Annotated in this window: 49 protein-coding genes (2 of these 49 running past the window's edge); 38 read left to right on the top strand and 11 right to left on the bottom strand. The window is 32.3% G+C overall.

All coding sequences use genetic code 11. The annotated features are described in order from the left end of the window. The 7 genes from rsfS to H2O64_RS02855 all read left to right on the top strand — a co-directional run. Positions 1-298, top strand: the 3' portion of a protein-coding gene (gene rsfS / locus H2O64_RS02885) for a ribosome silencing factor (RefSeq protein ID WP_187560626.1). The gene continues 74 nt to the left of window position 1, outside the view; 298 of the gene's 372 nt are visible here — the last part of the coding sequence; its start codon lies off the left edge, out of view; its stop codon occupies positions 296-298. Between the two features lie 18 nt (positions 299-316). Beyond that, entirely contained in the window at positions 317-2,254 is a 1,938-nt protein-coding gene (ftsH, locus tag H2O64_RS02880; protein ID WP_187560625.1) for an ATP-dependent zinc metalloprotease FtsH, read from the top strand. A 114-nt stretch (positions 2,255-2,368) separates the two neighbouring features. After that, complete coding sequence (locus tag H2O64_RS02875) at positions 2,369-2,977, top strand: LUD domain-containing protein (RefSeq protein WP_187560624.1); 609 nt, start codon at positions 2,369-2,371, stop codon at positions 2,975-2,977. Between the two features lies 1 nt (position 2,978). After that, positions 2,979-3,800 (top strand): phosphatidate cytidylyltransferase, encoded by an 822-nt coding sequence (locus H2O64_RS02870; protein ID WP_187560623.1) that lies wholly within the window; start codon positions 2,979-2,981, stop codon positions 3,798-3,800. After that, positions 3,790-4,437 carry a phosphatidylserine decarboxylase family protein gene (locus H2O64_RS02865; protein ID WP_187560622.1) on the top strand — a complete coding sequence of 216 codons (648 nt, stop codon included), beginning with the start codon at positions 3,790-3,792 and terminating at the stop codon, positions 4,435-4,437. Before H2O64_RS02870 ends, H2O64_RS02865 begins: the two co-directional genes overlap by 11 nt. After that, positions 4,437-4,697, top strand: a complete 261-nt coding sequence (locus tag H2O64_RS02860) for an acyl-CoA-binding protein (RefSeq protein ID WP_187560621.1) — start codon at positions 4,437-4,439, stop codon at positions 4,695-4,697. The genes H2O64_RS02865 and H2O64_RS02860 overlap by 1 nt, the downstream gene beginning before the upstream one ends. After that, entirely contained in the window at positions 4,687-5,535 is an 849-nt protein-coding gene (locus H2O64_RS02855; RefSeq protein ID WP_187560620.1) for a CPBP family intramembrane glutamic endopeptidase, read from the top strand. The genes H2O64_RS02860 and H2O64_RS02855 overlap by 11 nt, the downstream gene beginning before the upstream one ends. A gap of 252 nt (positions 5,536-5,787) precedes the next feature. On the opposite strand, the gene H2O64_RS02850 is transcribed toward H2O64_RS02855, so the two are convergent. Next, complete coding sequence (locus tag H2O64_RS02850; protein WP_187560619.1) at positions 5,788-8,421, bottom strand: valine--tRNA ligase; 2,634 nt, start codon at positions 8,419-8,421, stop codon at positions 5,788-5,790. Between the two features lie 190 nt (positions 8,422-8,611). Between H2O64_RS02850 and H2O64_RS02845 the strand changes: the two genes are divergently transcribed. After that, on the top strand, positions 8,612-9,037 hold the full coding sequence (locus H2O64_RS02845) for a DUF1573 domain-containing protein (RefSeq protein ID WP_187560618.1): 426 nt from the start codon (positions 8,612-8,614) through the stop codon (positions 9,035-9,037). 170 nt (positions 9,038-9,207) lie between these two features. Here the strand turns inward: H2O64_RS02845 and H2O64_RS02840 are convergent, their stop codons facing one another. Next, positions 9,208-10,509 (bottom strand): aspartyl protease family protein, encoded by a 1,302-nt coding sequence (locus H2O64_RS02840; protein ID WP_187560617.1) that lies wholly within the window; start codon positions 10,507-10,509, stop codon positions 9,208-9,210. Positions 10,510-10,716: 207 nt separating this feature from the next. Between H2O64_RS02840 and H2O64_RS02835 the strand changes: the two genes are divergently transcribed. Both H2O64_RS02835 and murB read left to right on the top strand, forming a co-directional pair. Beyond that, on the top strand, positions 10,717-11,907 hold the full coding sequence (locus tag H2O64_RS02835) for a pyridoxal phosphate-dependent aminotransferase (protein WP_187560616.1): 1,191 nt from the start codon (positions 10,717-10,719) through the stop codon (positions 11,905-11,907). Positions 11,908-11,916: 9 nt separating this feature from the next. Then, entirely contained in the window at positions 11,917-12,930 is a 1,014-nt protein-coding gene (murB, locus tag H2O64_RS02830; RefSeq protein ID WP_187560712.1) for a UDP-N-acetylmuramate dehydrogenase, read from the top strand. A gap of 108 nt (positions 12,931-13,038) precedes the next feature. Here murB and H2O64_RS02825 read toward each other — a convergent pair whose 3' ends face one another. Together H2O64_RS02825 and aqpZ are read right to left on the bottom strand one after the other, a co-directional pair. Next, a complete protein-coding gene (locus H2O64_RS02825) occupies positions 13,039-13,560 on the bottom strand; it encodes a DUF4136 domain-containing protein (RefSeq protein WP_187560615.1) in 522 nt (173 codons plus the stop codon). Between the two features lie 108 nt (positions 13,561-13,668). Next, the gene (gene aqpZ, locus H2O64_RS02820; RefSeq protein ID WP_187560614.1) at positions 13,669-14,346 is read right to left on the bottom strand and encodes an aquaporin Z; all 678 of its coding nucleotides are present in this window, start codon (positions 14,344-14,346) and stop codon (positions 13,669-13,671) included. Positions 14,347-14,595: 249 nt separating this feature from the next. Between aqpZ and H2O64_RS02815 the strand changes: the two genes are divergently transcribed. From H2O64_RS02815 to H2O64_RS02775, 9 genes are all read left to right on the top strand, one after another. Next, the gene (locus tag H2O64_RS02815) at positions 14,596-14,799 is read left to right on the top strand and encodes a membrane or secreted protein (protein ID WP_187560711.1); all 204 of its coding nucleotides are present in this window, start codon (positions 14,596-14,598) and stop codon (positions 14,797-14,799) included. Between the two features lie 17 nt (positions 14,800-14,816). Then, a complete protein-coding gene (locus H2O64_RS02810; RefSeq protein WP_187560613.1) occupies positions 14,817-15,917 on the top strand; it encodes a glycosyltransferase in 1,101 nt (366 codons plus the stop codon). Beyond that, on the top strand, positions 15,908-16,465 hold the full coding sequence (locus tag H2O64_RS02805) for an RNA polymerase sigma factor (protein ID WP_187560612.1): 558 nt from the start codon (positions 15,908-15,910) through the stop codon (positions 16,463-16,465). The genes H2O64_RS02810 and H2O64_RS02805 overlap by 10 nt, the downstream gene beginning before the upstream one ends. Next, complete coding sequence (locus H2O64_RS02800) at positions 16,462-17,679, top strand: Nramp family divalent metal transporter (protein ID WP_187560611.1); 1,218 nt, start codon at positions 16,462-16,464, stop codon at positions 17,677-17,679. Before H2O64_RS02805 ends, H2O64_RS02800 begins: the two co-directional genes overlap by 4 nt. Positions 17,680-17,945: 266 nt before the next feature. Then, positions 17,946-18,821, top strand: coding sequence for a lipoyl synthase (gene lipA, locus H2O64_RS02795; protein WP_187560610.1), 876 nt, complete (start codon positions 17,946-17,948; stop codon positions 18,819-18,821). A 650-nt stretch (positions 18,822-19,471) separates the two neighbouring features. Continuing rightward, the gene (locus tag H2O64_RS02790) at positions 19,472-22,384 is read left to right on the top strand and encodes a leucine-rich repeat domain-containing protein (protein WP_187560609.1); all 2,913 of its coding nucleotides are present in this window, start codon (positions 19,472-19,474) and stop codon (positions 22,382-22,384) included. Between the two features lie 269 nt (positions 22,385-22,653). Next, positions 22,654-23,649: a type I glyceraldehyde-3-phosphate dehydrogenase gene (gene gap / locus H2O64_RS02785; protein ID WP_187560608.1), complete on the top strand. Its 996-nt coding sequence runs from the start codon at positions 22,654-22,656 to the stop codon at positions 23,647-23,649. Positions 23,650-23,783: 134 nt separating this feature from the next. Beyond that, positions 23,784-25,880 (top strand): response regulator, encoded by a 2,097-nt coding sequence (locus H2O64_RS02780; protein ID WP_235982738.1) that lies wholly within the window; start codon positions 23,784-23,786, stop codon positions 25,878-25,880. A 375-nt stretch (positions 25,881-26,255) separates the two neighbouring features. Further along, the gene (locus H2O64_RS02775; protein WP_187560607.1) at positions 26,256-27,593 is read left to right on the top strand and encodes a tyrosine-type recombinase/integrase; all 1,338 of its coding nucleotides are present in this window, start codon (positions 26,256-26,258) and stop codon (positions 27,591-27,593) included. A gap of 49 nt (positions 27,594-27,642) precedes the next feature. Here H2O64_RS02775 and H2O64_RS02770 read toward each other — a convergent pair whose 3' ends face one another. Further along, the gene (locus tag H2O64_RS02770) at positions 27,643-28,059 is read right to left on the bottom strand and encodes a hypothetical protein (RefSeq protein ID WP_187560606.1); all 417 of its coding nucleotides are present in this window, start codon (positions 28,057-28,059) and stop codon (positions 27,643-27,645) included. 190 nt (positions 28,060-28,249) lie between these two features. Here H2O64_RS02770 and H2O64_RS02765 point away from each other — a divergent pair, with 190 nt between their 5' ends. The 12 genes from H2O64_RS02765 to H2O64_RS02710 all read left to right on the top strand — a co-directional run bounded on the left by H2O64_RS02765 (position 28,250) and on the right by H2O64_RS02710 (position 44,572). After that, positions 28,250-28,450 (top strand): hypothetical protein, encoded by a 201-nt coding sequence (locus H2O64_RS02765; RefSeq protein ID WP_187560605.1) that lies wholly within the window; start codon positions 28,250-28,252, stop codon positions 28,448-28,450. Between the two features lie 139 nt (positions 28,451-28,589). Then, positions 28,590-30,233 (top strand): hypothetical protein, encoded by a 1,644-nt coding sequence (locus tag H2O64_RS02760; protein ID WP_187560604.1) that lies wholly within the window; start codon positions 28,590-28,592, stop codon positions 30,231-30,233. Between the two features lie 72 nt (positions 30,234-30,305). After that, positions 30,306-30,515 carry a hypothetical protein gene (locus H2O64_RS02755; RefSeq protein WP_187560603.1) on the top strand — a complete coding sequence of 70 codons (210 nt, stop codon included), beginning with the start codon at positions 30,306-30,308 and terminating at the stop codon, positions 30,513-30,515. 825 nt (positions 30,516-31,340) lie between these two features. Beyond that, the gene (locus H2O64_RS02750) at positions 31,341-32,564 is read left to right on the top strand and encodes a type 1 periplasmic-binding domain-containing protein (protein ID WP_187560602.1); all 1,224 of its coding nucleotides are present in this window, start codon (positions 31,341-31,343) and stop codon (positions 32,562-32,564) included. After that, positions 32,551-33,945 carry a radical SAM protein gene (locus H2O64_RS02745; protein ID WP_187560601.1) on the top strand — a complete coding sequence of 465 codons (1,395 nt, stop codon included), beginning with the start codon at positions 32,551-32,553 and terminating at the stop codon, positions 33,943-33,945. Before H2O64_RS02750 ends, H2O64_RS02745 begins: the two co-directional genes overlap by 14 nt. Beyond that, positions 33,923-34,915: a multidrug resistance efflux transporter family protein gene (locus tag H2O64_RS02740; protein ID WP_187560600.1), complete on the top strand. Its 993-nt coding sequence runs from the start codon at positions 33,923-33,925 to the stop codon at positions 34,913-34,915. Before H2O64_RS02745 ends, H2O64_RS02740 begins: the two co-directional genes overlap by 23 nt. A gap of 216 nt (positions 34,916-35,131) precedes the next feature. Beyond that, positions 35,132-37,945, top strand: a complete 2,814-nt coding sequence (locus tag H2O64_RS02735) for a type I restriction endonuclease subunit R (RefSeq protein ID WP_187560599.1) — start codon at positions 35,132-35,134, stop codon at positions 37,943-37,945. Beyond that, positions 37,945-39,231 (top strand): restriction endonuclease subunit S, encoded by a 1,287-nt coding sequence (locus tag H2O64_RS02730; RefSeq protein ID WP_187560598.1) that lies wholly within the window; start codon positions 37,945-37,947, stop codon positions 39,229-39,231. The genes H2O64_RS02735 and H2O64_RS02730 overlap by 1 nt, the downstream gene beginning before the upstream one ends. Next, positions 39,228-41,075 carry a hypothetical protein gene (locus H2O64_RS02725; protein ID WP_187560597.1) on the top strand — a complete coding sequence of 616 codons (1,848 nt, stop codon included), beginning with the start codon at positions 39,228-39,230 and terminating at the stop codon, positions 41,073-41,075. Before H2O64_RS02730 ends, H2O64_RS02725 begins: the two co-directional genes overlap by 4 nt. Next, on the top strand, positions 41,076-42,287 hold the full coding sequence (locus H2O64_RS02720) for a ComEC/Rec2 family competence protein (RefSeq protein WP_187560596.1): 1,212 nt from the start codon (positions 41,076-41,078) through the stop codon (positions 42,285-42,287). Between the two features lies 1 nt (position 42,288). Then, positions 42,289-43,815, top strand: a complete 1,527-nt coding sequence (locus tag H2O64_RS02715) for a class I SAM-dependent DNA methyltransferase (RefSeq protein ID WP_187560595.1) — start codon at positions 42,289-42,291, stop codon at positions 43,813-43,815. A 79-nt stretch (positions 43,816-43,894) separates the two neighbouring features. Beyond that, positions 43,895-44,572, top strand: coding sequence for a toxin-antitoxin system YwqK family antitoxin (locus H2O64_RS02710; RefSeq protein WP_187560594.1), 678 nt, complete (start codon positions 43,895-43,897; stop codon positions 44,570-44,572). Positions 44,573-44,804: 232 nt separating this feature from the next. On the opposite strand, the gene H2O64_RS02705 is transcribed toward H2O64_RS02710, so the two are convergent. From H2O64_RS02705 to H2O64_RS02680, 6 genes are all read right to left on the bottom strand, one after another. Further along, entirely contained in the window at positions 44,805-45,182 is a 378-nt protein-coding gene (locus tag H2O64_RS02705) for a hypothetical protein (RefSeq protein ID WP_187560593.1), read from the bottom strand. 679 nt (positions 45,183-45,861) lie between these two features. Next, positions 45,862-46,020 carry a hypothetical protein gene (locus tag H2O64_RS02700; protein WP_187560580.1) on the bottom strand — a complete coding sequence of 53 codons (159 nt, stop codon included), beginning with the start codon at positions 46,018-46,020 and terminating at the stop codon, positions 45,862-45,864. Positions 46,021-46,030: 10 nt separating this feature from the next. Then, entirely contained in the window at positions 46,031-46,756 is a 726-nt protein-coding gene (locus H2O64_RS02695) for a helix-turn-helix domain-containing protein (protein ID WP_187560592.1), read from the bottom strand. A 184-nt stretch (positions 46,757-46,940) separates the two neighbouring features. Continuing rightward, positions 46,941-47,363, bottom strand: a complete 423-nt coding sequence (locus tag H2O64_RS02690; protein ID WP_187560591.1) for a hypothetical protein — start codon at positions 47,361-47,363, stop codon at positions 46,941-46,943. Between the two features lie 17 nt (positions 47,364-47,380). After that, entirely contained in the window at positions 47,381-49,300 is a 1,920-nt protein-coding gene (locus tag H2O64_RS02685; RefSeq protein ID WP_187560590.1) for a hypothetical protein, read from the bottom strand. A gap of 459 nt (positions 49,301-49,759) precedes the next feature. Beyond that, positions 49,760-50,044 (bottom strand): hypothetical protein, encoded by a 285-nt coding sequence (locus H2O64_RS02680; protein ID WP_187560589.1) that lies wholly within the window; start codon positions 50,042-50,044, stop codon positions 49,760-49,762. A gap of 378 nt (positions 50,045-50,422) precedes the next feature. Here H2O64_RS02680 and H2O64_RS02675 point away from each other — a divergent pair, with 378 nt between their 5' ends. The 7 genes from H2O64_RS02675 to H2O64_RS02645 all read left to right on the top strand — a co-directional run. Next, entirely contained in the window at positions 50,423-52,123 is a 1,701-nt protein-coding gene (locus H2O64_RS02675) for a helix-turn-helix domain-containing protein (protein ID WP_187560588.1), read from the top strand. A 115-nt stretch (positions 52,124-52,238) separates the two neighbouring features. Beyond that, complete coding sequence (locus tag H2O64_RS02670; protein ID WP_187560587.1) at positions 52,239-52,460, top strand: hypothetical protein; 222 nt, start codon at positions 52,239-52,241, stop codon at positions 52,458-52,460. 24 nt (positions 52,461-52,484) lie between these two features. Then, a complete protein-coding gene (locus H2O64_RS02665; RefSeq protein ID WP_187560586.1) occupies positions 52,485-54,176 on the top strand; it encodes a S8 family serine peptidase in 1,692 nt (563 codons plus the stop codon). A 29-nt stretch (positions 54,177-54,205) separates the two neighbouring features. Further along, the gene (locus H2O64_RS02660; protein WP_187560585.1) at positions 54,206-55,012 is read left to right on the top strand and encodes a M23 family metallopeptidase; all 807 of its coding nucleotides are present in this window, start codon (positions 54,206-54,208) and stop codon (positions 55,010-55,012) included. Positions 55,013-55,029: 17 nt separating this feature from the next. Then, positions 55,030-55,530, top strand: coding sequence for a hypothetical protein (locus tag H2O64_RS02655; protein ID WP_187560584.1), 501 nt, complete (start codon positions 55,030-55,032; stop codon positions 55,528-55,530). 38 nt (positions 55,531-55,568) lie between these two features. After that, positions 55,569-57,248, top strand: coding sequence for a S8 family peptidase (locus tag H2O64_RS02650; protein ID WP_187560583.1), 1,680 nt, complete (start codon positions 55,569-55,571; stop codon positions 57,246-57,248). Between the two features lie 66 nt (positions 57,249-57,314). Further along, on the top strand, positions 57,315-57,671 hold the beginning of the coding sequence (locus tag H2O64_RS02645; protein WP_187560582.1) for a M23 family metallopeptidase. It continues 450 nt past the right edge of the window; the window shows 357 of its 807 coding nt (coding positions 1-357); the start codon lies at positions 57,315-57,317; its stop codon lies beyond the right edge, outside the window.

The following is a 57,671-nucleotide window of genomic DNA, read 5'->3' as shown; positions in this document are numbered from 1 at the left end:
TGATATCACCATCTTAGACTTACGCGAAATAGAAAATACAGTTTGTGACTACTTTATAATATGCAATGGTACTTCAAACACACAAGTAAATGCCATTGTAGGTTCTGTTCAAAAAATGGTTAGCAAAGAGTTAAAAGACAAACCATGGCACATAGAAGGTGCAGAAAATGCTGAATGGGTATTAATGGACTATGTGAATGTAGTTGTTCATGTATTTCAAAAACACATCCGTGAGTTTTATGATATAGAAGGACTTTGGGGAGATGCCAAAGTAACTTCTATTCAAGCAAATTATTAAAAACTACATTTTGATTTAATGGCAAAAGACAATAATAACATTACAAAAAAACCAAAGTTCAATGCATATTGGATTTATGGATTAATCGGAGTTTTTCTCCTTTTCTTAATATTTTCTAACGATTCAGATTCGACGGATAAGGTTTCTTATTCAAAGTTTAAAGAATTGATAGCGTATAATGATGTTGAAACTATTAAGGTTACAACAAACAACACCGTCGCAGAAATTTATTTAAAAGATGGAGCGGCAGAAAAAGATGTTTACAAAGGTTTGGTCAATAAAAAAAGTGGCCTCTTCCTTATGGGAGATACAGCTGATTTTACGATAAAATATTTGAATCTTGAAAATTTTGAAACGTATCTTAATACGATAAAAGAAGAAAAAGGGCTGGATTTTGAAATAGAATCAAAGCAACAAAATAATACAATATCAAACTTCTTATTCAGCATTTTACCATTCATACTCATCATTGGAGTTTGGATTTTCATCATGCGCAGAATGTCTGGCGGAGGCGCTGGTGGCGGAGGCGGACAGATTTTCAATATAGGGAAATCGAAAGCAAAGTTATTTGACGAAAAAACAGATATTAAATCATCATTTAAAGATGTTGCTGGTTTAGAAGGTGCAAAAGAAGAAGTACAAGAAATTGTAGATTTCTTAAAGAATCCTGAAAAATACACATCACTTGGTGGAAAGATTCCAAAAGGAGCCTTATTAGTAGGACCTCCAGGAACTGGTAAAACATTGCTTGCAAAAGCAGTGGCAGGAGAAGCTAAAGTACCTTTCTTCTCGCTTTCAGGTTCTGATTTCGTAGAAATGTTTGTAGGTGTTGGAGCTTCTAGAGTTCGTGACTTATTTAAACAAGCAAAAGAAAAATCGCCTGCAATTATCTTTATTGATGAAATTGATGCCATTGGACGTGCACGTGGAAAGAACAACTTTACAGGTTCAAACGACGAACGCGAAAATACATTAAACCAGTTATTAACTGAAATGGATGGTTTTGGAACCAATACAAACGTAATTGTAATGGGCGCGACAAACCGTGCAGATATTTTAGATAAAGCCTTAATGCGTGCTGGACGTTTTGATAGACAGATTTATGTAGATCTTCCAGATTTAAACGAACGTAAGGAAATCTTTGAAGTGCATTTAAAGCCACTTAAAAAAGATGAAAATTTAGATACTGATTTCTTATCAAAGCAAACACCAGGTTTCTCTGGAGCAGATATTGCGAATGTTTGTAATGAGGCAGCATTGATCGCAGCAAGAAAAGGAAAGAAAGCTGTTGAAAAGCAAGATTTCTTAGATGCTGTTGACCGTATTGTTGGTGGATTGGAAAAGAAAAATAAAATCATTACACCAGGCGAAAAGAAAACTGTTGCTTTTCATGAAGCTGGACACGCTACGGTAAGCTGGTTAGTAGAACACGCAGCACCATTAGTAAAAGTAACGATTGTACCAAGAGGACAATCCTTAGGAGCTGCTTGGTATTTACCAGAAGAACGCATGTTAGTTCGTACAGAGCAAATGTTGGACGAAATGTGTGCAACGTTAGGTGGACGTGCTGCTGAGAAAGTAATTTTCAATAAAATTTCTACGGGTGCGTTGAGTGACTTGGAAAAAGTGACCAAACAAGCGCGTGCGATGGTAACTGTTTATGGTTTGAATGATAAAATCGGAAACTTGACGTATTATGATTCAAGTGGAAACGATAATGGATTCAATAAACCATATAGTGAGGAAACTGCTAAGATTATTGATCAAGAGATTTCTAAGCTTATTGAAAGTCAATACCAAAGAGCAGTTCAAATTTTAGAGCAAAATAAAGACAAATTAACAACGCTTGCAGAATTACTTTTAGAAAAAGAAGTAATCTTCAAAGACGACTTAGAAGGAGTTTTCGGAGCAAGAACGTTTGTAAAATCTGACGCTACTGACGACTCAGAAGAATAGTTTGTCATTTTACAATACATTTACCTTTAAAAAATCTCGATTTATCGTTAGCATAAGTCGAGATTTTTTATCTTTGACATAAATTTTTCCTAATATTAAACTACAATTGACTCCATGAGTCTTTTTAAGAAGATTTTCGGCTCCAAATCCAAACCTCATCAAGATGCGAATCTTGCAGATGAGCGTGGTAAATATATGCCACAAATTGAACTTCCTATTGATGAGCGTTTCACCATTAATTTTCGTAAAAACGGTGGTAAGTTTTTATACTGTGATTCTTTTACAGATGTATATAATAGTTTAGAAAGTATTCTGATTGAAAATGGTTGGGAAGGAAAAGAAGTGCTTTGCTTTGACGAAAAACTACAAGAACGGTTTGACAATTTTGATTTGAAGTTTTCAAAAATTAATATGAACGCAAGTTTCTACCTAGCAACTTGTGAATATTTAATTGCCGATAATGGTTCTATCTTAGTTGATTCAAACCAAATAAAAGAGAAAAAACTCAACGATTTACCTGATAATTTTGTGATTTTTGCAACGACAAGCCAACTCGTTGGTGCTATTGGCGAAGGTTTACGCGGCATTAAGAACAAATACAAATCAAACATTCCTAGCAATATTACAACCATTAAGCATTTTCAAGTACAGGAAGAAAAGGACTTTTTATCTTATGGAAGTAGCTCAAAAAACTTATATTTGCTGCTCTTGGAAGACCTCTAAAATGAAAGAACTTTTAACGCGATCTTTAACTGGATTAATTTTTATATCACTATTAATTTTTTCAGTATTCTATTCTGAAACAGCTATCTTAGTTGTGTTCACGATATTTGGATTGTTGTGCCTGTTTGAATTTAGTAAACTTATCAACCTCAAAGGCTTCATTCAATACATTATATTCTTAATTACGGTTGGGATTTTTGTTTTTTGGAAACAGCTTCAACCTGATTTTCAAATTGAGGAAGCAACCATGATTCTATTGGTATTTTCCATATTTGTCTCGCTATTTTTAATCAGAGACTTATTCACCAAAAAAGTAATTCCATTATTTCAATTTAAAAAATACTTACTCACTACCTTTTACATCAGTAGTAGTTTTGCATTTCTATTGTTAATTCCACATGCAACCGACAGTTATAAGCCATACATCATTCTAGGAAGTTTTATCTTAGTTTGGGTAAATGATTCTTTTGCGTATATCACAGGGAAAAACTTTGGAAGACAAAAATTATTTGAACGTATTTCACCTAAAAAAACGGTAGAAGGATTTTTGGGCGGTTTACTTTTTTCTTGCATTGCTAGTTATTTTATAGCTAAATTTACAGGAACATTGAGTTTTGGTAGTTGGCTTATCTTAGCAATTATTATAAGTTCTATTGGAACTATTGGCGATTTAATTCAGTCAAAGTTCAAAAGACAAGCCAATGTAAAAGATAGCGGATCAATAATGCCAGGACATGGCGGTATTTTTGACCGATTGGATAGCATGATATTTTCTGCGCCATTTATTTATTTGTTTTTAAAGATATTACATTATGTTTCATAAAGAAGGGTATAAAATTATCATTGTAACATTTATCATTGTTGCTGCCATTGTAGTAACTGCTGATAAAGTTGATACCAATTGGATAAAGTATGCATTGCAAGCAGTTGCGGTTGTATTTTTAATCTTAATTCTACAATTTTTTAGAAATCCCAAACGTGTCACACCAAAAAATGACGCACATGTGATTGCGCCTGTCGATGGAAAAGTAGTGGTGATTGAAGAAGTATTTGAAAAAGAATACTTTAAAGATCAACGTTTGCAAGTATCTATTTTCATGTCGCCAATCAATGTACACGTAACACGTTATGGAATTGGCGGATTGGTAAAATACAGCAAATATCATCCAGGGAAATTTTTAGTAGCGTGGCATCCAAAATCTTCCGAAGAAAACGAACGTACTTCTGTTGTGGTTGAAAACCCAACGTATGGAAGTGTGTTATACCGACAAGTTGCTGGCGCTTTAGCAAAAAGAATCGTAAATTATGCTGAAGAAGGCATGCAAGTCATTCAAGGTGAAGATGCTGGATTTATAAAATTTGGTTCGCGTGTAGATTTATATTTACCGTTAGACACCAAAATCAACGTAAAACTCAACCAAACTGTAAAAGGTGGCGTGGATATTATCGCGATGAAGTAATGGAAAATTCTGAGTTAGACATAGCATTTTATGAAGCTGTTGAGCGCGTAAACAGCAGTACGGAAGCCTTTCCGGCTGACTTTTTATTGCGATTGTACGCGTATTACAAAAAAGCCACTAATAACTACGATAAGCCAAGCAGTCGCAGACCTATTATCAATGCTTTTAAAATGAACGCGCTATTGCAAACACGTGATATTTCTCCCGAAGAAGCAAAAGTTGCCTATACTGAATTGGTAAATTCATACTTTGAAAAGTAAAAGTAGTTTCCCAATTTGGCTGAAACTATGCTTATTTCTTGTCACATGGTTTGTACTATTACTCGTTTTTGAAATTATTAGTCAAAGTTTACTTCCACAATTCTCTGAAAAAATATCACCAATTTACAAATTACCTGTTCGCACGGTTAATCACTTATTTCAATTAGTTGCAACACTCAGTAGCATTTGGCTATTTACCAAGTATATCGATAAAATTCCGTTCATTTCCATTGGTTTTTATACAAAAGGAAAACTCAAAGAGTTCGTTTCTGGTTTCTTTTTAGGAGCTATAATTATGGCGATTGCTTTTTTCCTTTTACTTAGTTTGAATGAAATTGCATTCAATTCCTATTGGATACATATAAAATCAATACTGTTTTCTATACTATTCTTTACTTCTGTTTCCGTTTTGGAAGAAACGCTATGCAGAGGCTACCTTTTAGGGCAATTGGTTGAAACTTCTAATAAGTATGTTGCGTTAGTCGTTTCCTCGATCATTTTTACGGCGTTACATTCATTTAATCCGAACATGGCAACAATTCCTGTGCTGAACTTATTTCTAGCGGGAATCTTGCTTGGAATCACGTATATCTATACCAAAAACTTATGGTTTCCGATTGCGCTGCACTTTAGTTGGAACTTTTTTCAAGGTCCAATCTTTGGTTTTGAAGTCAGCGGACAAAAATTCTATGCTGTCATTCAACAAACACGCTTTGAAGATAACTTATTAAACGGCGGCAGTTTCGGGTTTGAAGGTTCGCTCCTAGCGACTTTTTTGATGTTGATTGTTATTTTTGGGATTTGGAGATTCTATGAAAGGAAAAGTATTTCTTCGTAGTTTTAAATGTAAAAGCATCTCGACTGCGCTCGATGTGACATTTTTTAACCTTTTCAATAAAAAGAAAAAGCCACATAAAGAATTTCTTCTATACATGACTTTTTATATATTTTAAGAAGCTTCACACAAAACATTGAAGTGAGCTTCGCGAACAATCAAATGAACGAATTAACAAAAAAGTGAGCCACGCGAACAATTCAGCTAGCCAAGCATTTTCAAATTAATACATTTTCAAATTGCAACATTAAAACATTACTTCAAAGACTCCAAACTCGCATTCAACGTTGCAATTTTCGCAACAGCGTCTGCTTCTTTTTTCTTTTCATTCGCGATCACTTGTTCAGGTGCATTACTTACAAAACGTTCGTTTGCTAATTTCTTTTGAACAATTTTCAGTGAACCTTCAGTATATTCCAGCTCTTTCGTTAGTTTCTCAATCTCGGCATCAATATCAATCGCGCCTTCCATAGGAATAAAGTATTCATTCGATTTTACACGAAACGACAACGCACCTTCTAGCTTTTCGTCGCTATAACTGATATTTTCAACATTTCCAAGCTTCGCGATTACCGAATCTAAAGCTGCAGTTGATTTCTCGTTATTCATCACGGTTAAAGAAATTGCATTTTTTTGTAAAATATTTTTCTCTTTACGAATCGTACGAATTCCAGATACAACATCTTGAATCATTTCAAAATTTGATAATAATTCTTCATTTACAGGAGCCGTTTTTGGCCAAGATGCAATAACTAATGCTTCTTCCTTTGCACGATTTGCCATACGCTGCCAAATATCTTCCGTAAGGAATGGCATAAACGGATGTAAAATTTTCAAGTTATCTTCAAACAATGAAATTACGGTATCGTAAGTTTTCTTGTCAATTGGCGAACCGTACGTTGGTTTTACCATTTCTAAAAACCATGAACAGAAATCATCCCAAACTAATTTATAAGAAACCATTAAGGCATCTGAAATTCTGTATTTGCTATATTGATCTTCTATTTCTGCAATCGCTTTTTGAAATTTAGACTGAAACCACTCAATGGCAATCTTCGCAACTTCTGGTTGTTCCACGGTTTCACTAACTTCCCAAATTTGCGTTAAGTTATACGCATTGAAAACTTTATTGGCAAACTTCTTTCCTTGATCACACAAAGATTCATCAAACAATAAATCGTTTCCAGCCGCAGCACTTAGCAACAATCCAACACGAACGCCATCGGCTCCGTAATTTTCTATTAACTTCAATGCATCAGGCGAATTCCCTAACGATTTTGACATTTTACGACCTTGCGTATCACGTACCAAACCTGTCAAATATACATTGGTAAACGGTTTCATATCACGATATTCGTATCCAGCAATAATCATTCGGGCAACCCAGAAAAATAAAATATCTGGTCCAGTTACCAAGTCGTTTGTTGGATAGTAATATTGAATTTCTTCATTTTCAGGATTATTGATTCCGTCAAAAACGCTGATTGGCCATAACCATGACGAAAACCACGTATCGAGCGCATCTTCATCTTGTTTTAAATCGGCAATTGTTAAACTGTCATTTCCTGTTTTCGCTTTCGCGAGATCTAACGCTTTTTCAGGCGTTTCTGCTACAACGAAATCTTCTTTTCCATCGCCAAAAAAGTATGCAGGAATTTGTTGTCCCCACCAAAGTTGACGTGAAATATTCCAATCGCGAATGTTTTCCATCCAATGACGATAGGTGTTTTCAAACTTTTTCGGAAATAACTTAACATCACCATCTTCTAATACCGCTTTTATCGCTGGCTTTACCAAATCTTCCATTTTCAAAAACCATTGATCAGAAAGTCTAGGTTCAATCACAGCTTTGGTTCTTTCGGACGTTCCAACCTTATTAATATGTTGTTCCGTTTTGATTAAGAATCCTTTTTCTTCCAGCTCTTTTGAAATTTCTTTTCGCACTACAAAACGATCTTTTCCTTCGTAATGCAATCCAAAACTATTCAAAGAAGCATCATCATTGAAAATATCAATTACTTCCAAGTTGTGCTTTTCGCCTAAAGCTTTATCGTTTTCATCGTGCGCAGGCGTTACTTTTAAACAACCTGTCCCAAATTCAATATCAACGTATTCATCTTCAATAATAGGAATTACGCGGTTTACCAAAGGAACAATTGCTTTCTTTCCTTTTAAATGTGCATACCGTTCATCATTTGGGTTGATACATATTGCAGTATCTCCCAAAATAGTTTCTGGACGCGTAGTAGCAATCGTTACTTTTTCGTCACTTCCTTCAATGGCATACGCCAGATAATATAAATTTCCTTGTTTTTCTTCGTAAATTACCTCTTCGTCAGATAACGTCGTTTTTGCTTCAGGATCCCAATTCACCATGCGATATCCACGATAAATCATTCCTTTGTTATATAAATCAACAAATGTTTTGAGTACAGATGCTGACATATCGTCATCCATCGTGAACTTAGTTCGTTCCCAATCGCAAGAAGCTCCTAGTTTTTTTAGTTGCTCTAAAATGATTCCACCGTGTTTGTGTGTCCATTCCCAAGCGTGTCCTAAAAACTCTTCACGTGTCAAATCTGACTTCTGAATTCCTTCTTTTTTCAGTTTATCTACAACTTTCGCTTCCGTTGCAATGGAAGCATGATCAGTTCCAGGAACCCAACAAGCGTTGAATCCTTTGAGTCGCGCTCTTCTAATCAATACATCTTGAATGGTATTATTTAGCATGTGTCCCATGTGTAAGACTCCTGTGACGTTTGGTGGCGGAATTACTATTGTATACGCTTCACGTTCGTCTGGTTCTGAATGAAAATAATTGTTTTCCATCCAATACTGGTACCACTTGTCTTCGATCTTACTTGGATCATACTTTGTTTGAATACTCATTTTTGGTATTGTTTTTGTAATATAATTGGCAAAAGTACTTATATCTATACTATTTAAAAAGTGTTTTATCACTTTTGCATTTAATTGTTAAATATGTGTATATGATACTGATTACTTTGTATTTTATGAAACAAATTTGTGAGATTACAAATAAGTAAGTAATTTTACACTAATACAAAAAATAGAAATAATGAAAAGAATAGCTGTAATATTGTTTGTTGGTTTATTTGCCTTTGCTGTTCAAGCACAGGATAAGACTGCAAAAATCAAGTTTAAGAGTGAAGTAATTGACTACGGTACTATTGAAAAAGGTGCTGATGGTGTCCGTGTTTTTGAATTTACAAATACAGGAGATGCTCCGTTAATCATCACAAGAGTATATTCTAGCTGTGGTTGTACAATTCCAAAAAAACCAGATGCTCCAATTTTACCAGGAAAAACTGGCGTGATTGAAGTGAAGTATGACACCAAAAGAGTAGGTCCAATTAGAAAGACCATTACGGTATATTCTAATGCAGACGAGCCAACGAAAGCGATCAAAATTAAAGGAAAAATTGTTGACCCAAGCAAAGAAAAAAGTATTATGATGAAAGATAAATCAGAAACTGAGTCGTAAGTAAACGACATTAAAATAAATAGAAAAGCGCTTTATCAAACGATAAGGCGCTTTTTTTATGCTTGATTTTTATTAAACTTGTTGAATTGTTGGATATAACTTAAAAAATTATTGCCTAAAAACTATCAACCGAGACTGAAAACTGTCAACCGAAAACTGCCAACTGAATACTACAACACTTCTTTCAATCTAAATTCAAACTTTAATTCGACAGGGCCACGTATTACTTTGACCCTCATTTTCTTATCTTCTTTTCCTTGTAAAATTCCTGTAACTTTACTTAACGAATACGTATCAACTGTACGTCCATTGATAGAAACTATAATATCGCCTTCTTTAAGACCCGCGAGTGCAGCTGGTGAATTTTTTCGGACTTCTGCAATTTCATACGCTTTTACCAAACTAAATTTATTATAGTGTTCAAATACAACACTAACTTCTCCTAAATTCGTGCTATTTCCTCCGCGACCATAATTTGTATGTATGGAATTGTTGCGCTTTTTGACTTCTCGTATCACGCGCATTCCATTGTGTTGTAGTTCTATTCCGCTCATATTGTAACGGAAAGGTGTTGAAAAATATTTACTCTTTCTGAGTCGAATTCTTTTATTTGTATAATCAAAAACTACCCTGAAACGCTTTAAAATTTCGCCGCCAATACTTCCGTTTCGTTCTTTGAAATTCTTTACGTACGTTATTGCTGTAGAATCTGGAAATGCTACTTTGGCATTTTCAAATGAGAAACCTCCAACACTAAATTTTTTCACACGTGCACGTGTTCCATAAATACTTCCGCTTAATCCTCTTCCCAAAAAATCTTCAAACTTTTTATCGGGTATTGTAATTCTTTGTTCAGCATCTTCAAACAGCCACAATGCATCACTTCCACCAGAGTCTATCAATAATTTGACAGGAATATCAGGTTCTTCATCGTCTTCAATTGCGACTTTTACATCTATATACGGTTTATTATTTCTGAACGTAAGTGGTAAATCGGTACACTTTTTACAAGAATCGTACTCATAAGTTTCCGGATTATAGAATTTAATTTTTTCCGTGTTGTAATTAATTTCTACAATGAAATCCCTAAATGCATCATACCCAATAATTCCATGTACAGGAATGCCCAAACGTGTGGACACATTGATATCTTTATCTAGAATAATAAATAATTCTAAATTGAGCTTTTCAACATTTTTAATCTTAAAAGAATTTGATCGTGCTTTTACCGCAGTAATTGTATTTCCCGATCCTAATCCGCGAAGTTGCACGCGTTCTTTTTGCTCAATAGTTAGCGAATCATCTGGATTTAAACTGAATAAAATAGGCTTATTTACTCCTGAATCTAATAGAAAAGACATCTCTACGCCGTTAATTTCTACAGGAATCACAATGAGGTTGTTAATCAATTTAAACGGGACAGTAGCTTTATCTTTTCCGTTTAAAATTCTAAACCGATTTTGCGCTTGCATGATTCCGCATAAGCAAATTAGGACTAAGACGATATGTTTTTTAACCGTATACACGAGTTGAGAGGAAATTTGGTAACATACCAATATACGAAATTTACTTTTTATATCCGAACTTTTTAAACTTTTTAACGTTGTTCAAAATGTATACGATTTTATACATAATGTAAAATATATTTTGCAATTTTGTCATTCTTAAAAATCAAGATTATGCCAACTATTTCCAACAAAGGAATTGCAATGCCACAATCACCAATTCGTAAATTGGTTCCTTACGCTGAAAAAGCGTATAAACAAGGGAAAACTATTTATCACTTAAATATTGGTCAGCCAGATATTAAAACACCTCAAGCTGCTTTAGATGCTGTAAAAGTTCACAACTTAGAGGTATTAGCATATACAAAATCTGATGGTTCTGAAGAATACAGAACAAAAATTGCAAACTATTATGCAGTGCATGATATTCATGTAAATGCTTCAGATATTATTGTCACTACTGGCGGAAGTGAAGCATTAGCATTTGCTTTTGGAAGTACAATGGATGTAGATGATGAAGTGATTATACCTGAACCTTTTTATGCAAACTACAATGGGTTTTCTGTCGCAGCTGGTGTAAAAGTTGTGCCTGTCATTTCTAAAATAGAAAATAATTTTAAATTGCCTCCAATTGAAGAATTTGAAAAATTAATTACACCAAAAACAAAAGCAATCTTAATTTGTAATCCTGGAAATCCAACTGGATATTTATATACAAAAGAAGAAATTAAAAAATTAGCAGCAATTGTGAAGAAACATGACTTGTTTTTAATTGCTGATGAGGTATATCGTGAATTCGCGTATGACGGAATGGTCCATTATTCCATCATGCAAGAACCGGATTTGGACGATCACGCAATAATGATTGATTCAGTTTCAAAGCGTTACAGCATGTGTGGCGCACGAATTGGTTGTATTGTTTCGAAAAACAAAGAAGTAATGGCTACTGCAATGAAATTTGCGCAAGCACGTTTATCGCCACCTACATTTGCTCAAATTGCTAGTGAAGCCGCTTTAGAAACGCCACAAAGTTATTTTGATGATGTTATTGACGATTATGTAAAAAGAAGAGATACATTAATTGCTGGATTAAAAGAAATTGAAGGTGTACGCGTGGCTAATCCGAAAGGCGCTTTTTATTGCATTGCAGAATTGCCTGTGGAAAATGCAGAAGATTTTGCAAAATGGCTCTTAGAGAGTTTTGATTATGAAGGTGGAACAATTATGGTAGCGCCAGCAGCTGGATTCTATTCTTCGCCAAATACAGGATTAAACCAAATTAGAATTGCATACGTGCTAAATGAAGAAAGTTTAGTCAAAGCGATCAAAATTTTAAAAGAAGCCTTAAAAAAATACAACGCATAATTAATCGTGATTTCAATACAACATAACGTCTCTTTAAAAGAGTTCAATACATTTGGTATCGATGCGAAAGCAAAGAAATTCATCACCATTACCAATATTTCTGAACTCCTAGTTGCCTTACAATTGACTGAATTTTCAGAATATTTTGTACTTGGTGGCGGAAGTAATATGTTGCTTACACAAGATATTGAGCTTCCTGTATTGCACATCAACAACAAAGGGAAAAGAGTCGTCTATACTACTAATAACGAAGTTGTTGTAGAAATTCAAGCTGGCGAAAACTGGCATGAATTTGTCCTTTGGTGTATAGAAAATGATTTTGGTGGTGTTGAAAATTTATCGTTGATTCCAGGAAACGTCGGCACTTCGCCCATTCAGAATATTGGCGCGTATGGTGTTGAATTGAAAGATACTTTTGTACGTTGTACTGCGATTGATATAGAAACGCAAGAACAAAAAGTATTTATGTTGGATGATTGTAATTTTGGCTATCGAAATTCAATCTTCAAGAATGAAGCGAAAGGAAAATACATCATCACTTCTGTTGTTTTCAAGTTAACGCATAAAAATCACAAACTAAATACTTCGTATGGTGCTATTCAGGAAGAATTGGCACATAATAACATCACAAATCCTACGATTAAAAATGTAAGCGATGCGGTCATTGCAATTCGCGAACGTAAATTACCAAACCCAAAAGAGATTGGAAATAGTGGAAGTTTCTTTAAAAACCCTGTGATTTCAAAAGCTGATTTTGATACGCTTGAAGCTTCTCACTCAACGATACCGCATTATGTAATTTCAGACACCGAAATTAAAGTTCCGGCAGGTTGGCTCATTGAGCAATGTGGTTTCAAAGGGAAACGATATGGAGATGCTGGCGTGCATAAAAATCAGGCATTGGTTTTGGTGAATTACGACAATGCAACTGGCGCGGAAATTCTCGCCTTAGCGAAAAAAATTCAAGAAACTGTTTTAGAAAAATTCAACATAGCGATTGAAGCAGAAGTGAATGTGATCTAGTTTTCAGTTTTCAGTTTTCAGTTTTCAGTTTTCAGTTTTCAGTTTTCAGTTTTCAGTTTTCAAAATTAAAAATTAAAAATTAAAAATTTCAATTCTCAATACTAACAACTATCTTTTCGGTGGATACTTCTCCAACACTTTCAACAAAACAGTTCTAAAATACGTTTCGCGTTCTTGTGGTGTTGCTTTTTCTTTGTAATAACCTTCTGCGACAGCTTGCCAATACAATTCATCTTTTCGAACATCGACAAAGTCAAATACTAATTGTTGATTTAGTTTTGTATTTCCAATCGGCAATCCAATAGAAATTCCGCCACCTACATTACGTCCGCCACCGCCAACGCCTACGCCAACTGCACTATTTTGATCTGGTTCAAAAGCATTTACTTCTACATTGATATAAAAATCGGGCGTTGCCGTTCGCACAAATCCGCGCGATTGTAAAATGGAATCCGTTTGGCGAAACAAGCGTTTGTCATCAAGTTCACTTAAACCTGTTTCAATATTTGGGAAAAAATTATACGTTTTATACGTTGTAAAATCCATGTTCTTATCATAATCATATACAACTCTTGGCGCGTTACATGCTACAAAAAGCATGAGTACGAATAGCATTCCTAAATATTTCATAGCGTTCATTTTTCATTAAAAAAACCTACTACAAGATAGCAATAATTATTCCATAAAAAATCCTGTTTCATGGGAAAACAGGATTCTTTAGTGTTTCAATTATGTTAGTTATGCTTTATTAAATAATGCTTTGTAAATAAACCCTGCTACGATTGCTCCTAATATTGGCGCAACCCAAAACAACCAGGTTTGTGGCAAATAATCGCCTCCAGCAAATAATGCTTGACTTGTAGATCGTGCTGGATTTACAGAAGTGTTTGTAATCGGAATACTGATTAAGTGAATCAACGTTAAACACAATCCAATAGCAATAGGTGCAAATCCTTTTGGAGCTTTTTCGCTGGTACTTCCTAAAATCACAAGTAAGAAAAAAGCGGTCAGTAAAAATTCAGCAATAAACGCAGACATCATACTATATCCATCAGGCGATAAACTATCATATCCATTGGCGGCAAAACCTCCAATTGCTTTATCTGAACTCGTAAGAATTAAATACAATGCACCTGCGGCTAAAATTGCGCCAACGAGTTGAGAAACAATGTAACCTGGCAAATCTTTACCAGAAAACTTTCCTCCTGCCCAAAGTCCTATGGAAACTGCGGGATTAAAATGTCCGCCCGAAATATGTCCAACAGCATACGCCATTGTCAATACGGTTAAACCAAAAGCCAATGCTACGCCTGCATATCCAATTCCGTAATCTACAGTAGCAGCAAAAATTGCGCTTCCGCAACCGCCAAATACAAGCCAGAATGTTCCAAAAATTTCAGCGAAATACTTCTTCATAATTGTTATATTTTAATGATTAGCAATTTCAATATAAAGAAAAAACCTTCATAAAAAATGATAACTTACTAACAATTAGATGTCTGAAAAGCATATTTTATCTTTACCTCCCTATTTATCACTTGTAGCTTATTATTCAGAATATTTGTAATTGTTAATATGTTATTCGCCCATTCTCACTTATGAATCTTGCAAAAAAACCGTATCTTTGCGCCAGATTTATTGAGGACAGAAAAATTCATTCAGATGATAAAACTTGTATTATTAACAATTGGTTTACTACTAGTTGGCGTTGCAGGAATTGCAATTAAAATTTGGGCACAGAAAGATGGTAAATTTGCAGGAACCTGTGCAAGTCAAAATCCTATGTTAAATAAAGATGGTGATGCCTGTGGATTTTGCGGAAAACTACCAGAAGAGTTTGAATCTTGTGCTGAACCTCAACATCAGTAAGTAGCTTCGCCCCTTTTATGATTTTACTCCTACTCTACGTTTTCATAGCCATTGCAGCTATTCAAATCATTTATTTTTTAACTTTTGGTGCTTTTGCTTTCGCGAAGGATAAAAAAAGTAAACAGTACGACATTCCTGTTTCTGTCATTGTTTGTGCCAAAAACGAAGTAGAAAACCTTCAACAGTTACTTCCCCAACTTTTACAACAATCGTATAAAAACTTCGAAATTGTATTGATTAATGATGCTTCATCTGATGAAACATTGGAAGTCATGGAACAATTTCAAAAAGAAAACAACAATATAAAAGTTGTCGATGTTGAAAATAATGAAGCTTTTTGGGGAAATAAAAAATACGCCTTAACACTCGGAATTAAAGCCGCAACAAACGACTTCCTTGTCTTTACAGATGCAGATTGCGTGCCAGCCACAAAACATTGGTTGACTGAAATGGCGCAACGTTTTTCGAGTAAGAAGAAAATTATTATTGGGTATGGCGCTTACGCGAAGAAAAAATATTCGTTTCTAAACCTTTTGATTCGGTTTGAAACTTTAATGGCAGCTATTCAAGCGTTTAGTTATGCAAAAATAGGCATTCCGTATACGGCAGTTGGGCGAAACTTAGCGTATCACAGAGATGAATTTTACAAAGTTAGCGGTTTCATCAATCACATGAAAATACGATCTGGTGATGATGATTTGTTCATTAAAGATGCGGCTTCTGGTAAAAACACAGCCATTTGTTTCGCTAAAAATAGTTTTACCATTTCAAAGTCAAAAACAAGTTTTGGCACCTGGTTTCAACAAAAAAGAAGACACGTAAGTACGTCATCACACTATAAATTCATTCATAAATTTTTACTCGGAACCTTCTTTACAACGCAGTTGCTATTTTGGATTCTTGCTATTATACTTCTATGCACTTCAGCATGGCAATATGCACTTATTGTTTTAGGTTTTAGAATCATCATTCAATATTTCATACTCGGTTTTGCAGCAAGTAAATTGAAAGAACAAGACACGCTCTATTTGCTGCCGATTCTCGAAATCTTTTTAATTATCATTCATTTTGGTATCTTTATAGCTAATATGACTTCAAAACCAACGCATTGGAAATAGCAGATACGATTCTGAAAGCAAGCATACAAAAAGCAAAATTGGGCGATCAAGTAGCTTTTAACTTTCTACTGAATTCTTTTTGGAATGATGTATATGGCTTTCAACTGAAACGTACTCATAATGAAAATGATGCGGAAGATATTACGATTCAAACGTTTTCAAAAGCATTTGATAAGATTGATACTTTCGACGAAAATTACAAGTTTAAAACGTGGTTGATCACGATTTCCAAAAACGTACATATTGATTTTCTTCGCAAGAAAAAAACATCGATTGAAACTACAAAAGATCAGGAAGAAGAAGTCTATCGCATTATTGATGATGGACCAACGCCTGAAGATAAAATTATCACAGAGCAAAATTTAGCGAAGCTTTTACGCGACATCAAAAAGCTAAAACCACATTATCAAGAAGTCATTAATTTGCGGTATTTTCAAGAATTGAGTTATAAAGAAATCTCGGAACAATTGCAAGAACCAATGAATAATGTAAAGGTAAAATTATTACGTGCTAAGAAACTATTGGCAGAAATTATTCAGAAACAATGAGCGCTTCTTTTGTAAAAAAACTCGGTCCAGGATTATTATTTGCAGGCGCAGCAATTGGTGTTTCGCATTTGGTAAATTCAACGAAAGTTGGTGCTGAATTTGGCTTCGGATTATTGTGGGCATTGTTATTAGTCAATTTGTTTAAATATCCTTTCTTTCAATTCGGACCACGATATGCCGCCGCAACTGGCGAAAGTTTGTTGGATGGTTATAAAAAACTCAGCAAAGGTTTATTAGTTACATATTTCATATTATCATTCGCGACGATGTTTACAATTCAAACTGCCGTAACCATTGTCACCGCAGGATTAGCTTCACAGCTTTTTGGATTTGAACTTTCATTAGCCGTTTGGAGTACTATTATCACCGCAATTTGTTTAGGAATCTTAGCCATTGGACGTTATAATATTTTAGATAAGTTGATGAAAATCATCATCATTACCCTAACTATAAGTACGGTGATTGCTGTTTTCTTTGCCATGTCGAACGGAAATGAAGCATTATCAGCCGGACAAATTTTCCCAACCGAATTAGGTGGAATTACGTTATTAATTGTTTTTATGGGATGGATGCCAGCTCCGTTAGATATTTCAATTTGGCATTCACTTTGGGCAATTGAGAAGAAACAAGAAACAGCAAGCTTTACACCAAAAAGTGCGTTGTTTGATTTCAATTTTGGGTACATCATCACGATTATTCTTGGAATTTGTTTTATGGCTTTGGGTGCGTACGTGATGTTCAACTCTGGAACGGTATTTTCGCAGAAAGGTGGTGACTTCGCGAAACAACTTATTAATTTATACACCCAAAACTTAGGAAGTGGAACGTATATCATTATTGCAATTGCAGCATTTACCACGATGTTTAGCACGACTTTGACAACCTTAGACGCTTCGCCAAGAGCGATGGCAAAAGCAAGTCAATTGTTATTCGGGAAAATCATCAAGCATAGTTATATTTTTTGGATGTTGATTCTTGTCTTAGGAACCGTGTTGATTCTAACACAATTCTTAACCGAAATGTCCGCTTTAATCAAACTTGCGACGGTTTTATCGTTTGTAACTGCGCCTTTTTATGCAATTTCAAACTACATTCTCATCACAAGCAAACACACACCAAAAGAATGGCAACCTAAACATGGATTGCGCGTTTTGAGTTGGATGGGAATACTTTTCTTAACTGGGTTTTCGGTTTGGTATCTAGTCACTATGTGAGTTGTGAGTTGTGAGTTGTGAGTTGTGAGTTGTGAGTTGTGAGTTGTGAGTTGTGAGTTGTGAGTTGTGAGAAAATTATTTTAATTTGATAGCAAAAAAACAAATTCACAAAACTTTTATTAAGATTATCAATATTCTACTGACAACTGATAACAGTTAACCGAAAACTCATAACCAACAACTGAAAACCAACAACCAACAACCATTTTTTTTAAACAGATTCTTCGTATCTTTGCACTTCATTTCATTTTGAATAGAAAACGCTTATGAGTACAGACACAACTGCAAGTGTATTGCCACCAAAAGGAAAACCGAAATGGCTTCGGGTGAAACTTCCAACAGGAAAGAAATATACAGAACTTCGTGGATTGGTAGATAAATACAAATTAAATACGATTTGTGCGTCGGGAAGTTGTCCAAATATGGGCGAATGTTGGGGTGAAGGAACGGCAACGTTTATGATTTTAGGAAACGTTTGTACACGTTCTTGCGGATTTTGTGGTGTGAAAACCGGACGACCAGAAACGGTTGCTTGGGACGAACCTGAGAAAGTAGCGCGTTCTATAAAGATTATGCAAATTAAACACGCGGTTTTGACTTCGGTGGATCGTGATGATTTGAAAGATATGGGAACTATTATTTGGGCAGAAACAGTGAAAGCTGTACGCCGAATGAATCCTACCACAACGTTGGAAACCTTGATTCCAGATTTCCAAGGAATTGAACGTCATTTAGACAGAATTGTAGAAGTAGCTCCAGAAGTGGTCTCACATAATATGGAAACCGTTCGTCGTTTGACGCGTGAAGTACGCATACAAGCGAAATACGATCGTAGTTTGGGTGTGTTGAAGTATTTGAAAGACCAAGGAATAAATCGTACAAAATCGGGTATTATGCTAGGTTTGGGTGAAACAGAAGATGAAGTGATTCAGACACTGCACGATTTAAGCGCAGTAAATGTGGATGTAGTTACACTTGGACAATATTTACAACCTAGTAAGAAGCATTTACCAGTACAAGAATTTATTACACCAGCTCAGTTTGACAAATACCGTGAGATTGGTTTAGAATTAGGTTTCCGTCATGTGGAAAGTGGCGCGTTGGTACGTTCGTCTTATAAAGCGCATAAACATATATTGTAACACTTCGAGTGCCTCAGTGCACTCAATATGCTGAGTTTATCGAAGTACAGCATCTCATTATATAATTTATATTTTAAGGCTATTAGCTTCTTGCTTTTAGCCTTTTTTGTTTGATTCCAAACCGTCATTTCGAGTGGTTTTTTCATTGCGAAGCAAAATGAAAAAATTGTATCGAGAAACATTTACTTCCAGAATGTTTAAAAGTACTTCTCGATACAATTCATAACGCCCTTTAAAAGATCGTTGACGTTCATTATAGAAATATTGACGTTGTCTATAACATCCTTATGGTTATATATAGAATATTTAGGGTTGCATAAAGAATACTTTCGGTTGATTATAGAAATTATGGGGTTCACCAACCGCTTTTACCCCTTACGGAACCTAAAATAAAGGACAAACAACCGAAAAAATTGAGCAAACAACCGAAAAGAATTATTTCAATAACCACAACGAATGATGAACCAACCTAAAAGAGTGATTAATCAACGTCAAATAATGTTTACTGCACCGCTTTGTTGTATTGTTTGGCGTACATCTTATATCTAAAATCAGCAATCGTTAATCGTTAATCGTTTCTTTCTTACAAATTCGTATATTGTATTCGTACACAAAAAAGCGTACACAACACAATTACAATTACACTACGAATGAGCAAACCACAAGAGATTTTAGAGTTAGAGAAAGTTTATAATATTTCACTAACGGAAACGAAAGAAGAAAGATATATAACTCATTGGGATAAAAAAAATCTATATCTTTTAAATGCGAATGCGCAAGTAATTGGACTTAATCTCAGAGAAAATGGAATTTCAGAAATAAAAAGCCTTGAAAAGTTTACACAATTAGAAAAATTATCTCTTGCCCATAATCGAATTACTAAAATTGAAAACCTTGAAAAACTAACTAATCTTTCTGAATTAGATATTTCATATAATCAAATCTCGAAAATTGAAAACCTTGAAAATCTCATAAATCTTATTGAGTTAAGTGTTTCTCATAATAAAATTTCGAAAATTGAAAATCTTGAGAAATTAACTAGTCTAACAAAATTATATTTAAATAATAACCAAATTTCGAAAATTGAAAACCTTGAAAAATTAACTAATCTTTCAAATTTAATACTTCTCAATAATCAGATTTCAAAAATTGAAAACTTAGATTTTTTGACTACTAATTCTCATCTAAATATTGGGAATAATAAAATTTTTAAAATCCAACATATTGCATTTTTTTTAAAAAATAAGAATTTAAGATCTCTATACATTGGAGGAAACCCCTTTGCGGCAGAACTTGATTTAAATTTAAAACCAAATAACAATAATTTAGCAATCATTAAAAGTGAATTGCAAAAACTACAAGAGCAACAAACATCCATACAACTTCCAGTAAAAGTGATGTTATTAGGGAACCATTTTTCAGGAAAATCTACCTTATTAAAGTATCTACAAACAAAACAATGCACTAAAATTGACAAAAACAAAAACTCGAGCACGCATGTGTTGTCGGTTCAACATTCAAAGAAAACTATAAATTATGAATTACCAAAAGCAATTTATTATGACTTTGGTGGGCAAGATTATTATCATGGCATCTATCAAGCTTTTTTTACGAACGAAGCATTTAATCTATTGGTTTGGAATCCAAAAAGTGATTCCAATATATTATTAGAAAGCGATAGTAACAAGCTGCCTACACGAAATTACAACCGTATGTATTGGCTCGCTCAATTACAATATTCGTTTCTAAAAAGATTTGATACGCTCGAAAAATACGATGATCCATTACTATTAATACAAACACATGCAGATGAAAACAAAGCAAAACATAATTGGAACGAAGCTTTTAATGAAAATAATGTAGTCGATGAATTTCATGTTTCATTAAACGCTGATTCTAAAACGTCCCGAAACACAGCCTCTTTACAGTATTTGACAGCTACATTTTGGGATGTTGTAGAAAATCAATCTTCCAAAAAAGAAGTTCCGAAATGGTATCCAGAATTTTTGAGTTATATTCTCAATAAAAAAAATGACGATGCTATTTCATTAGATACAATTGTGAAATACTATAAAAGAGAAGAACTTTCTTTAGCTGAAAGAAAAAAATATTTAAGAGAAGATTTGGAGCAATTGGCACGTAAAGGAATGCTATTATATTATAAAAATGATGAAGACTTAAATGATGTTGCTTGGCTAAATCCTGCCGCAACTGTTGCTAAGATTCATGACACAATTTTAAACAAAGAAAACATCGAAGAATACAAAGGAAAACTCACTACAAAAGAATTTCAAAAGTTAGATATTCCAAACAAAATAGAACGCTTATTACGTAACGAGAAAGTGTTGTTTTTTGATAAAGGAAATGATGAATATATCATTCCCAACTATTTACCATTAACAAGTGAAGATGCTGAAGTTTATGATTTATTGAAGTTTGATTTTAACAAACCTACATTTGTTTTAAAATTTGAACGCTTTATTCCGTTTGGTTTGATCAATCAATTGATTTGTCATTATGGACAGAATCCTGATAAGAAACACTATTGGCGAGATCAGTTGATTTTCACCTTAAATGATCGCTTTAAAGTTTGGATTCAATTGGATTTTTCTAAACTAACCATTTCAGTTTCCATCAACCCGCAAACTACAAAAGATCCAACACTGAACGATTGTATTCGTACAATTTTCATGGAGATTATTTTGTTGTATTGGGGAAGGACTTTGCATGAAAAAATCCAAGATAAAAATAAAGAAGTAGATCATAGAAATGAAGATTCTTTATTTAAAAAGAAAAAAGAAAGGATTACTGAAAATACTTTACGAGATGAATTCAATAATCTAAAAAAACCCGAAGACTTATACCTTTCCACTGATGGAGAACACTTTGTGCATTATAATACCTTAGATAATTCCGAAAAAACACAGGAACAGATTCAAGCATTTCCAATGAAGGAAAATCAAATTGATTTGGACAAAACCGCAGGAAGAACACAACGCAGTTACAAATACCGCAATTTTACCAACAATAAAAACATTAAAAAGATGAAGAAGATATTTATTTCCTATTCGCGAAAAGATGTGGAATATAAAGACGAATTGCGAAAGCACTTAAATATGCTTAAAATCTTTGATGTTGCCGATAATTGGAGTTGTGAAGATATTACGATTGGCAAATGGCACGATCAGATTCAAAAGGAATTGGAAGAAAGTGATTTGGTCATTTTTATGTTGTCGATTAATTTTTTTAATTCACAATATATATTAGACAAAGAAGTCATTAATACGATGAATGCAATTGCAGAAGGTTCTCCTAAAAAAGTGCTTTGTGTGATTGTTAGTAAGTTTCCTGGTTTGGAGAATTTTGATGAATCAACTATGAATTCTAAACAGAAGAGTATTTTAAAACTTGCCTCTTTTCAATATGCTTCGTATCACAAAGAAAAGAATGAAACTACAAGTAATCTAGAAGAGTATATTATTAATCTTAAAGAAGCGAAAAGAAAAGGAATTTTGGATGAGCAATTGACGAAGATTGTTGAGAAGGTTATGAAGGATATTTAATGATTTGTTTACATCATCACAAGGAGGAAACGACGAAGTACTTGTGCTCAGCTTTGCCGAAGTAATCTTTTTAAATGAACAGATTGCTTTGTAGCTTCGCTAAGTATTTTCAATCAAAATATATTTTAATTTCAATAATGTTCGCAAAGACACTTTAAAAAAAGTCCAAGAAAACCAACATTTCTAGTAATCTAATTAAGTCCAAAAATCTAACACCTCTATTTCACACAAAAAACCGTAATTTTGTCCTTCTCAAATAAAGAATCCGTATGATTAGAGTTGCCATTAATGGTTTTGGAAGAATTGGTCGAAACTTCTTTCGCCTGTTATTGAATCATCCAATGATTGAAGTTGTTGTGATTAATGATTTAGCCGACACACGCACGTTGAGTCATTTACTAAAATACGATAGTATTCACGGTGTATTACCGCAGAATATTGGTCATACAGACACAGAAATCACGGTTGATGGTAAAGGCTATGCGCTCACGAATATTCCCGACATTACTCAAATCAATTGGCAATCACATAATGTAGATTTTGTCATTGAAGCTACGGGGAAATTCAAAACGCAATCACTTTTACAACATCACATCACCAACGGAGCAAAAAAAGTAATTTTAGCTGTTCCGCCACAAGATGAAAACATTAAAATGGTCGTTTTAGGTGTGAATGAACATATTTTAGATGGTTCGGAAACCATTATTTCAAATGCTTCGTGTACGACAAATAATGCCGCGCCAATGATTAAAGTAATCAACGAGTTATGCGGAATTGAACAAGCATATATTACCACTATACATTCCTATACAACCGATCAAAGTTTACACGATCAGCCGCATCGCGATTTACGTCGTGCGCGTGGCGCAAGTCAAAGCATTGTACCAACAACCACAGGAGCTGCGAAAGCATTGACCAAGATATTTCCAGAGTTTTCTGAGGTTATTGGTGGCTGTGGAATTCGTGTACCTGTTCCAGATGGTTCGTTGACAGATATCACGTTTAACGTGAAAAAAGAAACTTCTATTTCAGCAATTAATGCGGCATTTAAAAAAGCATCTGAAACCAATTTAAAAGGAATTCTTTCCTATACAGAAGATCCAATTGTTTCTGTCGATGTTATCAATAATCCGTATTCGTGTACGTTTGATTCTTTAATGACGTCCGTCATCGGAAAAATGGTCAAAATCATTGGTTGGTATGATAATGAAATTGCGTATTGTAACAGATTAATTGATTTAATTCTATATATTTCAAATAAATAAGTATTTTTGAATAAATTCATCACTTCATGGTGTGTAAAGTAAGACACATTTTATTTTTATTGTTTGCTTTATTTTCGATATTGTCCCAAGCTCAGTCTAATGAAACTATTAAGGACAGTATAGAACGCTCTTTCATGGACGTATATGAATACAAAAAGAAAGCTAAAATGAATCGTGCGCTAGAAAAGCTGACGAATATTTTAGATTTATCTGACAGTATTCAAGATAAAAAAAGCAAAGCAAAAGCGTATATGCTTCGTGCCGAATTGAGCATTGAGGAAAACTACAAAAGCTTCGATCCCCAAAAAATAAAAAGTTATTTAAAAAGAGCAGAGGAAATTCAAATAGAAATTAATGACTCGCTTGGACTTGGCTACAACTATGTTTTACAGGCTTTAACAGCAACTCGAAACACTTCATACAGCAATGCCGATAAGCATTTTAGTGATGCAGAAATTATTTTTGACAAATACCAATCTACGGATGATATCAACAAATTAAAATATTATCGCGGTTTATTTTATTTGAGTCAAGGAATTAATGGACGCGCCATTGAACGTTTTGAAAATTCATTACCAATTAACGATCCTTATCAGCCAAATTATTTACGCGCCAAAGTACATTTGAATCTTGCGAAAGCATACAAAAACATCAAGCAATACAAAGATGCCAAACTGAATGCGGAAACAGCCTTGAAGATTGGAAACTCATATAATTTCCCAATCATTAAGCTTGAAAGTACACTTATTGTTAGTGATACGTATGCAGGTTTGAACGATTTAGAAAATGCTTATAATTTTCAAAACAGCTATATTAAAATTAAAGATTCTATCTATAATGCTGAACGTATGCAAAGTATGGCAGAAGCAAATGCCTATTTTGACAACGAATTTCAAAAGCGTCACATTGAAGAGCTTGAACGAGATAATAATGTAGAATCACAAAAAGGAAAACGAAATAAGTTAACCTCTATATTGAGTTCGGCACTATTGATCATTATTTCATTATTGACAATTTCACTCTACCGAAACAATCAAATTAAAGTAAAAACAAACAACTTATTACTGAAGAAAAACTCCGAATTACAGTTGGCAAAAGACAATGCTGAAAAAGCGATGAAAGCCAAAGCTCAATTCCTCTCTACGGTAACGCACGAACTGCGGACGCCGCTATATGCCGTAACGGGTTTGACACATTTACTCTTAGAAGAAAATCCTAGCGAAAGCCAAAAAGAACACTTAAAATCTTTAAAATTTTCTGGAGATTACTTGCTAACGTTTATCAACGATATTCTTCAAGTGAATAAAATTGAAGCACGAAAATTAGCCGTTGAAAGAGCACCATTAAATCTTAAAAAGATATTGAATGATGTTGTGAATTCGCTTACGCAAACATCTAAAGAAAATAACAATAAAATTGTATTAGATATAGATGAAGGCATTCCTGAGAAATTAATTGGCGATTATTTAAAAATGTCGCAAGTATTTATCAACCTCATCAGTAATGCATTGAAATTTACGAAAGATGGTATTGTAAATATTTCAGCAGTTATTATCGAAGAAAATGATACAGAACAAACCATTCAGTTTGAAATAAAAGATAACGGAATCGGGATTTCTCAAGTAATGCAGGAAAATATATTTGATAGTTTTTCGCAGGGTTCTGTGCAAATCAACCGTAAATATGGCGGAACTGGTTTAGGACTGACTATTGTAAAAAGTTTATTGGAATTATTAGAAAGTGATATTCAACTAAAAAGTAAACTAGGCGTAGGTTCTACGTTCTGTTTTTCGCTGGTATTAAATAAGATGGAACCAGAAACGATCAGCGATGCGGAAATTGTGGACGAAGAAAAAACAGATCTTAAAAGCAGAGGATTTAAAGTGTTGTTGGTAGAAGACAACAAAATAAACCAAGTGATTACCAAGAAAATAATTGCCAAACAAAACATGACTTGTGACATTGCTGATGATGGTTATCAAGCTATTGATTATGCACGCAGCAATCGGTATGACTTTATTTTGATGGACATTCACATGCCCGGAATTAGCGGAATTGAAGCGACAAAGGAAATTAGAAAGTTTGATGTTTCTACGCCAATCATTGCGTTAACAGCAATCTCGCTTGACGATAACAAAGACGATTTCTTAAAAGATGGTTTCAACGAGGTAATTTCAAAACCTTTTGATCCTGAAGTTTTCTACAAAAAGATTTCACACATACTTTCATAAACATAAACAATATATCTTCAATCACTACACGTAACTTCAAGTGAAATTTCGAAGAAAATTTGTATCGAGAAGTACTTAACTTTCCTTTTCACACATCAAATCGAAGTTTTTCTATTCAAATTGATGAAAATCATTAACAAACATTTAGCACTCCAAAAAATTACAAATGCAGCTTTTGGCACACGGTTTGTACACACTAATTTGAAAGCAAAAAAAAGCGATCACGCTTTGTTTTCATTTCACATAAATTTGGATTGGTTAGTTAAAGAAAAAGGCGAGTTGGTTACTCGCCTTTCTTGTTTTTTTAAATTTTCACTTTTACAGTCAAAATCATAGTATTTACAAGGGTTTTCAGTCTTTTATAAACCTTTTTTTATGCGTATATTTGAACTACTATTGAAAAATGAATACGAAAATGAATACGATTTGAGTAATTTAAAACACTATTCTGAACCTAAAGTTTATACCGCTAATGGCGATATTTCTAAGCGCTGGTATGTCTATTTTTCATACCGAAATCCCGAAACAGGAAAGCTGAAACGGCAACCTCCCATCTACAAAGAAGCCAATAAACTCAAAACTAAGACGGCAAGGCTAGAATATTTGACCACGATCAAAGTAGTTTTAAGTAGTATGCTAAAAAAGGGATATAGTCCGTATGAAGATGCAGAAGCTACTGACAAACGTCTTGAATCTCAAAAGAAGAAAAGAAAACCAAGTATTGCTAAAAAAGAGCTAGTCGCTAGTCAAAGAAAACAATACACCGTTAAGGAAGCTCTTGAGTTTGCACTATCACAAAGAAAACCTAGTTGGAAAAAGAAAACGGCAAGTACGCTAACGGGACATTACAAAAAATTTATGAAATGGCTTGAAGAAAACAAGCTATTAGATAATGACATAAAAGATCTTAAAAAAAGAGACATTTCTCTTTTCCTAAACACGATCAAAAAAGCACAAACTAAAAAAGAAATATTACAAGGCAAAGAACTTGAGACAATAAGTCTAAAAACAAGAAATAACTTTAGAGCAACGCTATCACTTTTATTTGCACAACTTGAAGACGATGAAATTATCGATAACAACTTTATTGCTAAAATTAGACAAGTCAAAAGTACTCCAAAGAAAAACAAACCATTTTCAAAAGAGCAAATCATAGACATCCGAAATTACCTTGATAAAAATGACCCGTACCTCAGAACCTTCATCCAATTTATGTCGTATGCTTTTTTACGAAATGTAGAAGTATGTAGACTACAAGTAAAGGATATCGATTTGGAATCGAAACGACTGTATGTACGTTCTAAAACAGCACCTTTAGCGGTTGTTCCTATTATTGGAGATTTAGAAAATGTCATTCGTAAAATGAAGCTTGAAAATTATGCACCCGATGATTTTGTAATTACTCGATTTGAGCAACCTGCGATATGGGATATAGACGAAGGTAACAAAACCAATTATTTTTCTAATAAATTTAGAGTTGTCAAAAAAGCATTGAATTTGAGTAATGAATACACCTTGTATTCTATAAGACATACTGCTGCAACAAACATCTACAATCATTTATTAACACAAGGGAAATCAGAAGAAGGTGCGCTTATGCAATTGATGCAAATAACTCGTCACAAATCTAAATCGGGACTTAGAAACTATTTACGTGAAATTGGTGCTACACTTCCAAAAGATTATTCAGATATGTATTCGATTGAATTTTAAAGACATTATAAAATTTGGAGAATTAAGACAGTGTGAAAAGAATAAAATATTAGTTGTTCAAACTAATTAATTTTTCCATGCTGATGCTATTGCCTTCTTTAGCGAGTAATGCCATTTTTAAAGCTTCAATGTAGATCATGTCTTTAAAGGATTGCTCTTGCAACAATGCATCTTTGTTGGCGCGAATTTCTAAGGCTAACTTTTTAATGTAATTTTTATCTTTCTTATCGAGTAAATTCTCGTCTTTGCTAAATACAATATCACCATCAAACCCTTCTTTATTCTTTTCCATTAAAACCCTAGCGTATGCAATGACAGCATCTTTCGTATTTCTTCTAGGATTTTTTGTCGTACCATTTAAAACCAAAAAAAGCGAACCTGCGCTCAGTTCTGAATGATTTGCGAGTTCATTCGCAGTTACTTCACGCTTTTTTAAATATTCCAATGCTTCTTTAAATTCTATCATACGGGGAAATGTTAAATTAAGAATAAATATTCTATTTAATTCTAATTTATTCTATATTTGAATAATTAATTCTACTTTAATTCGTTAAATCAATACAAATATAGCTTTTTAAATAGAAAATAGAATAAAAATAAGTCAAATCCTACACTAATTAAATGATTGCAGATTAGTGCATAGTAAATGAATTCAGTTGAAAGCAGCAACAGCATATAATGTAATACAGGCACTTCCAAAGGAAGAACTCCCTATGTTATATAAAATGTTAGGCATCAATATTTCTACTGAAAAAGAAATTATAAAACCATTAAAAAAGGAAAAACTGTTATCAAAAGCTTCGGCTGAGGACTATTTAAGAGCCACCGTTTTTAATGTGAGAAAATCTCATAAATAAATATAAATAATTTTGAAAAGAGCCACAAATGATGATTAGTTCGCCTACTGAGTTAATTTCAAGATATGACAATAAACAAATTAAAAATACACACAGCAAATGCTACTATGCATAAAAATCACTTTGCTTAATGCAGTTAATGATTAATCACATACCGAGTTATATTCAATGTCCATATTTCCTAACGGAAGACAAAATAGAGACGATGCAATGCTATCGCATTTTTATAAATGCGTACAATGCAGCCATTACACGTTTAAATAAAGAAGTAAAGCAATATAATAACAGTTTTTTAGCCTATATAGAGCGCAACAAAAGAAAGCAACAAGCTGTTGTTGCACAACAAGAGTTTGAAGACATCGAAGTGAATGGCATACAAAACAAATGGTTATCTACGCTTGAATATAATGAGCAAATAGAAAAAACTAACGGAAACAAGCTCTTACTAAAGAAGCAAAAACACCTTCCTGTTAGACAAGCTCAATTAGGTACTTTTGAAATTATAGTTTGGTTATATGCGCAACAGCTTATCAAGCTTAGAAAACAGTTACAACAGCTTGGAAGCAGTGTAAAAGTGTCTTTTCCAAAAATACAAGTTACCTCTACCCAAGTTTGCAATTTCACAAAAAATGGTGAAAAAAGAATGCTGTTAAAACGTGATACAATTCGTGAACATGTACACCAATTACGTAAAGCTGGCGTATTTGTTCAATATCAATTTAAAGGCAAAAGTTTGCCTGTTAATAACTTTATAAATGGAGTAATTTTTGTCTTTAGAGACAAGCGAAAAGGATTTACTGATAATCAACAAGTTAAGCCTTTTAATAACGGAAAACCACTGGACTTTAGTGTAGATACAAGAACATTTACTAAAGAAATAATAAAAAAAGTAGGGAATGTTGATAACCATTCCCAAAAAGCGGAAGCATTTTCTTATGCTGCTGAAAATAGCAGCAAAAACAAGAACTCTTACAAGAACACCAAAGAGGATAAACCACAAAAAAATTCCAATCACAACGCAGGCAAACTAGGCGGCGGCGAAAATTTCCCGAAAAATGAATTGTCCGAATATTTACGAGGTCAAATTTTATACAAAACCGTTTTTCTAAACACACTAACCGAGCATCATTACGACACGTATAGCTTTTCAGCATCGAATATGACCAGGCGTTTGGACACGGAATCTATTCATGGCGCGATGTCTAAAGAAGAATTTCGAGAATTGTTGTTACAGCTATTTATCAAAATAGCAGCGCCTATTTGGAAAGGTATGAATGTGTATTACGGAAGTTGGCACACAGCCTATATTCAAATTGATGATGAGTATTTACGGAATCCCAATGGAAGCATTCCAAGAAAAGAAACATTGTTGTACAAGTTTGGCTTTTTAGTCTACCGAATAGGTCGCGCAAAACGTTTCTTTAAAAGTAAAAAACAGTATATCATCCATTTTCCATGTATTTATTTTGATGCAACAAGAAAACAACCAAGTGAAGGTGGATTTTCATATACGGCACAATGGCTCAAACAATATCAAAAGTACCAAGATTTACGAGCAACAAGGAAGCAACAAAACGCGGGCAAAGCTGGTGCAAGACGCAGACAGAAAACCAACGAAGAAAAAGTAAGAGATCAAATAAAACTGTTTATAAAAGGTACGATTGCATTGCCACAAGTGTATACTTATATAGAAACCAATAAAGGCATTCCGAATTATTTCATAGCCGAAGTGCCAAGACTACTAAATTTATTAACTAACAAAGAATTTGATTTATATGACTAGCAACAAAAAGATATACAGCTGCAACAAGATGCAACAAAAGATAAAAACAAGTGCAACAAAACATACTTGACTATGATAAAAAGAGATGAAATAAAAACAATGGGGAAATCACAATTAATGGAATTAATTCACGGTGTAGGCAGAGAACACGCCCGAAATGCAATCAATACAATTATTGCAGAGAATCGTAAGATTTCTGAAACAGAAGCTAAGAAAAAGAAAATGGTATTGAGGCACGAGGTACTTAAAGTACTTGATTATTTTGGGTTTGAGGTTGAATAAAATTAAAACACTAAATACCTTTTTTTGTAATTATTTTAATTGGATTAAGGAAAACCTCAATTATTCATTCTCGATTTAACTTACTTTTAAAAAAATAATCGATCATGATAAAATACTACTCTATTTTTTTAATAACAAGTCTATTACTTATTGTTAATGGTTACTCTGAAGATAAACAAGAAATTCAAGTTGTTAATACTGATATTTCTGTTACAAAAAATCAACATAAAATCAACACTTCTCAATGGGGATCAATAAAGCTTTATGTATAAGATAAACTGTTTATCAATGAAGATTGGATGTAAATCGATTGTCTTCAACTAAAATCAATGGAAATCAATACTTTCCAACTGAATATTAAAACTCTTTCAATCAAGAATTCCAAAAATAAATAAGAATTAACCTTTACCAATCAAAATTTTAAATCGATCTCAACCAAAACAATGTTATAAATTATTAGTGTCCAACAAAAAAGTATTTTAACCCAAATAGGATAGTCTCACATTTAATTCTCTCTATAATTAGTTAAATATGCTACAATTGAGGATAACCGTATTATTAGAAATAAATAAAGCTTTATTTTTAAATAATAAAAAGCTCAATATTATGTAAATTATTTGATTGAAATTAAAAATTATCCCTTGTAGAATTACTTGTGTGCCCTGAAAAATTACTAAATATTAATAAAGGTAGATTCAAAAAAGGTAGATGTTGACACAATTAAAGTAATTAAAAGACCACTAACAATCAAAGATTAAAACTACATTGTTTAATATTTTTAACTTATATTTATAACGATTTTTTAAATTAAAACTGTTTTGCATCATGAAAAAATTTTGGAAAAAGATGGAAGTATGGCATTCAAATAATAACTCAAAACTTAGTTATAAGATTATCAAATATTTAATTTTAGTAATTCTTTTTGCTGGTGTGTTAGCTAGTTTTATTGGCAATAAATTCACATTGTGGTATGACGAGACATTTGCGAAAGAAGAAGAAAAATATGTGGCTGTTATTATTACCAATAAAAGTGATGAATCATTTACTATTCCTCAAGAGTTTAGAATCGGTTTTGGAAGTAATATTAGTTATAAATCTGATAATACAGACCAGAATATCAAGTTTATAAAAGACGATGATGCTCTTTCTGTTTCGCAAGCAGAATTATTAGCCAGCAAATACGTTGAAGATTTAAATTGTGTATTAATAATAGGTAATTCAACAAGCACATTGACTGAAGTGACTTTAAATAAAATATTATCAACAGATAAAGAGAAGCCTAGTTTTATTTTGCCGATCGCAACAGCTGACAATATAACGGATAAAGCTAAAGATCAAAATTATCAAGGGATTTTAAGGATGATGCCGAACAATGAAGAACAAGCTATTACTATCAAAAACTTCATTTTTAAGAAAAAACCTGATAACCCTAAAGTCTTAATTTATGTTGATGAAGATAATTTAACTTATTCAGAAAACCTTTCACAACAAATTGCCGACAAAACCATAAAGGGTAAAGGGACTGTTGTTCTCAAAAAAAATTATGGTAATTCTAATAGATTTATTAATGATTATAAATTACTAGTGGATAATAATTTGATGCCTGACATGATAATATTTGTAGGTATTTCAACTAACGGAAGCCTTTTAATGGAAGAAGTTAATAATTTGAATATAAAAATTCCTGTAGTTTTTACTGATGGTTGTACTGTTGAATCCTTAATGAAAAAATCAGTAAACAACAGTAATCACTATTTTGTTTCTGCCGTAGAAAAATATTTTAACGGAAATGCAACAACTACATATCAAACAGTAGGTCAGGATGCAAAAGATCTTGCCACTGCTATATTAAAAGGAACTAAGGGTATTATTACTAGAAGTAGTGTCAATGATTATGTTCATGAAATTAGAAAGAAACAAACTATGGTATTAGATGATGGAAAATCGGGAAAATATTCATTTGATGATAAAGGAGAAAACACTGAGATGAACTGGAAGCTATATCACTATATTGACGGAGAATTAGAATTAGATTATGAAATTGACTAAAAAAATTCAACTAATTCAACCAAGGCATATATATGCCCCAGCTAGTAATGAAAATATCTATGGGCATATATATCTACCGACATCTCTTATTACTGCTGCCTCAATTTTGAAAAAGGGAGGTATTGAAGTATCGATAATTGATGAAAACATTACACCTGATTATGAATTATCTGATATAGTAGGAATTAATTTACTAGGAGCCCCTTACTTAGCAGTTGTTCGTGAATTTGAGGAGAGGCTGCAATTTAAGTACAATAATAATTATACATTATTTATTGGAGGTCAGATTGTAAATGGCTTGACTGATATAGATTTTGAAAATCTTTTTTCAAAAAGAACAATAAATGGTAACATCTTCAAGAATATTTTTATCTTTTTTGATATACCAATACCGAATATTAATTTATTGGAAATTTCTCAAATTTCTACTTATGAGCTGATCCCAGATAAACATTTACGAATGTACTTAAAGAGTGAGTTTTCATTTTATTTATCACAAGGTTGCAAATACTCATGTACATTTTGTTCTGCTATAAGAACCAAAACAATAGATGGTGTCAAACATCTTGTCAAGGAAGAATATAGGGACATAAGTATTGCAATAAAAGATTTAGAATTCATTTTAGAAAAAGCATTATTTTTTAAAATTAATAAATTAAAAATTTATTTATCTAATTTAGATTTATTCCAAAGTCCTAAGGAATTAAAGGAGTTCGCATCAAAAGTGGATCAACTATTAAGCAAGTATAGGATTCAAATAGAATTTCGAGGACTAGCAACTGTTGCTTCATTTTTAAAACTTCATAACAACAATCATAAATTAATTATTTTATTAAAAAAAATTGGACTGATTAGAGTAGGATACGGTATTGATGGGGCTACTGCAAATGTTTATAAAAAAACTAGAAAACCACAAACTGCACGAATGTGTTTAGATGCAATACGTCTAACTAGTGAATATTCTATAACACCTGAGACTTTAATGGTATTTGGTCATAATAACAAAGAAGACCGAGATTCTTTAATTAAAGCCTTTAATTTCTGTAAAGATATGCTTTTAAAATATAATTCTCTTCCACGACCTCACATTTCCAAGGATATCGTTCCAGGAAATGATGGATGGAACATGAAGATGAATAAAAATATAATTGAGCAATTTTATAATGATATTAGATTATTTCAACATTTAGACTTTACAACTCTACCTTCAGAAATTACTCACCCAGATGATGATTTTAGGAAAATAGTTTCAGAATATTATATAAAAATATGTGAATTACCAAAATCACTTACAAAATACACTAAACCTGTTGATTATAACTTACCTATTGAAGAACAAATAAAAATAACAAAATTTAATGAAAATAGATACGATTTATAGTAAAATCCTATTGTACGGATTCTTAGCCGCATTATTCTTTTCTAGTACTTTTGCAATAAACAAATGGCTAAACGTTGAAATGCTTGGACATTGGTATTGGACTGCCTCATTGAGATATATCTATGTCTTCTTACTAATAAATATTATTATATTAATAAAAAATGGTAGTTATAGTCTGTTAAGAACTTATAAATGTTACTTTCAAAATATTTTATTTTGGAATATGGCAGGTGGTATTGGGTTTGGAATTTTTTATTTATGCCTATGCTATGCAGCAAGTTATTCAGATGGATGGGTTCTAGCTTCAACTTGGCAAACCACAATATTATTTACACCCGTAGTTTTATTTTTACTTAAAGAAAGAATAAAACTTCACGGAGTATTATACCTTATTGTTATGTTTATAGGAGTATTACTTATAAATAATTATGCGTTTAAAACTATTGACGATGCTTTTTTTAATTCTATAATTCCTATTTTAATTGCTGCATTTTCATATCCTTTAGGTAACACACTATGTAAGTTTGCCTGTGAAGGTAAGTATGAAAAAATAAGTATCCACAAGTACGGTATATCCAAAGACCCTTTAAATCAAATACTTATCATGGTATTGGGAGCACTTCCACTAATATTTATAGTTGGATTTATAGTAAATCCAACTCAACCAACTATCTATCAATTAAAATACATTTTTATTATTGCTATTCTTACAGGTGTAATAGCGACATATTTCTTGTATAAGGCACGTAAAATCGCCAATAAAGATGGAACTGCTTTAGCATTTGCTGATGGAACTCAGTCCATTGAATCTCCTCTAGCATTATTTTGGGGTTTTATTCTTTTTAATGAACAATTACCCAACTTATCTGGCTGGATTGGTTTAATCTTATTAACATTAGGCATGGGACTTTTCTATTTAAAAAATATTAAGAGACAAAATAATTCAATTCAAAATCAGAAGAATTATTAATTTACCAAACGTAAAAAATATATTTAATTTTTATTATTTAAAACCTCATTACTAAATTGTAATCTTTATCTTATTTTTATCAAAACTAAGAAGAATTAAAAATATGTTTTTTACATATAATTTAGAGAGAACTCGGCTAACTTAACTATTTTAGTTCACTAGCTTACCTCTAAAACAAAACGTATTTGAAAGGTTTTAGGAAAAACAACCAATTTAATGACCACAAAAAGCAACCAAAACCCAGAACAAATAGCACGAGACAAAATAGACGAAATGCTACGTGAAGCTGGATGGTTAGTTCAGTCTAAAAAGAAAGTTGATTTATCAGCAAGCAAAGGCGTTGCCGTTAGAGAATACCAAACAGATGTTGGTCCTGCCGATTATGTGTTGTTTGTAGACCGAAAACCTGTCGGAATTATAGAAGCGAAGCGAGAAGATGAAGGACATCGATTGACCGTTGTAGAAGAACAATCACTAAGCTATGCAAAAGCAAAATTAAAATACCTAAACAATGATCCGTTGCCTTTCGTCTACGAAAGCACAGGAACAATCACACGATTTACAGATTATCGAGATCCAAAACCAAGAGGTAGAAACGTTTTTAGTTTTCACAAACCAGAAACCATTGCCGAATGGCTAAAACAAGGACAATCGCTTCGAGAACGATTATTATCGATTCCAGCATTAGATGAAACGGGATTGCGTCCTGCGCAAATTATAGCCATCAATAACTTAGAACATTCGTTCAAAAAAAACAGACCAAAAGCCTTAATTCAAATGGCAACTGGTGCTGGAAAAACATTTACAGCTGCTACATTTGTATATCGTTTACTAAAACACGCAGATGCAAAACGTGTGCTGTTTTTGGTTGACACAAAAAACTTGGGCGAACAGGCAGAACAAGAGTTTATGACCTTTCAGCCAACTGACGACAACCGAAAATTTACAGAATTATACAATGTACAGCGTTTATCATCGAGCTACATTGCTTCTGATAGTCAAGTGTGTATCTCGACGATACAACGCCTCTACGCTATTTTAAAAGGCGAAGAACTCGACGAAAGTGCGGAACAGGATAATCCAAACGAAAATTCGTGGTTACAGAAAAAAATGTCGCAAAAACAGGCAGTTCCTGTCGAATACACTCCAAAAGTACCCATTGAACAGTTTGATTTTATTGTCATAGATGAAGCGCATCGTTCCATCTATAATCTTTGGAAACAAGTGTTGGATTATTTTGATGCCTTCCTCATTGGTTTAACGGCAACGCCTGACAAAAGAACTTTTGGTTTTTTCAATGAAAACGTAGTGAGTCAATATACCTATGAAGAATCGGTAACGGATGGTGTAAATGTTCCGTATGATGTATATACGATTGAAACTGAAATCTCTCAAAATGGCGAAACAATAAAAGCAGGTTGGTTTGTAGACAGACGAGACAAACTTACTCGTAAAAAACGTTGGCAACAAGAAGATGAAGACACCAATTACCAACGCAACGATTTAGATAAAAAAGTAGTCAATCCGAGCCAAATTAGAAATATCATTCGTGAATACAAAAAAGCATTAAAAACAACGATTTACCCAAAACGTATCGACGAGAATGGCGAATATGAAGTGCCAAAAACCTTAGTGTTTGCAAAAACTGACAGTCATGCAGACGATATCATAAAAATAATTCGGGAAGAATTTGATGAAGGAAACGACTTCTGTAAAAAAGTAACCTATAAAATTGAAGAAGACCCAAAATCGGTATTAAACCGTTTTCGGAATTCCTATTATCCACGTATTGCTGTTACGGTTGATATGATTGCCACGGGAACAGATGTAAAACCTTTGGAAGTGTTGTTGTTTATGCGTGATGTAAAAAGTATCAACTACTTTGAACAAATGAAAGGTCGTGGTACGCGAACCATCAATAGTGATACCTTACAATTGGTTTCTAAAACGGCAAAAAACAAAACCCATTTTGTCATTGTAGATGCCGTTGGCGCAACCAAATCGAAAAAGACCGATAGTAGACCTTTGGAACGCAAACCAAGCGTTCTCATGAAAGATTTATTGGGCGCAGTTACTATGGGAGTTGCAGACGAAGATTTATTTCTGTCCTTAGCAAATCGTTTAATTCGTTTGGAAAAGCAACTCACAGATAAGGAAAAAGACAGACTATTAGAGTTTTCAGGTGGTAAAAATTTAAAACAAATTACCAAAGAATTGATTACGGCGTACGACCAAGATGTTATAGATAATCTAGCGCAACCAGCCATTGATCAAATTCCAAAATTGGACAGTACGCCTGACTTGATAGCAAATGCAAAAAATGAAGCGCAAGCACAATTAATCTTAGAAGCCAGCAAAACGTTTAATGGCGAATTAAACACCTATCTTGAAAATGTCCGCAAACAACACGATCAAATTATAGATAGTGTAAATATAGATACCATTACTAAAAGTGAATGGGATACGACTTCGGTGGACAAAGCTTCCCAAATAGTAAAAGATTTTACGGAATATTTAGAAGCGAACAAAGACGAAATAAAAGCGTTAAGTATCTTTTATAACCAACCGTATAACCGCAGAAACATTACCTTTACCATGATAAAAGAGGTGATGGAAAAACTGCAACTAGAAAAACCATTGTTAGCTCCTGATTATGTGTGGGATGCGTACGTAACTTTAGAAAAAGTAAAAAGCAAACAACCAAAAGATGAATTAACAGCGTTGATATCTTTGATAAGACGCACTTGTGGTATAGACAGTGAATTAAAAGCCTACGACAGTACTATTGAAGCCAACTATAACAAATGGATTTTTAAACAGCATACAGGGCAACACAACCGTTTTACACCGGAACAATTAGACTGGTTACGCATGATAAAAGACCATGTTGTGAGCAGTTATCACATAGAACTCGACGATTTAGCATATACACCTTTTGATGCCAAAGGCGGAAAAGGAAAAATGTACCAACTCTTTGGCGACCAAATGAATGAAATTATAAACGAACTCAACGAAGTACTAGCAGCATAATGAGAGAAGATTGGATTGAATGTACATTGGGAGAAGTTTGCTTTACTACTTCAGGTGGAACACCAAGCAGACAAAATAAAGCTTTTTATAATGGTACTATTCCTTGGGTAAAATCTGGGGAACTAGACAAAGGTGTAATTTATGATTCAGAAGAACACATTTCCGAAGAAGCAATAAAAAAATCAAGTGCTAAGATATTTCCAAAAGGCACATTACTTTTTGCTTTGTATGGTGCAACAATAGGGAAAATGGCTACTCTTGGGGTTGATGCGGCTACAAATCAAGCTATTTGTGGAATTTATAAAAGTTCCGTTTTTAATTCTGACTTTTTATATCATTATCTATTTTTTCGAAAAAATTTTCTAATACAACAAGGTATTGGCGGAGCACAACCAAATATTAGCCAAACCATATTGAAAAAATTAAATATTCCTGTTTCTCCACTTGTCGAACAAAAAGCCATTGTCAAAAAAATAGAAGAACTCTTTAGCAGTTTAGATAGCGGTATTGCCGATTTAAAAAAAGCGCAAGACCAATTGGTTGTGTATAGACAAGCTGTACTATCTTCAAGTTTTCCTAAAAAAAAGAAAATTGAAATTTCTGAATTAGTAGAGAATTTAAGTCAAGGTTGGAGTCCAAAATGTATTAATCAAGCCTCTACTGATTCAAGCCAATGGGCGGTTATTAAAACTTCTGCAATTCAATCAGGTAGATTTGTAGAATTTGAAAATAAAATTTTGCCAGATAATTTAGAACCAAGAGAACAACACGAAATAAAAAAAGGAGATATTTTAATTACTAGAGCTGGACCAAGAGTAAGAGTAGGTATTTGTTGTTTAGTTAGAAAAACAAGACCAAAACTTATTAATTGTGATAAAGTTTACCGCCTTGAATTAAATAAAAAACTAATAGATGGAGAATACTTCGAATATGCATTGAATTCACCTGAAATTTTAAGTAAAATTGAAGTAATGAAATCTGGCAGTAGTGATAGTGGTTTAAATTTAACTCAAAAGGTATTTTTAAAATTAGAAATTCCTTATGTTAATAAGAAACAACAACTTCAAATCGTCCGAGAAATAGAAAGTCGATTATCAGTTTGTGATAAGGTAGAAGAAAGCATCAAAGAAAGTTTGCAAAAAGCCCAAGCTTTACGTCAAAGCATTCTTAAAAAAGCTTTTGAAGGCAAGTTGTTAAGTGCCGCAGAAATTGCGAAATGCAAAGCGGATAAGGAGTATGAGCCTGCTAGTGTTTTGTTGGAGAAAATAAAAGCCAAAAAAGCATGAAATTCTCAGAAATAACTCAGGAAAATATTGTAGAAGCTATCAAGGCATATCTCAAAGGTGATCGAACTTATGCGTCAAAATATGCTATTTGGTGGAAAGGGAAATTAGTCTCACCTTCAGGTGTCATTTCTAAACATTATGAGCTAATTGGAAAACCTATTGATAGAAACTCTTTTGATACTAGCGAAGCACAGAAAGTACTTTTAAATTTAGGTTTCCCAATTGTTGACACATCTGTTCAAGATTCCTTTTTCAGTAAAAAAGAATTAAACTCATTTGAGGTTTTAGTTAAAAATAAGTATTACGACAAGAATAGTCCTGTTGATAAAAATATTGGAGAGTTTATTTCAAAAGTTATTTGGGAAAAGACAAAAATTTGGAGAGAAAAATTACTAGAGTTAGATTGGTTTAAAGATAATAATAGATACAGTTGGCAAATACAAAGTAAATCAGAAAAAGGGAATATATACAGAGATTATACTTGGTTTAAAGTTTTTCCCAACAATAACATAAAGAAATTGATTTTTTTTACTCTTGGAGTTGGAGGAGATGGAAATCTATATTATAAAATAGATATTAAACGTAATGATGATTTTTTTAAGCAAAATAACAGAATTAGAGAATTCGATTCATTAATGAATTCAATGATTGAAGAAGATACAAAGTATGCTGTTATAAAAAAAGAAGATATAGAACACGAAAATTGGTCTACTCTAATCAGAAAAACTGATGCTTATTTCACAGACAAATTAACTATCACAGACCAAATATCTTCTCATTTTTGGCCAGAAAGGCGTCTAATGCGTTTAGTATGGAATGATAAAAATTGGAAGTTTCCTATCTCCAGATATTGGAACAAAAATTGGCAAGGAAGAACAGATAAAGCGCATCACGAACAATATGGTTTCGGTTCTGAGGAATGGCTTTTTAATAATCGCTACTTAATTGAAGGCACACAGTACGGATACGTTAGAGGAATAGATACGATGCCTGAAACTAGTTATTTTATTGACGAATTGTACTTGTATAGTTTGCATCCTAAAACAAAACAACAATTTTTAATAGCTAAACTATTTGATGTCGAAATTTATCGAGAAGAAGAAATAATTGACGAACTGATTTTATCAACCTTTGAGAATAACAGAGATCTAATGCTTGATGAACTTAAACAAGTAAATGCAGATACTAAGTTTTTAAAAACCTTAGAATTAAGACCTAATATGTCTTTTGATTTAAACAGAGCCATTATTTATGAAGAACCCATATTATTAAATCAAGATTTACTTAAAATTCATAGATTCATTCCCAATAAAATAAAGGATGAAATTGAATTAGCTATAAACGAAATTGAGACTTCATTTAAAAAACCAAAAATAAAGTTTGAATCTGGAAACGGGACAGGATCAAACTCATATTCTCAAAGTATAAGTGGTGGTAAGAGAAATGTAAATCGTACACATGCAGATATTACTAATGATTTACACGAATATCTCACAAATTCTAAAGTTTATAAAAAATTTGAGATTTCAACAGAAAAGACTAGAGTTGGTAATAATCTTGTAGATTGTGCTGCTAAAAGCGAAGACGAATATATTTTGTTTGAAGTGAAAACTACGAATTCTGTTTTAACAAACATACGTCAAGCATTAGGACAAATAATAGAATATGCTCTTTTGGACACTTCTTTAAATGTAAATAAGTTAATAATCATAGGACCTGCAATACCTAATGAAAGAGATTTAGTTTATTTTCAAAATCTGAAAGAACAGTTAAAGTTACCATTGCAATACTGGTCTTACTCGTTTGAAGAAAAAAAAATGTCTAATAAATTTCAAAAATTCTAAATGTATCTAAAATACCATAAAGCAAGATTTCCAGAAGATATACTTATTTACATTGAAGAGTTTAACAAAGAAGACCATTATGTTTTATTTGATTTTTACGACTCCAATGAATTTGAAGCATTTTCATCAACATTAGATAATGACTATGACTTAAACCAAGCAACAATGGTACGCATAGTTAATTACAACAAAAGGACAATCCGAGAAAATACTTATTATTCAATTAAAAGAGAAACCGTTGTTTATTGGAGAGAAAATAATTTGGTAGTTCAAACTGAAGATTCGTTCTTAATTGGTTTTACAATTGACATGTCTGAATATGATTTTGAAGAAGTTTTTATGCATTCAGTTTCTCTAAATGATCCCTTCAGTTTTAATCATTTAATGTATGGGAAAAGAGATATTGAAGACTTAGATTTTGATCTGAGCGGTAAACTAAGTGTTATTGTTAGGAACATAGGGCAGGGTAATTGGAATGAGATTTTAAATGATGATTCATATAGTATTGTTTATGACTGTGGTACATTTATGAATGCAAAAAAAGTAGATGTTAGAGCACTAATAAATACTAGAAGTCACGATTATATCAAAGATAAGCCTAGTCTATTTTTATCTCATTGGGATAAAGATCATTACCATTGCTTGATAGGAATGACAGATGCAGAGCTATCATCGTTTTCAAATTTTATTTGCAGAGATAATGTTCCCAACATAACTAGTAGAAAATTATACAGTAGAATAAGAAGCTTGATTCCTTCTAATAATCTATATTCGATTCCCGCAGATACAAGAAGCTCAAGAGGTGGCATGACTTTCTTAAGACCTCTTAATAATATAAAAAAACAATTAGTAATCTATAATTCTCAATATCACAAAGACAGAAATATTTCTGGAATATTTATATCTTTAAAAACTGCAAAATCAAGTGTCATTTTTTCAGGAGACGCTCATTATTCTCAGATATCGCAATGCATCTTACCTGATTTAAACTACAAACATAATCATAATTTAATAGTACCACATCATGGAGGAAAAGGAGGTAAATATGAATATAATAATCCAGGAAAAGTTTTTTTTGATAACGCAATCATATCAGTTGGAAAAAATAAGTATGGTCATCCTATACCTTACTATGTTAATGCTTTGAAATCAGATTTCAAAGTAACAACAACGACTACTTCTAGTATAGGTGATATAATAATAAATTTATAAAATGACAGATTCAAACATCATATCAAAAATATGGAACCTAGCCAACGTACTTCGTGATGATGGTGTTGGTTACGGAGACTATTTGGAACAAATTACCTATTTGCTATTCTTAAAAATGGCAGACGAACTCAACAAGCCACCTTATAACAAAGGCTTGGTTTTTCCGAAACTAAAAGATGTAGAAGGCAACGAAATTGCAGACAGCGAAATTGCCAATTGGGAAACACTTTCAAGCAAACGTGGTGCAGAATTAGAATCGTTTTACAGTCAATTACTGCGGACACTTTCTACTGAAAAAGGAACATTAGGACAAATATTTACCAAGAGTCAGAATAAAATACAAGATCCTGCGAAATTGTTGAAAGTCATCAATTTGATCGATAAAGAAGATTGGTCACTCATGGGCGCAGATATCAAAGGAAAAATCTACGAAGGACTGTTAGAAAAAAATGCAGAAGACACCAAAAGTGGTGCTGGACAATATTTTACGCCACGTTCCTTAATCAAAACAATGGTAGCGTGCGTACAACCAAAACCAATGAAAAGTATTTCAGATCCTGCATGTGGAACTGGTGGTTTCTTTTTGGCAGCCTACGATTGGATTGTAGACAACAATAAACTAGACCGAGAAGAAAAAGAGTTTTTAAAAAATAAAACCTTTTACGGAAACGAAATTGTTGCCAACACGCGTAGAATGTGCTTAATGAATATGTATTTGCATAATATTGGCGAAATAGATGGCGAATCGTTCATCAATCCAAATGATGCCTTAATCGCTGATGATGGAAAACGCTATGATTATGTATTGGCAAATCCGCCTTTTGGTAAAAAGAGCAGTATGACTTTTACCAATGAACAAGGTGACATTGTAAAAGAAGATTTAAGTTACAATCGTCAAGACTTTTGGGAAACGACTTCTAACAAGCAATTAAACTTTTTGCAGCACATCAAAACACAGCTAAGAATAAATGGTGAAGCTGCGGTTGTACTTCCCGATAATATTCTGTTTGAAGGTGGCGCTGGCGAAGAAGTTAGAAAGCAACTATTAAAAACTACCGAATTACATACCATTTTAAGATTGCCAACGGGAATCTTTTATGCGCAAGGAGTGAAAGCAAATGTGTTATTCTTCAAAAACAAGCCTGCAAGTAAAGAAGCCTGGACAAAAGAAATTTGGTTTTACGATTACAGAACAAACGTACATCATACCCCAAAGAAAAATCCAATGCGTCAAGAAAACTTAAACGAGTTTATAGAGTTGTATAATGGTAAAAATATTCACAAACGAAAAGAAACTTGGAGTGAAGAAAACCAAGATGGACGTTGGAAAAAATACAGCTACGATGAAATCATAGCGAGAGACAAAACGAGTTTGGATATTTTTTGGTTAAAAGATAAAAGTCTAACTGATTTAGACAACTTACCTGATCCTGACATTTTAGCAAACGAAATCATTGAAAACATAGAAGCTGGATTGAATAGTTTCAGAGAAATCATGGAAACGATTAATGCAGAAACGGAGAAATAACGTTTAATAGAAATTTCTGCAACAAAATGCAACAGTTTGCAACAACTCTTGTTGCAAACTGTTGCTAACGCATATAGTGATGAAAAAAAAATATCAATGGATTTTAGTGTCAATTGCTGGAGTTTTGATTTTGACTAATTTTATTATTAAGACAAGAAGAAACAGTCAAAACAATCTACCAACTACTATCCCAAATTTCAATTTTGAATCTATTAAGACAGATTCCGTGGTTTCCTTAAATAAAACTAGAATCAATAAAACCATTAAAGATTCTGGAGCATACAATCATAATGGAAACAAAAATGGAAAGTGGACAACTTATTTTCAGCATAATGGTAAGGTTTATTTAACAGGCAAATATGATGACGGAAAAAAAGAAGGTATCTGGAAATCTTATTCGACGGACAACTATCTTATTTGTACAACAGTCTATAAAAAAGGCAACTTAACCAAAGAAATATTTTATCATGACAATGGACAAATTTTCACTATTTGTGATGTTTTGAATGGGAAAAAAATAGGTGTCGAAAAAAGGTATCATATAGATGGTACTTTAGACTATATTGTAAAATATAAAGATACTCTTGAGAACGGAAACTTTAGTGCATATCATCCAAACGGCACTATTAAATCAGAGGGCAAAGTTGTTGAAGGATATGAAGATGGAGATTACAAATACTACAATGAAACAGGAGAACTTATTTCTATTATTAATTTTAAACATGGAGAACAGACCATAGTATATGAAAAAGAATAATTGAATTCAAAACCTTTCTCTTGTCATAAGATGACAAACACTTTGCAATAAAACGCAACAACTTGCAACAAAAGAACATTACTACTGCAACAAAATCAAAAACCTCGAAAATTAATTCGAGGTTTTCTCTTTCAGCATAATTTTAGCTTTACGATTATTAGGGTTTCTAGGTAATTACTCTGTTTATAATAAAGGCTTTCATTAAAGTGATTTTTTTATTTATGATTCACTTTTATGTTTTTTCAAAGAAAAAATATGGAATCAATTCTTCTTTATTGGATAAATATATATCAGTACAAAAAGAATGAATCTTGTCTCCCTCGATTATGAAAAAAAATAAATTTATACCTCCACTAGCGAATCCATATACTTCACCATTTCCCATATAACTTATTTTTTTATAGTCAAGTTTAGATTTTTCGAGTTCTTCTAAACTCATTATCTCAAATTCATTATTATTATTGGATAAAATTTTTCTAACCTTTTTTGCAAATCCCGTTATGTATTGCTCATGAATCTTTTTATTTTCTATTGATAAAGAATTATATTTCTCTATAAATTCTTTTGTCATGTGTTTATGAATTGCTTCTATATTTACATTCTCTTTCATGTAAATATTGTTTACAAAATTTTCAATTAACTCCTGCGAATTATCAATTCTTTGTGAGCATGAAAAAAATAGTATAGAACAAATTGTAATAAATAGATATTTCATTATTCAGTTTTTTAAATTTTAACAACCTACCTTATTCTGTGGTGAAGTTTCAGAAACTAGGTTTATTACAGTTCCAAATTTAGTGTTTTACAAAAACAAAGATACCTACTAAAACAAATACTGCAAAGAATATCGCTGCGGATAAAAACCCAACAACAAACCCTCTGATGAATACTATTCGTTTTGTTTCCATATTTATTTCCCGCTTACTTCTATAAACTCAGCAACAGGCGGGAATCTTAGTTTTAAAAAAAGCAAAGCAGCCTTACAACGTAAGACTACCCTACTCCTGTCTAAATAGCAAATCATACATATATAAAGAAAATTCAAATCATTGAATCCACTATACTTAATTCAAAGTCGTTTTGACATTAGTTTCTTGATTTTATGTACTCATTACTTCAGCTTCCCCAAACTGATTTCGTTTAGACGTATTTATTTCCCGTGCATACGGGAATCTTATTAATCGATTTTTGTCATTCCCGTGAAGACGGAAATCTAAACAACAAGGCGGCTAGGTCAACCTTACCTTACCTCATACCGCCTTGCCTGTCTAAAAAAACAGCAATCCAACTTATTCTGTATCGCTATCAAAACGTGTTACATATCGTAAAATAGCTTTGTAAAGTTTAATAGTGTAATACCCAACTACGATCCAAAAAATAATTTTTAAAATTGGGAGTAATTGCGCTAAAAATAATAGCCAACTAAAATCATGCATGGTGTTATTCATTGTATCTAATTTATTCGCTTAGTAATTCATTCGTTTGCCTTAAAAAACTCGAAACGGTTTCGCCAGTTTTCTTCTGAAATGCTTTTGTAAACGATTCGGCGGTTGTAAAACCAGCTTCTTTTGCCATGGCTTTTACCGTGTACTTTCGGTAATTAGCATTATTCTCTAATTTTTGAATGCTGTACTGAACGCGTAAATCGTTGATATAATTCCGAAAGGATTTTAACTTATGTGTATTAATCACTCTCGATAAATACTTCGTATTCGTTTGCAGTTGTTTTGCAAATTCATACAGTGTTATTTTTGAAACTAAAAACCCTCTTTCTTTTTCAAATGCTTGCAAATTTTCTAAAATGGCAGCAACAATTGCTTCATCAATTTTGGCATTCTTTTCTCCACTATCTTTTTGTTGACTTTTATTTTTCTCTAGTAACGAAACAATCTTTTCAAGTCGTTTGTCGCCTCGTTTATTCAAAAAACACAGGATGCCAAATATAAATACCAACAACAATAATATGCCAGCCAATACATACACTCGTATTTCAAATGCTTGTTGCTTTTCTTGCAATGCTACCACCAATTTTTCGTGTGTTTCTTCAACTTGAATACTATCCATAGTTTGATTAGCTGTCGTTAAAGCTACTTCAAGCGTCTTTGGAGTATTATCTTCAGTAGCATGTAGATTTCCCATGGCACAGATACATACTATAAGAATGCTATTATATATAAATTTCATTGTAAAATGTATTTATCATTATTTTTTGTCATTCCCGCGTAGGCGGGAATCTATCTTTTACTATTTCAAATAAAAAATGGCAATCTGTTGTTAAAAAAAGCCATGCGTATAGCAGGCTATGCTATGAGAAGCATGGCTTTTTAAGGTAATCATGAAAAAAAGTGAACTGTTTAGTGTTGTTTACTTAATCAAAAGAAGCTTTTGAAATCTCCTTTTCGATTAATAGATAAAAAGCTGTAAATGTTACCGCAGAAAAAATAACAAAAAGCACATACCCCAATAAATGCAACATGTAACCCACGCTAGTAGTTCCCGCAATTAGAGCAACAAATAATACTGACAAAATAATGGTACGATATAGTTTAATGACTCTCAATTTTGCCATTAGATAATATAGCCCCGAAATTACGATCCACAATACTAAATAAAACAAGATGTATTTTACATTTAAAAGATCAGAAACAAACTCGTTTTCTAATGTAGCAATATTCATTTCTTCTCTAGCTAAATATTTAGGATATAGTGAAAATAGTGTTACATTTAGTATGTTAGTCAAAAGCCCCATTAGTGTTGAAACTTTCAAAATTTGGATTGCACTTTTTATCATATCATATAATTTAATTGTTAATTTAAGCAGTCTAACTCATCAATTGAGATTTCTCCCCTCAATACTTTTTTGATTTTTTCCCAAGTTGGTCGGTAGGTTTCTACATAGTCTATTTCTGCACTTCCTCCATTAAGATTAACAAAGGTGCTTAATTTTTCTTGAAAACTTTCCCAAAGTGCATCTGAACCAAAAAACGCAACATCGTTAGGAATTGGTGAATTTGCTATGGCATAATCCAAACCATCCGCCATTCTATCTACTGCTCTTGTATAGAAAACATAACTTCCCCAATTAGTTTGTGTAAACCCAAAATCTCTAACTCCAGAAACAGGGTGTTCACTATCCCATGGGGTTTCTAATGTTATCACAGTAAAATTAGAATTAGAATAATCACTGACGATTACAGTACCTTCATCTACTGGTATATCAAGTGTCAAAAGAGCTGTCAAAGGATTATTTGAATTCCATAAACCCGTATCGTCAATAGAAAAGCTACCATCTTGATATACAACAGGATCAAATCTAGCCCAACTATTATCGACAAATGAATTTATATTTAATCTAAAATAGGCTAAAAATTCTTCGGGTGTATAAGGTAAATTTGTTGAAGGATTAATAGGAAATGATGTTATTTCAACAGGAAAATAATCCATGTTAACCAAATGTCCTTGAGCATTTTCTAATGTCTGTATAGCATAATCAGTAAAGTAGGTAGTGTGTTGATTATCTATTGCATGCACTCTGTTAATTACACTTGGTGGTGGATTATGTAACGCTAAGGCTTGCCATTTTTGTAATTCCGAGCAAGGTGTTTCAATAAGCCCAAAAGGTCTATCCTCTAAAATTTCTTCAACTCGTTCTCTAATATAGTCTTCAAAAGTTAAATTAGGATCACCCATCATTGCTTCAATAGCGTCTTCTATAAAATCCATAGCTTGTTCATTACAGCCTACGTTTTTTAAATATTCAGTTATTGGCAAAGTAGCTAGTTTATTTTCTTCTAACCAAGTTAAAACTGCTTCAGATAAGCGTGGATTAAATGAATTTCCATTCATGCAATCTGAAATAACTTGTGATGGAGTTAATATAGGTGTTGTTAAAACATCAGAATCATCTCTAGTATTATTTGTAGTGTTTTGAGAGCCTCCACTTGTATTGTTTGGATTATATGGATCTGATGAAGTATCTGAACCATTAGAATCAGTGCCACTCCCACTTCCACTAGTGTCAGGACAATCTACATGAATATAAATATATACTTCACATCCCGAGTCTCCTGTTTCGTGATTAATATGTTGACATGTATCGCCATCTTCTAAAATAAACGATTCGCCTGTGTCTGGAGTAATATGATATACCGTAACATCAAATGTGCATGGGAGAGGTACTACATTTTCGGGTAAAATATCTGAAAAATCTCCTTCTAATGATTCAACCGTTTTATCATAAGGTGTACTAACGTGACCAAAGTATAAAAACTCTTTTCTTTGTGTTTCTGAAAAATGATACGTTATTAAAACCGTATTTACTTCTGAAGTCTCTGTGTTTACTGAAACAACCAAGTTTTTTAATATGTTTACATCATCATTTTCACTATGAACTCTGAATGTGTAAGAATAAAGGCTTCCGTCGGTTTTTTCTGCATATTTTGCTACTTCGGTGTTGATCGTAAAATCATATTGGGAATTATTTACATTCTCAGAAAAACTATTTGTTCTCCTTTCTGAAAACTTTCTTAAAGCGTCCGTTAAAAGTAGATCATCTTGTATTACATCATCATATACAAGCCTCAATGAGAATAATGATTCTTGATTGATATTTTCGATGATGGCTTCATCGTTAACTTCTACAATAGTGTCTTTTTCACAATTATAGAAAGTTAAAACTAACGTTAATAACATTAGTAGTTTAAAAATTATTTTTTGTTGTTTCATCATTGGTTAATTTTTAATATCTGCCTACTCATTCGTCTTTCGGCTTCCACGACTGTTTTAAAGTGATTAGCACACTCCATAAACATTTGCCGTGATGCGTATTAAAAAAATACTTATCTTTGATTTCCACTTCAAGTAGGCGAATGCTTATTTGTTTATTTAAAGCTTCTATTTCTAGTAGAAGCTTTTTTATGTCTTTTCGGGTTCAGTAATATCTCTTTTCGGTTGAATTATCATAAAAGACGGTTCAATAATATAATGTACCCCATTTACAAGTATCTCTTTTTGATTCATTGAAGCATATTTTAGGTTCAGTAACCAATATTTGGGGTTCAGTAACTAATATTTGGGGTTGTTTAGGGGGGTATTAGCCCTTACCGAACCTCATAATTTCTATAATCAACCCCAAATATTCTTTATCTAACCCGAAACATTCTTTGTACAACCCCAAGTCAACTATATTTAACCGCTAGTATTGTTTTCTGAACCCGCTAAACCTAGTATTTGGTTTCTTTTTTCAAAGGTTTTTTTAGTGTCTTCTTGAGTTTGAATAAAAAGTTCCATTATTGCATTTTCAATGTCTTTATTTTCGTTAAGACCCGTAAATACATTCCGAATCATTGAAGATCCATAAGGTGTACCTTTTCTAGTGGTTATCTTTTTCTCTTTTAAAATTTTTAGCACACCTTTTGTGTAGTGATATCCCAACACCTTTTTGAGCTTTTTGCGTTGTTCCTTGTGTATCATACGCCCGTTTGTTCGTCGGTGCTAGCAGTTCTAGCAGTTCTAGCAGTTCTACTAAATAGTACTTTTATATATCTTGTAAATTCAATATTGATTAAACTTTCTAATGACATGTTAGCTGTTTTTTTTAAATTAGTGTTATGCTTTATGTTATAAATCTGAGTTTTGTAGGCAGAAGTTTTTATTATAAGATTTCGCTTGTTAAATTTAAACTCCTATTTTAGTTGTCAGATTTTTTTGATGATGTAAATGTAAGTTAGGAAATTTAGCAAATCAAGTAGTGTGTTTCTATAATTCATGAATATAGAAAGCTATATTCATGAATTATAGAAATGCTTTTCCTAAAATGATTTATTTATCAGACCTCGTTTAAATATTATTATGGGTAATTATAGACTTTTTCTTATTCTTATTTCTCTACTGGTTTTTTCAAACTCTTCAGCTCAAGAGAACACGTTAGTTATTGACAGTATTTTAAAAGGGAAAAATCATGCAGATTTAAAATCCATTTTCTATAATTCGTTTGATAAAGGGGATTTGACTAAAGCAAATATTATAGCAAATTACACTTTAAGTAAGGCAAGAAAAGATAAGGATACGGTTGCTATTATAAATAGTTATATACGATTATGTAGGTCAAATCAGAGAGGTTTAGAAAATGGGTTATCTGATATAGATAGTTGTATTGTTTTATCAAAAATGATTGATAATTTAAACTTGGAAGCTGAGGGATACTTTTTTAAGGCACAACTTTTTAAAGATCATAAATTATATGACGATGCTTTAAAATACTATATAAAATCTGATGAATTGTATACAATATTGGATGATGAGAAATCATATATGTCTGTTCGCCATATAATAGGTATGCTAAAATTGAGAGTTGGAAATCATGAAGATGCTCTCAAAATTATAAAAGAAAGTTTTGCCTACGAGAAAGAGAATATTAATGAAGAAAATAATAAACTTAGTTACATAATCTCATTACATGATTTGTCTATTGTTTATGTAGCTAACGGAATGAATGATTTAGCTTCAATAGCCAATGAAGAAGGATATCTTCTTGCTAGAGAAAATGAAAGATTTAATGAATTATATTTTACGCAACTAGAAGGTGGTAATCATTTTTACAGAAATAATTATAGTGCATCAAAAGATAGCCTTTTAAAAACAATTCCTTTTTTAAGGGAAAAAAAGGATATTAATTTATCTATTGTCTACTTTTTTTTAGGAAGGATATCCGAAATTAATAATAACACAGATAAAGCTATTAGCTACTTCAAAAAAGTAGATAGTATTTATACTAATACAGAATATGTTCTTAATAAGCCTAGATCTGCTTATGAAAGTCTTATAAAGTACTACAAAAAAAAGAATAATCTAAAAGAACAATTATACTACTTGAACAGACTTTTAAAGGTTGACAGTATTTTGGATTTGGAACACAAAGGTCTTTTAAATACATTTCATAAGGAGTATGATACTCCAAAGCTGATTGAAGAAAAAAAGGAAATAATAGATGCATTAGGTAGAAAAAATAATTCTTACAAATACATTATTTTATTAGTAATAATTTTTTCTATTATTTTATTAATAGTTACATTATTAATTATCAATAGAAAAAAGAAGAATGAGCAGCGATATTTAGAAATTATTTCATCATTAGAGCAACAAAATAAAGATCCTAAAAACGCAATTAAAAAAACGAATAATGAATCACTAGGTATTGATAAGGAAATTATTGATATAGTATTAAAAGGTCTTGATATTTTTGAGAGAGAAAAAGGATATTTAGCACCTAAATTAACATTAAATGATCTAGCTAAAAGAATAGAAATAAATAGTAGGTATGTGTCTAAAGTAATCAATCATGAAAAAAATAAAAATGTTCAAAATTATATAAACGATTTAAGAGTTGATTATGCAATACATAAACTGCAAAATGATAAAAAATTTCGAAATTACACCATAAAGGCAATTGCAGAAGAGGTGGGTTTTACCAACACAGAATCTTTTACAAAAGCATTTCGTAAAAAAACAACCTTAAATGTTTCTTATTTTATAAAAAAAATAAATAACTGACATGTAGCAACTTACAACCTTTATCTTTCTATATTTCGTGATGATAGAAATACATTTATTTCTATTACAAATAATTAAATATACTTTTAAGTCCGAATTTAAAACAAATTAAACAATGAAAAACAAAAAAAGAAAATTAGACTTAAAGATTTTTAAGATTGCACATTTAACATCTTCAAGTATTACTGGCGGAGAAGGCAGAACAAAGGATGAAAATACATGTGCCGAAACATGTAAAGCTACTTGTCCTCCTGGTTGTGATATACCAGATGTAGGAAATGGTGAAAAATCAAGGCGAGATACAAATTGTCCTAGTAGGCAAGGTGCTACTTGTTAATTAATTCTTATAATAATTTCTCACATGTTTTTATCAAGACCTTATCTTCTTATTTTTTTAATCTGTTTTTTTGGATGTGTAAATTCAAAACTTACAAAGCAGAATTACACTGAAAAGCTAATATTTGTTGATTCTGTTATTTCCAAAAAAAATAAATTTACAGATGCAAATTTAGAAAATTGGCATCATAAAGATATTATGAAAGATACTATCCCTGGTATAAGTATTGAAAAAGCGTATGAGAAATTATTATCAAATAAAAAAGAAAAGAAAAAAATTGTAGTAGCATTGATTGATAGCGAATTGGATATTGATCACGAAGATTTAAAAAATCAAATTTGGTTCAATAAAAACGAAATTCCAAACAATGGTATTGATGACGATGAAAATGGTTATGTTGATGATATAAATGGTTGGAATTATATAGGCACCAATCTAAAAGATGAAGTCCCATATACTAGTCTTAGTTCAACAAGAATTATCAAAAAATATAAATCTAAGTTTAAAGATTTACCCATCGAAAAAATTGATTCAAAAGATATAAAACATTATAAAAAATATCTTGATGCGTTAAGAATCTATAATTTGGAGATGAAAATTAGGAATGATGATATTGCAATGTATAATCGCATGATTAAAAAACATAATGCCGCTGATAAGTTTTTGGATTCAGTTTTCAAAGGTAATTATTCATTAAAACAATTAGATTCTTTAAAAAATGTCTCAGATAAAAAAGAGAAGACTTATGATCATGCCAACAATATGCATTATTATTTGAAGTATGATTATAATCCAAATTGGTTAAATAATCAAATTATTTATCAGACTAAAGCAATTAATACATTACTTAGTTTTGATTATAATGACAGATCAACAACAAATGATGATCCATATAATTTACAAGATATATCTTATGGAAATAATAATATTCAAGGAACTAGAAAACTTAAACATGCGACTAAAGTAGCTAGTATTTTAGGGGCATCGAGAGGTAACAATATTGGAATAGATGGTATTATTGATAGTATAAAAATAATGTCACTAGGTGTTACAGCAGCTGGAGATGAGTTTGATAAGGATATAGCTTTAGCGATTCGTTATGCGGTTGACAATGGAGCTACAATTATCAATATGAGTATAGGTAGAGAATTATCACTATATCCTGAATGGGTAGATGACGCAATGAAATATGCAGCGAGTAAGGATGTTTTAATAATCACATCAGCGGGTAATAATGGATATAATCTTGATGAAAAGACTAATTACCCAAATGATTCTTATGACTCAAAAGAGTTTATAACTAATTTTATAAAGGTGGGTAGTATATCTTATAAATTAGATAGTACTCTCGTAAATAATTATTCTAATTATGGAAAAAAAGAAGTAGATGTTTTTGCTCCTGGAACAGCTATTTATACAAATACAAGATCAAATCCAAGTTTTACTTCTGGAACATCTTATTCAACACCAATAGTAACAGGTATAGCAGCATTAATTCGTGCGTATTATCCAAATTTATCTGCAGCAGAAGTAAAAGAGATAATACTTAAATCAGGTATTGAATTAGATGTATTAGTGTTTAAACCTTTTCCTGATGGAGAAAAAAAAGACCCAAAGAAAGTCCCTTTCAGTTCACTCTCCAAATCGGGTAAAATAGTCAATGCTTATAACGCATTACTTATGGCAGAAGAAGTTTCTAAAAAGAAGAAAAAATAAATAGTCTCTTAAAAATGAAAATATTACACATGAAATTAGTTGTTGGATTCTTATTTCTTTTGTTAAGCATTAATACAAATGCTCAAAAGAAGGCTGTTGAAGTTGTAAAAATATACAAGGAGAATATTGTATATATACATCTTAAAAATAATACCGATGTAAATTATAGTGCAGAATTAAATATCCATAGCGGATATAACTATGAAAAAGATAAAGAAACACCTCTGTTAACAGTTCTTGCTCCCAAGGAACAAAAACTGTTAGTTACGGTTACTAGATCAACTAAGAAAAAGAGTGATTTTAGTACAAGTTTTACTTATGTAGTTGGAAACATAAATGCAAAACACAATGACAACTATGTATATGATTTGCCTTATGCCAAAGGCAGTTCATTTAGTGTTAATCAAGGTTATGATGGCTCTTTCTCGCACAAAGGACAAAACTTCTTAGATTTTACAATGCCAATAAACACCCCTATTCACGCCATTAGAGACGGCATAGTTATAAAAGTGAAAAAGGATTCAAAAAAAGGATGCCCGACGATATCCTGTGTGGATGATGGCAACTATATTTGGATAGAGCATGATGATGGAACAATTGCAGAATATGTGCATCTGAGGTATAGAGGTACAGCTTTGAAGTTAGGAAATCGAGTTAAGAAAGGACAAAAAATTGCATTTAGTGGCAATACAGGATTCTCACAAGCACCGCATTTGCACATGGGAGTATTCATTAATCAAGTTAATGGAGAAAGAATAACTATTCCAATTAAATTTAATGTTGATAATACAGAAGCTATTGAACTTAAAAAAGGAGATAACTATATTAAACCTTAGAATAATTTAAAAAAACCATGCACCTCATCTGGGTACTCATAAACAGCGCTTTTGTACTCCTATTTTTTGGGTTGGTATTGACCCTTTTTACAAAAGGAAAGCAGCTATTCAATAACAAATACGGCAATGCCATTATTCTGGTGTTTGTTTTGGGAGTTATTGGCATGTTAGGCGCAAAAGAAAGAGACTTTGACAATCAATATTCGTTTCACAATGCTAAAAATTTAAAAGGGAACAATGTTACATCACTTGATGCACATATAGAAGAAACGATTCCATTTACATTACACCTTACCGTATTGTTTAAGAAAAATGATAAAGGTGAGTTGGTTGCAAGTAATAGCCATAGCAATATGTCAGGGTTCACAAATGGACACGATTGGGAAGTTACGTATGTTGATGTCGACAAACAGGAAGATGGAACCTATACCTACCAAATGAGCGGTGCAATGCATTGGTATCTATTCGGAATAAAAGTATACACGCAAAGTAAAACTTTCAAAGGAACTTTGGAATAACCGACAAAGCATTTATATTACTTAAAAAATAAAACCGCTTGAAATCTCTCAAACCATTTATCATCAAAGTATTGAGTTGCTGTTGCATCATTGCCTGTACTTCACTCAAAAGTACAACAACAAAACCAACAATAGTTACCGCAGCTTTCGCTAAAAAGCAAGCATTGACCGAAACGGAAAAACAAAACTGGCATTTTAAAGACATCTACGAAGATTCTATTCCTGGAATTAGTCTTGACAAAGCGTATGATTTTTTGAAAGACAAAAAAAGTGATACAATCATTGTGGCTGTTTTAGACACAGGGTTAGATATTAATCATAAAGAATTCGAAAATATTTTATGGAAAAATAAAAAAGAGATTCCAAATAATGGTATTGATGATGATAAAAATGGCTTTATAGATGATCTGCACGGTTGGAATTTTTTGGGAAATAATAAAGGCGTTAATATTTCAATTACAAATTATGAATGTGTGAGATTTGTGAGACTTTATGATTCAGTATTCAAAAATAAAAGTAAGGAAGATTTTTATGGAAAGGATACGCTTTTATTTAAGCAATACAAAAGTGCTCTAATCAAGTATAATAAGAAGCTTGAAAGTGCAAAACAAGCTTTAGAAAACTTTACATCACTCCTAAAGGAATATGAAAAATCTATAACTACCTTAAAGCCATACTTTCCAAATGAAAACTTTACAATAGAAAAACTGAATGTAATAAAAACTGAAGATGATTCATTGAAGTATTACGTTGAGGAAATGAAAAAGTGTATAAAGTATAATATAACAAGAGATTGGATTTCATACAAAATTAAATGGGCAACCATACGTTACGAAAAACATTTAGGAGTTAGTGGATATAACGAGAGTGATATTATCGGTGATGACCCTAATGACATTACTAACACCGATTATGGAAATAATAAAGTTGAAGGAGATGAAGATACTCAATATCATAGCACACAAGTAACGGGAGTTTTGGCAGGAAACCGAAATGATAACATGGGTATAAAAGGAATTACTAACCTAGTGAAAATAATGCCTATACGATTAGCGGCTATGGGTTCAGAACGAGATAAAGATATTGCTTTGGCAATACGTTACGCAGTTGATAATGGCGCAAAAGTCATTAATATGAGTTTTAGGAATGATTTTTCTATTCACAGGGAATGGGTAGACGATGCTATTAAATATGCGGAAAGTAAAGATGTAGTGCTTGTTATTGCTGCTGGAAATGAAGAGTCCAATAGTGATATTATTTTCAATTATCCTAATGATCAAATTGAGAATAACGAAGATTTTGTTGATAATTTCATTGTAGTCGGTGCTTCTCAGTATAAAATAGAAAATTTAGTAAGTGATTTTTCAAATTATGGAAATAGCAACGTAGATATTTTTGCTCCTGGTGAAAATATCTATACTTCTACAACAAACAATAAATATCTTTTTATTGATGGAACTTCTTATGCCACACCAATTGTATCTGGAATTGCCGCACTCATCCGCTCTTACTACCCAAACCTATCAGCGTCAGAAGTAAAACAAATCATTATGGAATCAGGTGTTTCATATGATATTATGGTAAATAAGCCATCTACAAACAAAGAAAAAGAATTGGTTCCGTTTAGTTCTCTTTCCAAATCGGGTAAAATAGTGAATGCCTATAACGCATTACTTATGGCAGAAGAAGTTTCAAAAAAGAAGAAAAAAAGTAAGTAACATTCCCGTATGGGAAATAAATAAGATTCCCGTTTTCACGGGAAATAAAATATGAAAATATTATACATGAAATTAGTTGTTGGATTCTTATTTCTTTTGTTAAGCATTAATACAAATGCTCAAAAGAAGGCAGTTGAAGTTGTAAAAATATACAAGGAGAATATTGTATATATACATCTCAAAAACAATACAAATGTAAATTATAGTGCAGAATTAAATATCCATAGCGGATATAACTATGAAAAAGATAAAGAAACACCTCTGTTAACAGTTCTTGCGCCCAAGGAACAAAAATTGTTAGTTACAGTTACTAGATCAACTAAGAAAAAGAGTGATTTTAGTACAAGTTTTACTTATGTAGTTGGAAATGTTAATGCGAAACACAATGACAAGTATGTATATGATTTGCCGTATGCAAAGGGA

Origin of the sequence: Kordia aestuariivivens, assembly GCF_014397005.1 — a bacterium.
Classification (GTDB): domain Bacteria; phylum Bacteroidota; class Bacteroidia; order Flavobacteriales; family Flavobacteriaceae; genus Kordia; species Kordia aestuariivivens.
Note: the sequence above shows the minus strand (reverse complement) of the source record. Positions and strands in the feature narration are given on the sequence as shown.

What these genes read in the sequence shown, in the direction of transcription:
- ftsH (WP_187560625.1), top strand. Translation starts at nt 317, where the DNA reads ATGGCAAAAGACAATAATAACATTACAAAAAAACCAAAGTTCAATGCA.
- H2O64_RS02875 (WP_187560624.1), top strand. Translation starts at nt 2,369, where the DNA reads ATGAGTCTTTTTAAGAAGATTTTCGGCTCCAAATCCAAACCTCATCAA.
- H2O64_RS02870 (WP_187560623.1), top strand. Translation starts at nt 2,979, where the DNA reads ATGAAAGAACTTTTAACGCGATCTTTAACTGGATTAATTTTTATATCA.
- H2O64_RS02865 (WP_187560622.1), top strand. Translation starts at nt 3,790, where the DNA reads ATGTTTCATAAAGAAGGGTATAAAATTATCATTGTAACATTTATCATT.
- H2O64_RS02860 (WP_187560621.1), top strand. Translation starts at nt 4,437, where the DNA reads ATGGAAAATTCTGAGTTAGACATAGCATTTTATGAAGCTGTTGAGCGC.
- H2O64_RS02850 (WP_187560619.1), bottom strand. Translation starts at nt 8,421, where the DNA reads ATGAGTATTCAAACAAAGTATGATCCAAGTAAGATCGAAGACAAGTGG.
- H2O64_RS02845 (WP_187560618.1), top strand. Translation starts at nt 8,612, where the DNA reads ATGAAAAGAATAGCTGTAATATTGTTTGTTGGTTTATTTGCCTTTGCT.
- H2O64_RS02840 (WP_187560617.1), bottom strand. Translation starts at nt 10,509, where the DNA reads ATGCAAGCGCAAAATCGGTTTAGAATTTTAAACGGAAAAGATAAAGCT.
- H2O64_RS02835 (WP_187560616.1), top strand. Translation starts at nt 10,717, where the DNA reads ATGCCAACTATTTCCAACAAAGGAATTGCAATGCCACAATCACCAATT.
- H2O64_RS02825 (WP_187560615.1), bottom strand. Translation starts at nt 13,560, where the DNA reads ATGAAATATTTAGGAATGCTATTCGTACTCATGCTTTTTGTAGCATGT.
- aqpZ (WP_187560614.1), bottom strand. Translation starts at nt 14,346, where the DNA reads ATGAAGAAGTATTTCGCTGAAATTTTTGGAACATTCTGGCTTGTATTT.
- H2O64_RS02810 (WP_187560613.1), top strand. Translation starts at nt 14,817, where the DNA reads ATGATTTTACTCCTACTCTACGTTTTCATAGCCATTGCAGCTATTCAA.
- H2O64_RS02800 (WP_187560611.1), top strand. Translation starts at nt 16,462, where the DNA reads ATGAGCGCTTCTTTTGTAAAAAAACTCGGTCCAGGATTATTATTTGCA.
- lipA (WP_187560610.1), top strand. Translation starts at nt 17,946, where the DNA reads ATGAGTACAGACACAACTGCAAGTGTATTGCCACCAAAAGGAAAACCG.
- H2O64_RS02790 (WP_187560609.1), top strand. Translation starts at nt 19,472, where the DNA reads ATGAGCAAACCACAAGAGATTTTAGAGTTAGAGAAAGTTTATAATATT.
- gap (WP_187560608.1), top strand. Translation starts at nt 22,654, where the DNA reads ATGATTAGAGTTGCCATTAATGGTTTTGGAAGAATTGGTCGAAACTTC.
- H2O64_RS02780 (WP_235982738.1), top strand. Translation starts at nt 23,784, where the DNA reads ATGGACGTATATGAATACAAAAAGAAAGCTAAAATGAATCGTGCGCTA.
- H2O64_RS02775 (WP_187560607.1), top strand. Translation starts at nt 26,256, where the DNA reads ATGCGTATATTTGAACTACTATTGAAAAATGAATACGAAAATGAATAC.
- H2O64_RS02770 (WP_187560606.1), bottom strand. Translation starts at nt 28,059, where the DNA reads ATGATAGAATTTAAAGAAGCATTGGAATATTTAAAAAAGCGTGAAGTA.
- H2O64_RS02760 (WP_187560604.1), top strand. Translation starts at nt 28,590, where the DNA reads ATGATTAATCACATACCGAGTTATATTCAATGTCCATATTTCCTAACG.
- H2O64_RS02755 (WP_187560603.1), top strand. Translation starts at nt 30,306, where the DNA reads ATGATAAAAAGAGATGAAATAAAAACAATGGGGAAATCACAATTAATG.
- H2O64_RS02750 (WP_187560602.1), top strand. Translation starts at nt 31,341, where the DNA reads ATGAAAAAATTTTGGAAAAAGATGGAAGTATGGCATTCAAATAATAAC.
- H2O64_RS02745 (WP_187560601.1), top strand. Translation starts at nt 32,551, where the DNA reads ATGAAATTGACTAAAAAAATTCAACTAATTCAACCAAGGCATATATAT.
- H2O64_RS02740 (WP_187560600.1), top strand. Translation starts at nt 33,923, where the DNA reads ATGAAAATAGATACGATTTATAGTAAAATCCTATTGTACGGATTCTTA.
- H2O64_RS02735 (WP_187560599.1), top strand. Translation starts at nt 35,132, where the DNA reads ATGACCACAAAAAGCAACCAAAACCCAGAACAAATAGCACGAGACAAA.
- H2O64_RS02730 (WP_187560598.1), top strand. Translation starts at nt 37,945, where the DNA reads ATGAGAGAAGATTGGATTGAATGTACATTGGGAGAAGTTTGCTTTACT.
- H2O64_RS02725 (WP_187560597.1), top strand. Translation starts at nt 39,228, where the DNA reads ATGAAATTCTCAGAAATAACTCAGGAAAATATTGTAGAAGCTATCAAG.
- H2O64_RS02720 (WP_187560596.1), top strand. Translation starts at nt 41,076, where the DNA reads ATGTATCTAAAATACCATAAAGCAAGATTTCCAGAAGATATACTTATT.
- H2O64_RS02715 (WP_187560595.1), top strand. Translation starts at nt 42,289, where the DNA reads ATGACAGATTCAAACATCATATCAAAAATATGGAACCTAGCCAACGTA.
- H2O64_RS02710 (WP_187560594.1), top strand. Translation starts at nt 43,895, where the DNA reads ATGAAAAAAAAATATCAATGGATTTTAGTGTCAATTGCTGGAGTTTTG.
- H2O64_RS02705 (WP_187560593.1), bottom strand. Translation starts at nt 45,182, where the DNA reads ATGAAAGAGAATGTAAATATAGAAGCAATTCATAAACACATGACAAAA.
- H2O64_RS02700 (WP_187560580.1), bottom strand. Translation starts at nt 46,020, where the DNA reads ATGAATAACACCATGCATGATTTTAGTTGGCTATTATTTTTAGCGCAA.
- H2O64_RS02695 (WP_187560592.1), bottom strand. Translation starts at nt 46,756, where the DNA reads ATGAAATTTATATATAATAGCATTCTTATAGTATGTATCTGTGCCATG.
- H2O64_RS02690 (WP_187560591.1), bottom strand. Translation starts at nt 47,363, where the DNA reads ATGATAAAAAGTGCAATCCAAATTTTGAAAGTTTCAACACTAATGGGG.
- H2O64_RS02685 (WP_187560590.1), bottom strand. Translation starts at nt 49,300, where the DNA reads ATGATGAAACAACAAAAAATAATTTTTAAACTACTAATGTTATTAACG.
- H2O64_RS02680 (WP_187560589.1), bottom strand. Translation starts at nt 50,044, where the DNA reads ATGATACACAAGGAACAACGCAAAAAGCTCAAAAAGGTGTTGGGATAT.
- H2O64_RS02675 (WP_187560588.1), top strand. Translation starts at nt 50,423, where the DNA reads ATGGGTAATTATAGACTTTTTCTTATTCTTATTTCTCTACTGGTTTTT.
- H2O64_RS02670 (WP_187560587.1), top strand. Translation starts at nt 52,239, where the DNA reads ATGAAAAACAAAAAAAGAAAATTAGACTTAAAGATTTTTAAGATTGCA.
- H2O64_RS02665 (WP_187560586.1), top strand. Translation starts at nt 52,485, where the DNA reads ATGTTTTTATCAAGACCTTATCTTCTTATTTTTTTAATCTGTTTTTTT.
- H2O64_RS02660 (WP_187560585.1), top strand. Translation starts at nt 54,206, where the DNA reads ATGAAATTAGTTGTTGGATTCTTATTTCTTTTGTTAAGCATTAATACA.
- H2O64_RS02655 (WP_187560584.1), top strand. Translation starts at nt 55,030, where the DNA reads ATGCACCTCATCTGGGTACTCATAAACAGCGCTTTTGTACTCCTATTT.